The 57671-nt window shown below is 63.8% G+C and carries 51 protein-coding genes and 1 pseudogene (2 of these 52 cut by a window edge); 26 read left to right on the forward strand and 26 right to left on the reverse strand.

Translation table 11 applies throughout. The annotated features are described in order from the left end of the window. From FAZ11_RS03800 to pilG, 6 genes are all read right to left on the reverse strand, one after another. Positions 1 to 6017 carry the 5' portion of a hybrid sensor histidine kinase/response regulator gene (locus tag FAZ11_RS03800; RefSeq protein ID WP_137279063.1) on the reverse strand. The gene continues 1120 nt to the left of window position 1, outside the view, so 6017 of the gene's 7137 nt are visible here — the first part of the coding sequence; it begins with the start codon at positions 6015 to 6017; its stop codon lies off the left edge, out of view. Between the two features lie 11 nt (positions 6018 to 6028). Continuing rightward, positions 6029 to 6877: a CheR family methyltransferase gene (locus FAZ11_RS03805; RefSeq protein WP_081318332.1), complete on the reverse strand. Its 849-nt coding sequence runs from the start codon at positions 6875 to 6877 to the stop codon at positions 6029 to 6031. A 61-nt stretch (positions 6878 to 6938) separates the two neighbouring features. Then, positions 6939 to 8969 (reverse strand): methyl-accepting chemotaxis protein, encoded by a 2031-nt coding sequence (locus FAZ11_RS03810; RefSeq protein WP_058762976.1) that lies wholly within the window; start codon positions 8967 to 8969, stop codon positions 6939 to 6941. 161 nt (positions 8970 to 9130) lie between these two features. After that, positions 9131 to 9667, reverse strand: a complete 537-nt coding sequence (locus tag FAZ11_RS03815) for a chemotaxis protein CheW (protein ID WP_058762975.1) — start codon at positions 9665 to 9667, stop codon at positions 9131 to 9133. A gap of 49 nt (positions 9668 to 9716) precedes the next feature. Next, positions 9717 to 10082, reverse strand: coding sequence for a twitching motility response regulator PilH (gene pilH, locus FAZ11_RS03820; protein WP_007161680.1), 366 nt, complete (start codon positions 10080 to 10082; stop codon positions 9717 to 9719). 40 nt (positions 10083 to 10122) lie between these two features. Further along, entirely contained in the window at positions 10123 to 10530 is a 408-nt protein-coding gene (pilG, locus tag FAZ11_RS03825; RefSeq protein WP_007161679.1) for a twitching motility response regulator PilG, read from the reverse strand. 222 nt (positions 10531 to 10752) lie between these two features. Between pilG and gshB the strand changes: the two genes are divergently transcribed. From gshB to FAZ11_RS03860, 7 genes are all read left to right on the forward strand, one after another. Continuing rightward, a complete protein-coding gene (gene gshB, locus FAZ11_RS03830; RefSeq protein ID WP_058762974.1) occupies positions 10753 to 11703 on the forward strand; it encodes a glutathione synthase in 951 nt (316 codons plus the stop codon). 103 nt (positions 11704 to 11806) lie between these two features. Further along, positions 11807 to 12685 carry an energy transducer TonB gene (locus FAZ11_RS03835; RefSeq protein WP_058774141.1) on the forward strand — a complete coding sequence of 293 codons (879 nt, stop codon included), beginning with the start codon at positions 11807 to 11809 and terminating at the stop codon, positions 12683 to 12685. A gap of 55 nt (positions 12686 to 12740) precedes the next feature. Further along, positions 12741 to 13310, forward strand: coding sequence for a YqgE/AlgH family protein (locus tag FAZ11_RS03840; protein ID WP_058774142.1), 570 nt, complete (start codon positions 12741 to 12743; stop codon positions 13308 to 13310). After that, complete coding sequence (gene ruvX, locus FAZ11_RS03845; RefSeq protein ID WP_058762971.1) at positions 13307 to 13759, forward strand: Holliday junction resolvase RuvX; 453 nt, start codon at positions 13307 to 13309, stop codon at positions 13757 to 13759. Before FAZ11_RS03840 ends, ruvX begins: the two co-directional genes overlap by 4 nt. A gap of 2 nt (positions 13760 to 13761) precedes the next feature. Beyond that, on the forward strand, positions 13762 to 14271 hold the full coding sequence (gene pyrR / locus FAZ11_RS03850; protein WP_058774143.1) for a bifunctional pyr operon transcriptional regulator/uracil phosphoribosyltransferase PyrR: 510 nt from the start codon (positions 13762 to 13764) through the stop codon (positions 14269 to 14271). Between the two features lie 15 nt (positions 14272 to 14286). Beyond that, positions 14287 to 15285, forward strand: coding sequence for an aspartate carbamoyltransferase catalytic subunit (locus FAZ11_RS03855; protein ID WP_058762969.1), 999 nt, complete (start codon positions 14287 to 14289; stop codon positions 15283 to 15285). Further along, positions 15282 to 16559, forward strand: a complete 1278-nt coding sequence (locus FAZ11_RS03860; protein ID WP_058762968.1) for a dihydroorotase — start codon at positions 15282 to 15284, stop codon at positions 16557 to 16559. Before FAZ11_RS03855 ends, FAZ11_RS03860 begins: the two co-directional genes overlap by 4 nt. 48 nt (positions 16560 to 16607) lie before the next feature. Here FAZ11_RS03860 and FAZ11_RS03865 read toward each other — a convergent pair whose 3' ends face one another. Further along, the gene (locus FAZ11_RS03865; protein WP_058762967.1) at positions 16608 to 17012 is read right to left on the reverse strand and encodes an NINE protein; all 405 of its coding nucleotides are present in this window, start codon (positions 17010 to 17012) and stop codon (positions 16608 to 16610) included. Between the two features lie 273 nt (positions 17013 to 17285). Here FAZ11_RS03865 and FAZ11_RS03870 point away from each other — a divergent pair, with 273 nt between their 5' ends. From FAZ11_RS03870 to FAZ11_RS03880, 3 genes are all read left to right on the forward strand, one after another. Then, positions 17286 to 18005 (forward strand): C40 family peptidase, encoded by a 720-nt coding sequence (locus FAZ11_RS03870; RefSeq protein WP_240043539.1) that lies wholly within the window; start codon positions 17286 to 17288, stop codon positions 18003 to 18005. A 133-nt stretch (positions 18006 to 18138) separates the two neighbouring features. Further along, positions 18139 to 19350 carry a putative DNA modification/repair radical SAM protein gene (locus tag FAZ11_RS03875; RefSeq protein ID WP_058774145.1) on the forward strand — a complete coding sequence of 404 codons (1212 nt, stop codon included), beginning with the start codon at positions 18139 to 18141 and terminating at the stop codon, positions 19348 to 19350. Continuing rightward, positions 19351 to 20790, forward strand: a complete 1440-nt coding sequence (locus tag FAZ11_RS03880) for a UdgX family uracil-DNA binding protein (RefSeq protein WP_058774146.1) — start codon at positions 19351 to 19353, stop codon at positions 20788 to 20790. Here FAZ11_RS03880 and FAZ11_RS03885 read toward each other — a convergent pair. Next, entirely contained in the window at positions 20787 to 21929 is a 1143-nt protein-coding gene (locus FAZ11_RS03885; RefSeq protein WP_058762963.1) for a PilT/PilU family type 4a pilus ATPase, read from the reverse strand. The two genes, FAZ11_RS03880 and FAZ11_RS03885, sit on opposite strands and share 4 nt — an antisense overlap. After that, positions 21929 to 22963 (reverse strand): type IV pilus twitching motility protein PilT, encoded by a 1035-nt coding sequence (gene pilT / locus FAZ11_RS03890; RefSeq protein ID WP_058762962.1) that lies wholly within the window; start codon positions 22961 to 22963, stop codon positions 21929 to 21931. The genes FAZ11_RS03885 and pilT overlap by 1 nt, the downstream gene beginning before the upstream one ends. 126 nt (positions 22964 to 23089) lie before the next feature. On the opposite strand from pilT, the gene FAZ11_RS03895 reads away from it, so the two are divergent. The 9 genes from FAZ11_RS03895 to FAZ11_RS03935 all read left to right on the forward strand — a co-directional run bounded on the left by FAZ11_RS03895 (position 23090) and on the right by FAZ11_RS03935 (position 31327). Then, complete coding sequence (locus tag FAZ11_RS03895; RefSeq protein ID WP_058774147.1) at positions 23090 to 23788, forward strand: YggS family pyridoxal phosphate-dependent enzyme; 699 nt, start codon at positions 23090 to 23092, stop codon at positions 23786 to 23788. A 9-nt stretch (positions 23789 to 23797) separates the two neighbouring features. Continuing rightward, positions 23798 to 24616, forward strand: coding sequence for a pyrroline-5-carboxylate reductase (gene proC, locus FAZ11_RS03900; protein ID WP_058774148.1), 819 nt, complete (start codon positions 23798 to 23800; stop codon positions 24614 to 24616). Positions 24617 to 24625: 9 nt separating this feature from the next. Further along, complete coding sequence (locus tag FAZ11_RS03905) at positions 24626 to 25219, forward strand: YggT family protein (protein WP_058766176.1); 594 nt, start codon at positions 24626 to 24628, stop codon at positions 25217 to 25219. Positions 25220 to 25350: 131 nt separating this feature from the next. Then, positions 25351 to 27309, forward strand: a complete 1959-nt coding sequence (locus FAZ11_RS03910; protein WP_058774149.1) for a dynamin family protein — start codon at positions 25351 to 25353, stop codon at positions 27307 to 27309. A gap of 87 nt (positions 27310 to 27396) precedes the next feature. Then, positions 27397 to 28536, forward strand: a complete 1140-nt coding sequence (gene metX, locus FAZ11_RS03915) for a homoserine O-succinyltransferase MetX (RefSeq protein WP_058766178.1) — start codon at positions 27397 to 27399, stop codon at positions 28534 to 28536. 5 nt (positions 28537 to 28541) lie between these two features. After that, entirely contained in the window at positions 28542 to 29162 is a 621-nt protein-coding gene (metW, locus tag FAZ11_RS03920; RefSeq protein ID WP_058762956.1) for a methionine biosynthesis protein MetW, read from the forward strand. Positions 29163 to 29244: 82 nt separating this feature from the next. Next, complete coding sequence (rdgB, locus tag FAZ11_RS03925) at positions 29245 to 29838, forward strand: RdgB/HAM1 family non-canonical purine NTP pyrophosphatase (RefSeq protein WP_058774150.1); 594 nt, start codon at positions 29245 to 29247, stop codon at positions 29836 to 29838. Continuing rightward, a complete protein-coding gene (hemW, locus tag FAZ11_RS03930) occupies positions 29835 to 30986 on the forward strand; it encodes a radical SAM family heme chaperone HemW (RefSeq protein WP_058774151.1) in 1152 nt (383 codons plus the stop codon). The genes rdgB and hemW overlap by 4 nt, the downstream gene beginning before the upstream one ends. A 14-nt stretch (positions 30987 to 31000) precedes the next feature. After that, positions 31001 to 31327 (forward strand): DUF3392 family protein, encoded by a 327-nt coding sequence (locus FAZ11_RS03935; RefSeq protein WP_058762953.1) that lies wholly within the window; start codon positions 31001 to 31003, stop codon positions 31325 to 31327. Here FAZ11_RS03935 and FAZ11_RS03940 read toward each other — a convergent pair. The 5 genes from FAZ11_RS03940 to FAZ11_RS03960 form a co-directional block, all read right to left on the reverse strand. Further along, a complete protein-coding gene (locus tag FAZ11_RS03940; RefSeq protein WP_058766181.1) occupies positions 31324 to 33048 on the reverse strand; it encodes a putative bifunctional diguanylate cyclase/phosphodiesterase in 1725 nt (574 codons plus the stop codon). The genes FAZ11_RS03935 and FAZ11_RS03940 overlap by 4 nt on opposite strands. Positions 33049 to 33206: 158 nt before the next feature. Further along, positions 33207 to 33878: a tRNA (guanosine(46)-N7)-methyltransferase TrmB gene (gene trmB, locus FAZ11_RS03945; RefSeq protein ID WP_240043543.1), complete on the reverse strand. Its 672-nt coding sequence runs from the start codon at positions 33876 to 33878 to the stop codon at positions 33207 to 33209. 106 nt (positions 33879 to 33984) lie between these two features. Further along, positions 33985 to 34767, reverse strand: a complete 783-nt coding sequence (locus FAZ11_RS03950) for a thiazole synthase (RefSeq protein WP_058766183.1) — start codon at positions 34765 to 34767, stop codon at positions 33985 to 33987. A gap of 19 nt (positions 34768 to 34786) precedes the next feature. Continuing rightward, a complete protein-coding gene (gene thiS / locus FAZ11_RS03955; RefSeq protein ID WP_058762949.1) occupies positions 34787 to 34987 on the reverse strand; it encodes a sulfur carrier protein ThiS in 201 nt (66 codons plus the stop codon). 84 nt (positions 34988 to 35071) lie between these two features. Beyond that, positions 35072 to 35449 carry a DUF423 domain-containing protein gene (locus tag FAZ11_RS03960; RefSeq protein ID WP_058774153.1) on the reverse strand — a complete coding sequence of 126 codons (378 nt, stop codon included), beginning with the start codon at positions 35447 to 35449 and terminating at the stop codon, positions 35072 to 35074. Positions 35450 to 35517: 68 nt separating this feature from the next. On the opposite strand from FAZ11_RS03960, the gene mtgA reads away from it, so the two are divergent. After that, positions 35518 to 36219, forward strand: a complete 702-nt coding sequence (mtgA, locus tag FAZ11_RS03965) for a monofunctional biosynthetic peptidoglycan transglycosylase (RefSeq protein ID WP_058766185.1) — start codon at positions 35518 to 35520, stop codon at positions 36217 to 36219. A gap of 485 nt (positions 36220 to 36704) precedes the next feature. Here mtgA and rpoH read toward each other — a convergent pair whose 3' ends face one another. The 4 genes from rpoH to ftsY form a co-directional block, all read right to left on the reverse strand. Continuing rightward, positions 36705 to 37559, reverse strand: a complete 855-nt coding sequence (gene rpoH, locus FAZ11_RS03970) for an RNA polymerase sigma factor RpoH (protein ID WP_058762946.1) — start codon at positions 37557 to 37559, stop codon at positions 36705 to 36707. Between the two features lie 161 nt (positions 37560 to 37720). Beyond that, on the reverse strand, positions 37721 to 38731 hold the full coding sequence (gene ftsX, locus FAZ11_RS03975; RefSeq protein WP_058774154.1) for a permease-like cell division protein FtsX: 1011 nt from the start codon (positions 38729 to 38731) through the stop codon (positions 37721 to 37723). Continuing rightward, positions 38728 to 39402, reverse strand: coding sequence for a cell division ATP-binding protein FtsE (gene ftsE, locus FAZ11_RS03980; RefSeq protein WP_058762944.1), 675 nt, complete (start codon positions 39400 to 39402; stop codon positions 38728 to 38730). Before ftsE ends, ftsX begins: the two co-directional genes overlap by 4 nt. After that, positions 39399 to 40814, reverse strand: a complete 1416-nt coding sequence (ftsY, locus tag FAZ11_RS03985; protein WP_137279062.1) for a signal recognition particle-docking protein FtsY — start codon at positions 40812 to 40814, stop codon at positions 39399 to 39401. Before ftsY ends, ftsE begins: the two co-directional genes overlap by 4 nt. Before the next feature lie 203 nt (positions 40815 to 41017). Here ftsY and FAZ11_RS03990 point away from each other — a divergent pair, with 203 nt between their 5' ends. From FAZ11_RS03990 to FAZ11_RS04015, 6 genes are all read left to right on the forward strand, one after another. Next, positions 41018 to 42379, forward strand: coding sequence for a M16 family metallopeptidase (locus FAZ11_RS03990; protein ID WP_137279061.1), 1362 nt, complete (start codon positions 41018 to 41020; stop codon positions 42377 to 42379). Continuing rightward, a complete protein-coding gene (locus FAZ11_RS03995) occupies positions 42376 to 43815 on the forward strand; it encodes a M16 family metallopeptidase (protein ID WP_058773835.1) in 1440 nt (479 codons plus the stop codon). The genes FAZ11_RS03990 and FAZ11_RS03995 overlap by 4 nt, the downstream gene beginning before the upstream one ends. Before the next feature lies 1 nt (position 43816). Further along, positions 43817 to 44386: a 16S rRNA (guanine(966)-N(2))-methyltransferase RsmD gene (gene rsmD, locus FAZ11_RS04000; RefSeq protein WP_058773834.1), complete on the forward strand. Its 570-nt coding sequence runs from the start codon at positions 43817 to 43819 to the stop codon at positions 44384 to 44386. After that, complete coding sequence (locus tag FAZ11_RS04005) at positions 44383 to 45387, forward strand: hydrolase (protein WP_058773833.1); 1005 nt, start codon at positions 44383 to 44385, stop codon at positions 45385 to 45387. Before rsmD ends, FAZ11_RS04005 begins: the two co-directional genes overlap by 4 nt. A gap of 99 nt (positions 45388 to 45486) precedes the next feature. Then, positions 45487 to 45972, forward strand: coding sequence for a pantetheine-phosphate adenylyltransferase (coaD, locus tag FAZ11_RS04010; RefSeq protein WP_058762938.1), 486 nt, complete (start codon positions 45487 to 45489; stop codon positions 45970 to 45972). A gap of 99 nt (positions 45973 to 46071) precedes the next feature. Continuing rightward, positions 46072 to 46323, forward strand: a complete 252-nt coding sequence (locus FAZ11_RS04015) for a YfhL family 4Fe-4S dicluster ferredoxin (protein WP_058762937.1) — start codon at positions 46072 to 46074, stop codon at positions 46321 to 46323. Between the two features lie 16 nt (positions 46324 to 46339). Here the strand turns inward: FAZ11_RS04015 and FAZ11_RS04020 are convergent, their stop codons facing one another. The 8 genes and pseudogenes from FAZ11_RS04020 to ptsP form a co-directional block, all read right to left on the reverse strand. Continuing rightward, positions 46340 to 46699 (reverse strand): hypothetical protein, encoded by a 360-nt coding sequence (locus tag FAZ11_RS04020; RefSeq protein WP_058773832.1) that lies wholly within the window; start codon positions 46697 to 46699, stop codon positions 46340 to 46342. 88 nt (positions 46700 to 46787) lie between these two features. Continuing rightward, positions 46788 to 47600 (reverse strand): prolipoprotein diacylglyceryl transferase, encoded by an 813-nt coding sequence (gene lgt / locus FAZ11_RS04025; RefSeq protein ID WP_058773831.1) that lies wholly within the window; start codon positions 47598 to 47600, stop codon positions 46788 to 46790. A gap of 19 nt (positions 47601 to 47619) precedes the next feature. Further along, positions 47620 to 48402: a sulfite exporter TauE/SafE family protein gene (locus tag FAZ11_RS04030; protein WP_058773830.1), complete on the reverse strand. Its 783-nt coding sequence runs from the start codon at positions 48400 to 48402 to the stop codon at positions 47620 to 47622. A 439-nt stretch (positions 48403 to 48841) separates the two neighbouring features. Then, complete coding sequence (locus FAZ11_RS04035) at positions 48842 to 50656, reverse strand: type IV secretory system conjugative DNA transfer family protein (protein WP_058773829.1); 1815 nt, start codon at positions 50654 to 50656, stop codon at positions 48842 to 48844. 976 nt (positions 50657 to 51632) lie between these two features. Beyond that, a complete protein-coding gene (locus FAZ11_RS04040) occupies positions 51633 to 52172 on the reverse strand; it encodes a hypothetical protein (protein ID WP_240043538.1) in 540 nt (179 codons plus the stop codon). A 46-nt stretch (positions 52173 to 52218) separates the two neighbouring features. After that, positions 52219 to 53919 (reverse strand): phospholipase effector Tle1 domain-containing protein, encoded by a 1701-nt coding sequence (locus tag FAZ11_RS04045; RefSeq protein ID WP_081320061.1) that lies wholly within the window; start codon positions 53917 to 53919, stop codon positions 52219 to 52221. An 855-nt stretch (positions 53920 to 54774) separates the two neighbouring features. Next, positions 54775 to 55646 (reverse strand): annotated as a pseudogene (locus tag FAZ11_RS04050) (IS30 family transposase). A gap of 126 nt (positions 55647 to 55772) precedes the next feature. Next, on the reverse strand, positions 55773 to 57671 hold the 3' portion of the coding sequence (ptsP, locus tag FAZ11_RS04055) for a phosphoenolpyruvate--protein phosphotransferase (RefSeq protein WP_058762933.1). 381 nt of this gene lie beyond the right edge of the window; 1899 of the gene's 2280 nt are visible here — the last part of the coding sequence; the start codon falls outside the window, past its right edge — the gene reads right to left on this strand; it ends in the stop codon at positions 55773 to 55775.

A 57671-nucleotide genomic window follows, 5' to 3' on the forward strand; every position in this document is an offset into this window, starting at 1 on the left:
TCGTCGGCCAGGGTCAGGATGATGTCCCCCCCTTCACGCCGCAGATCCAGGCTGATGACGCCCTCGGCCGGCTTGCCGGCGCGCTGGCGTCCGGCGGCGTCCTCGATGCCGTGGTCGATGGCGTTGCGCAACATGTGTTCCAGCGGCGGGATGATCCGCTCGAGTACCGTGCGATCCAGCTCGCCCTCGGCGTTGCCCACCCGCAGCTCGACCGGCTTGTCCAGTTCGCCGCTGACCTGGCGGACCACCCGGTGCAGTCGCGGCAGCATGCGCTCGAAAGGCACCATGCGCGTCTGCATGAGGCTTTCCTGCAACTCGGTGTTGACCCGTGCCTGTTGCAGCAGCAGCGTTTCGGCATCGCGGTTGCGCTGGCCCAGGGTGTTCTTCAGATCCAGCAGGTCGGAGGCGGACTCGAACAACGCCCGGGACAGTTGCTGCAGCTGGGAGTAGCGATCCAGCTCCAACGGATCGAAATCCTCGTAGCCAACGCGGTCGACGTCCTCGTGGTGACGACTGATGATCTGCGCCTGGGTTTCGGTATCCAGACGCCGCAGTTGGTCGCGCACCCGCTCGATGGTGGCTTCCATCTCGCCCAGGGTGCTGCCGATATCGCTCACCTGCTGCTCGACGCGACCGCGGAAGATCGACGTCTCGCCCGCCAGGTTGACCAGTTGCTCCAGCAGTGCCGCCGGGACGCGCACCAACTCCTGGGAGGCGCGCCGCTGCGTCGCCTGCTGGCGGGCCTGCTGCAGGCGCTGGACGAAGGGCAGGACGGCGGGCGGAGCGCTGGGTGGCTCCGGCGCGACCATGACCGGCGCGATCTCGGTGGTTGCGGCGGGTTCGGGTGCCGTCTCGGGCGGGGTTTCGTCGATCGACTCGGCGGCCACGCTCTCGGGCGCGGCCGCACTGGCCATGCCGGATGCCTCGTCGCCCAGGGTCTCACCTGCCGGCAGCGCGGCGATGTCATCATCCGCCTCGAGCTCGCTTGGCGTCTCGGCAACCGCTGCGGCGGCCTGACCGGGTGCCGATAGCCGGGCAACGGCCGCTTGCAGCTGATCGACGCCCTTCACCGCCAGGTCGCGAACCTGGGTACCCTCACCCACCGTCGCTGCGAGCGAACGCAGTTCGGCCAGTTGCTGCTCGAGGCCGTGGGCCTGCTCGCCCAACTCATGCAGACCCGCCAGGCGCGCCCCCCCCTTGAGGGTGTGCAGGCAACGCAACAGTTCGTCCACCGCCAGGTCGGGCGCCTTGGCCCAGCGACTCAGGGCGCCGTCCATGCTGGCCAGCAGGTCCTGGGCCTCCTCGATGAAGATCTCGAGGATTTCCGCATCCGCGTCTTCGTCGAAGACCGGAGCGGCGGGAGCAGCGGGAGTGGCCGCGACGGCTCCGCTGGCGGCGACCGGCTGCTCACGGTAATCGCGCAAGGCCTCGATCAAGTCCCCGGCGGATTCTGGCGGCAAGCCCTGGGCGAGCGCTTCGAGCTGCTCGTGCAGGCGGTCATGGCAACGATGCAGCAGGCCCCCCAGGCTCGGCCCGGGCTTGATCCGGCCGCGGGCCAGCCCCTCGTAGAAGGCTTCCAGGGCGTGGGCGAGATCGCCGATAGCATCCACTTCGGCCAGGCGTGCACCGCCTTTGAGGGTATGCAGGTCACGCAACAGGGATTCCAGCTCCAGGCTATTGCGCGGATCGGCTTCCCAGGCCCGCAGCGAGGCAGCCATGCTGTCCAGCAGATCACGGCTTTCCTCGATGTAGATGGCCAGCAGTTCGGCGTCGGGCCCATCCTCATCGGGCAGGGCCGCCACTTCAGAGGGTGGCTCCGCGGCCGGCTCCTCAGGCAGGGCGGCACTGGCTTCCTCGGCCGGGCTCGGCTCGGTCTCTTGAGGCGCCGGAAGCTGCTCCACTACAGGCGTCAGGTCTTCGGGGTGTCCGGCCCGGATGCGCTGGAGTCTGGCGATGCATTCGACACAGTCGCTGACCGGCTGGTCTGCGGCCAATTCCTCGAGTTGTTCGGCCAGGCAGGCATGGGCCTCGCGCAGTGGAGCGCTCAATTCGGCGCCACCTGCGAGACGACCGTCGAGCAGGCCTTCGTAGATGGCATCCAGCTCCCCGGCCAGCGCGGCTACCGGGGCAATCTCGGCGAGGTGGGCACCGCCCTTGAGGGTATGCAGATCCCGTTGCAGGGTGCCGAGATGGAAAGGCTGTTGCGGCTCCACCAACCAGCGTTCCAAGGCGCGGTCGGCGCTATCCAGCAGATCCAGGGCTTCTTCCAGGAAGATCAGCTGGATTTCATGATCAAAGTCTTCCGGCGCGTCCGCTGCCGGCTCCGACGCCTCTGCTGCCGGAGCGTCCTCAGCCGCATCGTGCCGCTCTACGGATTCGCGACCGGCTTCGGTTTCAGGCTCAGGCTCGGCTTCGGCTTCGGCTTCGGCTTCGGCTTCGGCTTCGGCTTCGGCTTCGGCTTCGGCTTCGGCTTCGGGATCGACGTCGAGATCGAGCGCCGGTGCCACCGGTGTGGCGGCTTCGGCGTCGAAAGAGGATTCGGGCTCCGCCTCCGCCAGCAGCGCGGTCGCCATGATGGGCAGGTCGGCGAGGATACCCACCAGCAGGGCGCGCAGCGCCTCGATCCGCTCACCATAGGGCGTGGCCCGCATGCCACCGGCCAATTGGTTGAGCATGCTGATCAGGGCTTCCTGGGCGTCTTCCGCCTCGCGGAAGAAGGCGTCATCGGCGGGCAGCGAACCGCTGGCCACGGCGGCATAGACCGCCTGCAAGGCTTCGGCGAGCTGCTCCACATCGACCAGGCCGACCCGTGCAGCGCGGTCGGCGAAGGTGTTCAGGCGATCGGCCAGCAGATCCGCACAGGCCTCGGTCGTACCGGCCAGGCGCCAGGCGCTCAGACGCTCGTCCGCCTCCAGCAACAGGTCCATCGCTGGCATGAGGAAGTCATCCAGGCGTAGCGTATCGCCACGCTCCGGCACTGGCGCCTCGGGTACCGGCAAGGCTAGATTCAGCTGCTCCAGCAAAGTCTCGCATTCGGCGATCAGTTCCGGTGCCCCGGCCAGGGATTCGGCCAGGGTGCCGTCTTCGAGGGTCGCCAGTCGCCCTTCCAACAGGGTCGCACCGCCGTCCAGCACTGCTTGCTCCGGCGCGGCGAAAGGCACATGGGCGACCTTGTACTCCCTGGCCAGCCGCTCGAGTGCCGAGGCCAGCTCGGCCACGGGCGAACTACCGGCCATGTGGGCACTGCCTTTCAAGGTATGCAATGCCCGCAGGAGATTGTCGGATACCGGTAGGCTGGTATCGGCCTCGACGTGTTCCAAATAGCGGCGAACGGTCTCGAGATGGGCCTCGGCTTCGGTCCGGAAGATATCCAGCAACTGGGTATCAGCTTCACTGACGACCTCGTCCGGGGCCTGGGCAGCATCCTCGGTCTCGGCAAGCTCCACCTCGACCAGGGGCAGCTCCGCCAGCTCGGCAACGGCGGGCACCGCACTGCTGCGCTCGGGCAGCGCTTCGTTGCGGGCCAGGGCATGGGCCGCATGGGCCAGCCAGTCCACGTCGTCACGCTGGCGCTGACGCTGCTCGGCGTACTCCGTCACCAACTCCGGCAACAGCGCACAGACATCGTCCACCACCCTTTGCACGGCGGGACTATGGGCAACACTGTGGTCCAGCCGGCGATTGAGCAGATTCTCCAGCGCCCAGGCCAGCTCGCCGATGACCAGCGCCTGCACCATGCGGCCACTGCCCTTGAGCGTATGGAAGTTGCGCCGCAATTCGGCGAGGGCGGGCCGGGCCTCGGGATCGGCGTGCCAGACGGGTAACCAATGCTCCAGCTCCGCCTGGACTTCACCGGCCTCTTCGATGAAGACCTCGCGTAGTTCTTCCTCCACCGGCTCGGCATCGGCAGGAGGCGGCAGCAGCGCAAGCGGTACCTGCGCCGCCGGCGGATTGATGGGATCGACCGAGGCGGCCAACACCTCGGCGACCGAGCCCGGCGCCGAACTCGCCGGTGCCAAGGCCTCCAGCTCGAGCCCGGCCAACAACTCTTCGGACTCTTCGCTATCCGCGTGGTGGATGACCGGCGGCTCATGGTCGAGCACCGTCGTCTCGCTCGGAAGGTCGAGGATCAATGGCTCGTCTTCGGCGCTCGCCGCCTCGCTGAGCGGGAGAGGTTCCAGCCCTTCTTCCTGGCGCTCCTCGCCATCCGCGGCAGGCGACTCGGTGAACTCCCAGGACTCTTCGCCCCCGGTCTCCGAGACGTCCGGCAAGGGCGCGTCGAGCGTACTGGACGCCGGGGGAGCAGGCTCCAGCGGCGATTCGTCCGCCGCCGTCCTGGGCGGATAGCCCAGCGCGATCAGGCTTTCGTCGGCGATGTCGAGAATCATGTCGTGGGGCGTGGAGGGATCCTCGGCCAGCCGCTCCAGGTAATACTCGACGCTGGTGATGGCATCGGCCAGGGTGTCCAGGCTTTGCCAATCCGGCACCGCCTGCTTGCCCAGCAGCTGTTCACCGATGTAGTCGTTGGCGGCCTGCACCTGAGCGGCGGCCCGCTCCAGGGGGATCATCGCCAGACCACCCCGTACCTGGGTCAGCAACAGCGGCACCGGCTCCAGATGGACATGGTTCCACTGGGAGGCGATGAATTCGATGATGGCGTCCTTGGACTGCTCCAGCCCATTGCGCGCCTCACGAATCACCACCCGGTGCAACTGATCGATATCCGTGGTGGGCAGCCGGCTTTCCTCGGCATCCCCCGCCTCGTTGCCACTGACCATGCCGGCCAGGGTGGCCTCCACATAGAGCAGCGCTCCGGCGATATCCATCAGCGCGGCATCACTGGGATCGCGGATGCCCTCGGCCAATTCGCCGACGGCCTCGTACTGCTCGAGTACCACCTTGCGCGGTTGACCGAAACCCAGCACCGCCAGGGTATCGGCGATCTGCTTGAGCGGTGCCAGCAGGCCACGCAGGGTGGCGCTCTCGCCGCGGTCGCTGCGCACGAAGAGGTCGAGGCTGTCCTTGATCTGCACCAGTTCTTCGCAGAGCGCGGTGACCACCGAACGCATGGCCTCGCGATCCGGTCCCACGATGCGCGAACGCTCGAAGCCCACCAGTTCGGCATCCGGCAGTGCCTCGTCCAGGCGATAATGGGCCTTGAGCGCGGCGATGCGCGGACTCTGTACCGGCGCCTTGGCCAGATAGAACAGCATATTCTTCAGCAGGTCCGCCGGCGCCGGCTGATTGAGCGTCACCACACCATCCGTGATGAGGCGCTTCAACTCACGATCGAGCTGTCGCAACAGGCCGCGGATCGAGCTGCTGTTGTCCAACTCGCCGGCCTTGAGCAACTCGGTCAGCCCCGCGGCCACCGGCCAGAGCGCACCAAAGGGCGAGCCGGCGCAGAGCTGGTCCAGGCGTTCGAATACCCGGGACAGATAATCCAGGTGCAGCGGGACGTCATGGTCGCGGAACAGCCCGACCTGAGCGCCTTGCAGGGCCTGGCGCAACTTGCGCAGCCGCGGCAGCCAATCCGGCGACGCCCGGTCGGCCAGCTCCGCCTCGCTCAGCGACAGCGGGGTGGCGGACAGGTCGGGCGAGAACAGGCTGGTTTCCGACAGCAGCTTTTCGCCGCGCGCCGAACGCAGGTCGTTGAGCAACGGCAGAATGGCCAGCGGCAGGTCGCGCCGGGCTTCCAGCACCCGCTCGAGATAGGGCGGCACCTGCAGGATGGCCTGCATCAGCACTTCCAGCGCCTCGTCGGTACTGGTCACGCGCTCTTCGTAGAGCGCCTGCAGCAGCAGCTCCATTTCCTCGGCCAGCAGGGCGGCGCCGTAGAACTCCACCATCTGCAGGGTGCCGTAGACCTGGTGCACGTAGGTACGGCAAAAGCCCAGGCGGCTACGATCCTGCGGGTTGTCGACGAACGCCTCGAGCGCCTTGCGGGCCTGCTGCAAGGTCTCGGCGATCTCTCCCTTGACCCACTCGAGAGCTACGTAGTCGTGTCGATCGATCATCTCGGCTCCTGTCATGCCGGGCAGTCCGCCTGGCGGGTAAAGGCCAGGACCTCGGGATGCTCGACGGGTATCAGTTGCGGATGGCTCCAATTGCTCACCTCACCGACACCCAGAACCAACAGCCCACCCGGTGCAAGCCGCTGGACCAGCTGGTTGAGCAGGTCTCGACGCAGCCAGCGGCGGAAATAAATCAGCAAGTTCTGACAAAAAATGACATTGAGCCCCTGCAGCGGAGCCTGGCTCAGCTCCAGCACATTGAGCCGGGCGAAACACAGTCGCTCGGCCAGCCGGGGGCAAATCTCGAAGGCGCCGTCTTCGCGGGCCCGGAAATAACGCTCGCGCAACGGAGCGGGCACGCCATCCAGGCGCTGTTGGCTGAAGGTGCCCTGCCGGGCCTGACGCAGGGCCTCGCTGCTGATGTCCGTACCGGTCAGCGCGAACGTCATGGGGTGCTCCTGCCGGGATAATACTTCGGCGGTGCTGATGGCCATCGAAAACGCTTCCTCTCCACTGGCACAGCCTAGACTCCACAGCGCCAGACTGCCGCCTGCGGCAGCCTGGGCGAATTCACTCACGTAGGCTTCCAACAGGGCGAACGACGGCGGGTGACGAAAGAAACGGGTCGCCTGGATGGTCAGCCGGTCGAGCAGGCGAACCCACTCGATCCGGCCGCTGACTCCGCCGCAGACGATCCGGTAGTAGCCGTCGTAGTCCGCGATCCCCAACTCGCGCATGCGCGCGGCCAGGTGGATCTGCAGGAAACTGCGCTGGCGATCGTCCAGCACCATCCCGGCGCGCGATTCGAGCAGTTCCCGCCAACGCTGGAAATCCGCATCCGGCAGCTCGGGAGCACGGCACAACGCCCAACTCGACTCCCTTCCCACATCTCCCCCTCGCCACGCACCGCTGTGGCTGATGCGCTCAGCCCAGCGGCTGCTCGTTCGGCAGATTGAAACCCGATACCGAACGCCGCATCTCGCTCGCCAGCTTGGCCAGCTCGCCGATGCTGCGCGCCGTAGCGGTGGTACCGGCCGAGGTCTGCGAGGTGATCTCCTGAATGACGTTCATGGTGCTGGAGATGTGGCTGGCGGACGAGGATTGCTGCCGGGCGGCATTGGAGATGTTCTGGATCAGGCCGGCGAGGATCTGGGACACCTTCTCGATCTCCTCCAGCGCCACCCCGGCGTCCTGCGCCAAAGCGGCACCGCGCACCACTTCCGAAGTGGTCTGCTCCATGGAGATGACCGCTTCGTTGGTATCGGTCTGGATCGCCTTGACCAGGGCCTCGATCTGCTTGGTGGCGCCCGAGGAGCGCTCGGCCAGTCGCTGCACCTCGTCGGCGACCACGGCGAAACCACGACCAGCGTCACCGGCCATGGAGGCCTGGATCGCCGCGTTGAGGGCCAGGATGTTGGTCTGGTCGGCGATGTCGTTGATCAGGCCGACGATGTCGCCGATCTCCTGGGACGACTCACCCAGGCGCTTGATCCGCTTGGCGGTGTCCTGGATCTGCTCGCGGATGTTGTCCATGCCGATGATGGTGTTGTGCACCACCTGGTTGCCCTTGTTGGCGATGGCCACGGAGCGCTCCGCCACCGCGGTGGATTCGGAGGCGTTGGTGGATACCTGGTCGATGGACACGGCCATCTCGTTGATCGCCGCGGAAGCCCCGGCGATCTCCTGGGCCTGGTGTTCCGAGGCCTCGGCCAGCACGGTCGCGGTGTCCTGGGATTCCTGGGCGGCGGCAGCCACCTGCACGGCGGTCTGGTTGATGGTTTCCACCAGTTCGCGCAGCTGGTCGATGGAGTAGTTGATGGAGTCGGCGATGGCGCCGGTGAAGTCCTCGGTCACCGTGGCCTGCACGGTGAGGTCACCGTCGGCCAGGTCGGCGATTTCATCCAGCAAACGCAGAATGGCGGTCTGGTTGCGCTGGTTCTTCTCGTCGGTCTCGGCCAGGCGCCGGCGGGTGTCGCGCACCAGGATATAGCCGATACACAGAATGGCGCCGAGGGCGATGAACACCAGCAGATAGCTGCCCACGGTGTTGATCTTGCGGCTCTGGGCCAAGGCGGCGTAGCCGGCGTTCAGCTCGGACACGGAGCCGAGCAGCGCCTGGGAGCCGGTGTAGATCTGGCCCACGGCGGAGCGGATCTGCAGCAGCTCGGGCGAGGTGGCCAGGATCTCGTCGACGTTACCGGAGACGAATTCGAACAGCTTGTTGGCCTCGTTCAGCCGCCCGACCGCCTCGGGGTCGGTGACCTTGGCGATGCCCATGGAGGCATTGCCCTCACGCATGGCCTTCAGTACCCGGCCAAACAGGCTGGCGTCGCGGCCAAAGCTGTCGGCGGCCTGTACCGCGGCCTCGTCGCCGGTGAGGATCTTGTTGATCGAGCCCAGGATACGTTCGGCGAGCAGCGATTGGCGTTGAGCGACCACTACCTGACTGGCAGGGGCGCCCCGCTCGATCAGGATGTCGACGATTTCCTCGTTCTCGACCTGTAGCTGGGGGATGGTATCGGCCAGGGCGCTGGCGAGCTGGTGCAGCGACAGCACCGTCTGCTCGCTTTTCAGCATGGTATCGACCTGGCTACGCAAGGCGCTCCATTGCCCTTCCACGGTGTCCATGCGGGCGCCGAGCAAGGCTGGCGACGGCGGCAGCCCCGTCTGCGGATCGCCGTTACGCAGGATGTTCCAGCGCCGCTCGAACTCGGCCCGGGCCACGCGCAGATCCTTGAAGGCATCGGCCTTGCCGGTCGAGGCCTCGCTGGCGCTCTTGGCGAGCTGCTGCGAAAGAATCCGCAGCTCGGTCGCCTGGGCCTGGTATTGGCTGTCGTAGCCGGCCTGGGTGCTGAGGTAGGCGAAGTTGGCGAACAGCAGCACGATCGCGACGATCAGCACCACGAACATGCCCGCGACCCACGCGTTGAGTTTCCCGGTATTGAGTTTGTTCATCAGCGGCCCCCGCCTGGACCTTGGTTCCTTTAGTTCTATCCTTGTCGGCCGACGCGCTGCTTCGTTTGAAACCAGTCCGCGCCGCCCTACCCCCATCCGTCGGTGATGGCTCCTGCCATCCCGATGCCGATCCTACCTAGGTCGAGGTGAAGCCCTGGGCCTCACGCTGCAACGTCCATGAATTCGGGATGCGCAACCAGGGCCCGCGGGCTGCACACGAGCCATGGCACGTCGCGCTGGAAGATGCCTTCCAGAAAGAATTGCAGGCCCGGCGGCACGCTGTCGTCGTGCTCGCGATAGGCCCCGATGTCGAAATGCTGCATGCCCAGGACTTCGTCAACCGCCAATCCGACGAAGAGATCGCCGTGGTCGACGATCAGGATGCGCCGTTGCTTGCGCAGCGCCTGGATCTTCACCCCCAGAAACTGGCCGAGATCGGCGATCGGCAGCAGACGACCACGCACGTTGGCCACGCCCTTGAGCCAGGGTTTCACCCCGGGCAGCGCCGTGAAACGCGGCTCCGGCAGGATTTCGCTGACTTCTCCCATGGGGATCACGAAGCGCAATTCACCCAGCCGAAAGCCGATGCCACTCCAGGTCTGCTGGTTTTCCTGCTGCGCCGGCAAGCCCGCCGCGCGCTCGCGGCAACGGAGATCGATCAGGCGCAGGAGTTCATAGGGGGTGGTGGCGTCGCTCATAGGATTCCCTGCCCATCAGGGCGCAGCCGCGGAAAACGGACGTAAGACGTCAGCCCTGCAATACGCCAGCCAGGGTGCGCAGCAAGGTATCTTCGTCGATCGGCTTGGTCAGGTAATCCTTGGCGCCCTGGCGCTTGCCCCAGACCTTGTCGGTTTCCTGGTCCTTGGTGGTGACGATGACCACCGGGATGTGGCTGGTCTCGGCATCCTTGGTCAACTGACGGGTGGCCTGGAAGCCGTTGAGACCCGGCATGACGATATCCATCAGCACCGCATCCGGTTTCTCCTGCCGCGCCAGGGCGACGCCATCCGCGCCGTTCTCGGCCTTGAGCACCTGATGACCATGCTTTTCGAGCATGGCGGTGAGCTTGTACATCTCGGTGGGAGAGTCGTCGACGATCAGAATTCGAGCCATGAAAATTTCCTACTAGATTGAATCACCCGTCCCAGGGCACTCAGGACGCTTGTTCGAGCGGTGTGAAGCTGGGGACGTGGGTCTTGATCGCACCGATCAGCTCTTCTTTGCTGAAGGGTTTGGTGAGGTACTGGTCAGAGCCGACGATGCGACCCTTGGCCTTGTCGAAGAGGCCGTCACGCGATGACAGCATGATGACGGGTGTCGCGCGGAAGGCGCTGTTGTTCTTGATCAGCGCGCAGGTCTGATAGCCATCCAGTCGCGGCATCATGATGTCCACGAAGATGATGTGCGGATGACTGTCGGCGATCTTGGCGAGGGCATCGAAGCCATCGATGGCGGTGATGACCTCGCAGCCAACTTTCTTGAGCAAGGTCTCGGCAGTGCGACGAATCGTCTTCGAATCGTCAATCACCATGACCTTGAGCCCTTCCGAATACTGTTCCATGTTCAAGCTACCGGCTCATCGTCGATGAAACGTGAATAATGTCGATCAGAGGGCACCGTGGCGGCGCCTCTTTGTAGCACACAATACCGTGACCTACCACGCAGATCCCCTGGTCGCGGACCATCGGCCCGCCGCCTGCGACGATCGCGCAAGCATTGGCACTCAAGGGGATCCAGGGGCTATCCTGGCGCCTTGCCCACGTATAGCCGAGGTCTAGCGCCAATGAGTATCCGCCTGGGGATCGTCATGGATCCCATCGAACGCATCTCCTACAAGAAGGATAGCTCCATGGCCATGCTGTGGGCGGCCAAGGCGCGCGGCTGGACACTGCATTACTTCGAAATGCAGGACTTGTACCAAGTCGATGGCGAAGCCCGTGGTAGAGGTCGGCAACTGGACGTATTCCAGGATCCGGAGCGCTGGTTCGCCTTCGGTGAGAGCGTCGATCTGCCGCTGCGCGAACTGGACGTGATCCTGATGCGCAAGGATCCGCCCTTCGACAACGAATTCGTCTACGCCACCTACCTGCTGGAGCAGGCCGAGCGGGGTGGCACCCTGGTGGTCAACCGTCCCGCCAGCCTGCGCGACTGCAACGAGAAGTTCTTCGCCACCCTGTTCCCCGAACTCGCCCCGCCGACGCTGGTGAGTCGTCGCGCCGACATCATTCGCGAATTCGCCCGCGAGCACGGCGACGTCATCCTCAAGCCGCTCGACGGCATGGGCGGCAGCTCGGTGTTCCGTCATCGCGAAGGCGACCCCAATCTCTCGGTCATCCTGGAAACCCTGACGGCCCACGGCACCCAGCAGATCATCGCCCAGCGTTACCTGCCGGGCATCAAGGACGGCGACAAGCGCATCCTGATGGTCGATGGCGAGCCGGTGGAATATTGCCTGGCACGGATTCCGGCGCAGGGCGAGACGCGCGGCAACCTGGCCGCCGGTGGACGGGGCGTGGCCCAGCCGCTGTCGGCGCGGGATCGCGAGATCGCGGCCACGGTGGGTCCGGAGCTGCGCAAGCGTGGCCTGCTGTTCGTTGGCCTCGACGTGATCGGCGAGCACCTGACCGAGATCAACGTCACCAGCCCGACCTGCATCCGCGAGATCGATGCGGCCTACGACACCCGGATCGCCGAGCGGCTGATGGAGGTGATCGCGCAGAAACGCGCGAGCTGAAGCGGCCGGCCGTGCCGCCCCGGGCGGCATGGACAATCGCTGACACAATCCGCAGACTGACGCCAGCCCCGCCGCGCGTCCTCTGCCCTTGTCGACCCAGTCAATGCCCAGTCCCGCCCCCTCTCGCAACGCCCAGGTTCGCTCCGCCGACCGCCTGGGCTTCACGCTGCTCATCGCGACGCTCCTGCACGTCGTGCTGATCCTGGGGGTCGGCTTTGCGCTGCCCGAACCCACCCAGATCAGCCGCACCCTGGAAGTGACACTGGCCAGCTTCAAGAGCGATGAAGCCCCTAAGCAGGCGGATTTCCTGGCCCAGGAAAACCAACAGGGCAGCGGCACCCTGGACAAGGCGGCCGCGCCGAGCACGCCGGTGCAGGCGCCGTTCCACGACAGCGAGATCCGTGATGCCGCGCCGCCCGCCCGCCAGGCCGCCACGGATCGGCCCCAGGCGCCCAAGGCGGCGGTGACCACCCGCGCCGCGCGCCCGACCAAGGCCGAGCCCAGCCGCGAGACGCCCCAGCAAGAGCAGCGCGATGCCCCGAGCCCCGAGGCCGACAGCCAGGCCGCCGAACTCGCCAGCCTCGAAGCCCAGCTCGCCGAAGAGCGCCAGCAGTACGCCAAGCGCCCGAAGATCTGGCGGATCAATGCCGCCTCGACACAAAAGGACAAGGGCGCCCGCTACAAGGAAGAATGGCGGCGCAAGATCGAGCGGATCGGCAATCTCAACTATCCCGAGCAGGCCAAGCGTGATCGCCTTTATGGCAGCCTGCGGCTGCTGGTGGCGATCAACAAGGATGGTTCGCTCTACGAGGTGCAGGTGCTGGAGTCCTCGGGGCGCCCAGTACTGGACCAGGCCGCCCTGCGCATCGTCCGCTTGGCAGCGCCCTTCGCGCCCTTCAGTGGCGATCTCGCCGACATCGACCGGCTGGAGATCATCCGCACCTGGCGCTTCGAGCGCGGCGACCGCCTGTCCAGTCAATAGCCACGCACGTCGTTGCACTTGAAGCCGGGCCACGCAACCGGGAAACTTGCCGGTCATGAAGCCGACCCCCAGCACCACCCTACAGCACCAACTCCTGATCGCCATGCCGCAGATGGACGATCCCCATTTCGCCGAGACGGTGATCTACCTGGTCGACCACGGTCCCGACGGTGCCATGGGCCTGGTGATCAATCGCCCCAACGGCCTGCACCTCGACGATCTGCTCGAGCAGCTGCGGCCCGAGGTGCCCGCCACCCTGGAAGATACCCAGGTCGTCCTCTATGCCGGTGGTCCGGTGCAGACCGACCGCGGCTTCGTGCTGCACGACGTCGGACCGACCTTCCAAAACACCCTGGAGCTCGAAGAGCTGAGCCTGACCACCTCGCCAGACGTACTGTTCGCCATCTCCGATGGCAGCGGCCCCGCACGCCACCTGATCACCCTGGGCTACAGCGGCTGGGGACCCGGTCAGTTGGAAGAAGAGCTGGCCGCCAATCTCTGGCTCACCACTCCGGCGACCACCGCCCTGCTGTTCGAGACACCGACCGAGCAGCGCCTGGGTGGTGCCGCCGCCCTGCTGGGCATCGACCTGCGCCTGCTCTCGCGCCAGGCGGGCCACGCATGAGCGCGCCCACGGGGCTCTACCTGGGTTTCGATTACGGCACCCGGCAGATCGGCGTCGCCGTCGGCCAGGCCGTCACCGGCCAGGCCCGCGAACTGCTGACCCTCAAGGCGCAGAACGGCGTGCCGGACTGGCAGCAGATCCAGCGCTTGCTGGACGAATGGCGCCCGACGGCGCTGGTGGTCGGCCTGCCCTTGAACATGGACGGCACCCCCAGCGAAATGAGCGAACGGGCCGAGCGCTTCGCCCGCCGCCTGCATGGCCGCTATGCGCTGCCCGTGCATACCCATGACGAACGCCTCACCACCTATGCCGCCAAAGGCGAACGCCTGCAGGGCGGCCAACGCGACGGCTATCGCGAGCGTCCGGTGGATGCCCTCGCGGCCGCCCTCCTGCTGGAAGGCTGGCTGACCCAACAACTGGAACGGGCCGCGCGCCCGCAATCGGAGTAGCCATGCACCTGCCCTCTCCCGCCGAGCTCCTGCCGCGGCTGGCCGCGGACCTGCGCCTGTCGCTGGATCGTCGCGGCATCACCGATCCCAGCTTCATCGGCATCCATACCGGCGGCCTGTGGGTCGCCGAGGCCCTCTTGGCCGAACTCGGCCTGGATACCCCGCTGGGTAGCCTGGACGTGTCCTTCTACCGCGACGACTTCACCCAGAAGGGCCTGCACCCCCAGGTACGCCCCTCGGCGCTGCCCTTCGAGATCGATGGCCGGCACCTGGTGCTGGTGGACGACGTGCTGATGAGCGGGCGCACCGTGCGCGCGGCGCTCAACGAACTCTTCGACTATGGCCGTCCCGCCAGTGTGACCCTGGTCTGCCTGCTCGACGTCAATGCCCGCGAATTGCCGATCCAGCCCGACGTGGTGGGCGCCACCCTGACCCTCGCCCCCACCCAACGCGTCAAGCTGACCGGCCCCGCTCCGCTCGCCCTCGAATACCGCGACGTCCCCGCCGCCTGACCTGGATTCGCTGCCATGACCGACGCTACGCGTTCGCTGCAACTCAACGCTCAGGGCCAATTGCGCCATTTCCTGTCACTCGATGACCTGCCCGCCGAACTCTTGACCGAACTGCTCGATACCGCCGACTCCTTCCTCGAAGTCGGTGCCCGGGCGGTGAAGAAGGTGCCGCTGCTGCGCGGCAAGACGGTGTGCAACGTCTTCTTCGAGAACTCGACCCGTACCCGTACCACCTTCGAACTGGCCGCCAAGCGGCTGTCGGCGGACGTCATCACCCTCAACGTCTCCACCTCCTCCACCAGCAAGGGCGAGACGCTGTTCGACACCCTGCGCAACCTGGAGGCCATGGCCGCCGACATGTTCGTGGTGCGCCACGCCGACTCCGGCGCCGCCCATTTCATCGCCGAGCACGTCTGCCCCGACGTCGCCATCATCAACGGTGGCGACGGGCGCCATGCCCACCCCACCCAGGGCATGCTCGACATGCTGACCATCCGCCGGCACAAGGGCGACTTCGCCAACCTGTCGGTGGCCATCGTCGGCGACATCCTGCACTCGCGGGTCGCCCGTTCCGACATGCTGGCGCTGCGCACCCTGGGCTGCCGCGACATCCGCGTCATCGCCCCGCGTACCCTGCTGCCGGTCGGCCTCGAAGAACTCTATGGCGTACGCACCTACACCGATCTGGCCGACGGCCTGGAAGGCGTCGACGTGGTGATCATGCTGCGCCTGCAGCGCGAGCGCATGCAGGGTGGCCTCTTGCCCAGCGAGGGCGAGTACTACCGGCTGTTCGGCCTGACCCGCCAGCGCCTGGCGCGGGCGCGGCCGGACGCCATCGTCATGCACCCCGGCCCGATCAACCGTGGCGTGGAGATCGAGTCCGCGGTCGCCGACGGCGAGCAATCGGTCATCTTGAACCAGGTCACCTACGGCATCGCGGTCCGCATGGCGGTGCTGTCGATGGCCATGAGCGGGCAGACGGCCCAGCGTCAGCTACAGGAGAATGCGCAGTGAGCCTGAGCATCCGCAATGCCCGGGTGATCGACCCGGCCACCGGCCTCGATCAGGTCAGCGACGTCCATATCGACGAGGGCCGCATCCTGGCGCTCGGTGAGGCACCCAAGAACTTCCAGGCCGCCGAGCAGCTGGACGCCCGCGGCCTGATCCTGGCCCCGGGCCTGGTCGATCTGGACGTCGCCCTGTGCGAACCGGGCCTGACCCGCAAGGGCAACGTCGACAGCGAAACCCGCGCTGCCGCGGCCGGTGGCGTCACCAGCCTGTGTTGCCCGCCGACCACCCGCCCGGTGCTGGATACCACGGCGGTGGCCGAGCTCATCCTCGACCGTGCCCGTACCGCCGATCATGTCCGGGTCCATCCCATCGGCGCCCTGACCAAGGGCCTGGGCGGCGAGCAGCTGTCCGAACTGATGGCGCTGCGTGACGCCGGCTGCGTCGCCTTCACCAATGGCCTACAGCCGTTCGAGAATCTGCGGGTGCAACGCCGGGCCCTGGAATACGCGGCGACCTTCGACCTGACCGTGGTCTTCACCGCGCTGGACGCCGAGCTGGCCGAGGGCGGCCTGGCCCACGAGGGTCCTACCGCCAGCTTCCTCGGCCTCACCGGCATCCCGGAGACCGCCGAGACCATCGCTCTGTCCCGCGACCTGCTGCTGGTGGAACAGAGCGGCGTACGGGCCCACTTCGCTCAGCTGACCAGTGCCCGCGCCGTGGAGATGATCGCCGCTGCCCAGGCCCGTGGCCTGCCGGTGACCGCCGACGTGGCGCTCTACCAGCTGCTGCTCACCGACGAGGCGCTGCAGGGCTTTTCCAGCCTCTATCACGTCAAGCCGCCGCTACGCACCGCACGCGACCGCGATGCCCTGCGCGAAGGGGTGCGCGACGGCGTGATCGGCGCCATCTCCAGCCATCACCAGCCCCACGAGGCGGACGCCAAGCTGGCGCCCTTCGCCGCCACCGAGCCGGGCATCAGCAGCGTTGAATTGCTGCTGCCGCTGGCCCTGAGCCTAGTGGCCGACGGCCTGCTGGACCTGCCGACCCTGCTGGCGCGCCTGACCACCGGTCCGGCGCGCGCGCTGCGCTTGCCCTTCGGGCGCCTGGCCAAGGGCCAGCCAGCCGACCTGGTGCTGTTCTCCCAGGAGGCGACCAGGCAGGCAGACACGCCGTGGCTCTCGCGCGGACGCAATTGCCCCTTCCAAGGCCTGACGCTACCGGGGCGCGTCGAGCGCACCCTGGTGGGCGGTCGCGCGACCTACCGGCGCGATGCATGAAAAAAGGGGCTCCACGGAGCCCCTTCTGCTTTTGCCGAACAGTCTGCTCTAGCGCACCAGCCGCCGCCGATTCTCTTCGGAGATCTGCGAGTTCAGCGTCCAGAAGTCATAGAGCACACCTAGCAGGAAGAAACCCGCCGTAAAGAAATAGAGGACCGCGGTGATCCACTTGCCCAAGTACAGCCGATGGGCACCGAAGACGCCGAGGAAGGTCAGCAGAATCCAGCCCAGGCTGTAGTTGATCGATCCTGCCTGGAAGCGCAGGTCCGCTTCGCGATCCATGGCCGGGATCAGGAAGAGGTCGATCAGCCAGCCGATGCCCAGCAGGCCGAAGGTGCAGAACCAAAGGGTGCCGGTGACCGGCTTGCCATAGTAGAAGCGATGAGCGCCGAGAAAACCGAAGATCCACAACAGATAGCCCATGACCTTGCTGTGGGTGTCCTGATACTGCATGCCTGAGACCTCATCGGGAATGAAAAAGACCGCTTACCTACACCCTTACCTTCACCGTGAGTTTATGTCGAGAACTGGATGAATGCCCAGGGAGTCTCACTGGTTGGCGCTCTAGGGACCTCACTTTCCGCTAAAAATTACATAATTTCTTGATGAGAGGTGCACAAAATATCCACAGGGTTGGTATAGAATCCTTCGCTTCGATCTTCAGACACCCCTACGACAATGCGTCTATTTCTCCTGACATGGCTCTCTGCCTGTCTTGCGCTGCCAGTGGCCGCGCAAGCGAAAGAGAACTCTGCAGCGCGCACTGCCGCTCCGGTCCATAAGGTCGCAGCACGGCATGTTACCGCCGCTCCACATCACAAGCTTGCAGCCCGGCACGTCGCCGTCGCTACAACTCACAAGACCGCAGCCCGGCATGGCGCCGCTGCGGACAGCCCCACCCAGGCCGCCTCCAATGCTCGCGCCAAGCGCGCGGCGCGGGCCACCAGCGCTCTGCACCGTAAGCAGGCCACCGCCCAGGCGGCAACGCGCAATGTTGGCGCTCAAGTCGCCACCCGCGCTCTGGACCTGATAGGTACGCCCTACCGCTATGGCGGTAACAGCCCGAAGAACGGTTTGGATTGCAGCGGCCTGGTCAACTACGTCTATCGTGACGTGCACAACGTCAAGCTGCCGCGGACCTCGCGTGAGCTGGCTCAGCTCAAGGGCCCCAAGGTCGCCCGCCACGATCTCAAGGCCGGTGACCTGGTGTTTTTCAAGACCGGTCAGCGCAGCGGTATCGACCACGTCGCCATCTACCTGGGCAACGATAGATTCGTTCACGCCCCGCGCAGTGGCGAGAGCGTCCGCGTCGACCATCTGAGCGAGCCCTACTGGACCAAGAGGTTCGCCTCGGCCAAGCGGGTGCTGCCGCAACCCACTACCCTGGCCGCGGAAAGCGCTGCCATCGCCGACAAGCCGCGTACCAAGCGTACCCGCAAGTCCTGACCCTCCCCTTCGCTCCGCCGGGCCCGCTACCGCCCGGCGGAGTGTCGCTCCACTCGGCGCCGCCCAGCGCAAAGCCATTGAACGACGCTCCGCTTCCTGGATACTGTATGCAATCACAGTCCAGGAGATCTCGATGGAGCTCGCCGACAAGCTGATCATTCTCGCCGATGCCGCCAAGTACGACGTGTCCTGCGCCAGCAGCGGCGCGCCCAAACGCAGCTCGAAAGGCAAGGACGGCCTGGGCTCGACCGATGGCATGGGCATTTGCCACAGCTTCACCCCCGATGGCCGCTGCGTGGCGCTGCTCAAGGTGCTGCTGACCAACTTCTGCCAGTACGACTGCCAGTACTGCGTCAATCGCCGCAGCAGCAACGTGCCGCGGGCGCGCTTCACGCCCGAGGAAGTGGTGCAGCTGACCCTCGACTTCTACCGCCGCAACGTCATCAGCGGGCTGTTTCTCAGCTCCGGCATCATCCGCTCCTCCAACTACACCATGGAGCAGATGACCCGGGTGGCCCAGCTGTTGCGTGAACAGCACCAGTTCCGCGGCTACATCCACCTCAAGACCATTCCCGACGCCGATCCCGAGATCATCGCCCAGGCCGGTCTCTATGCCGATCGCCTGTCGGTGAACATCGAGCTGCCCACCGAGAGCAGCCTGGTCAAGCTGGCGCCGGAAAAGAACGGCAGCAGCATCCGCAAGACCATGGGCAACATCCGCCTGGGCCTGGAAGAGGCCGAGGCCGAAGCCAAGGCACCGCGCTTCGCCCCGGCCGGGCAGAGCACCCAGATGATCGTCGGCGCCGACGCTACCGACGACCGCACCATCCTCGATACCGCCCAGACGCTCTATGGCGCCTATCGCCTGAAGCGGGTCTATTACTCGGCCTTCAGCCCCATCCCGGAAAGCCCAGGCACCGTACCGCTGCAACCACCGCCGCTGCTGCGCGAGCACCGGCTGTACCAGGCCGACTTCCTCATGCGCGGCTATGGCTTCCAGGCGGCGGAACTCCCCACCGAAGACGGCCAGCTGCCGCTGGACGTGGACCCGAAGCTCGCCTGGGCGCTGCACAATCGCGCCATCTTCCCGCTGGACCTCAATCGCGCCGATCAGGCGCTGATCGCCCGCGTTCCGGGGATCGGTGTGCTCTCGGCCAGGCGGCTGGTGGAGCTGCGGCGCGAGCGGCGCATCCGCTATGCCGATCTGATCCGTCTGAAATGCAGCGTCGAGAAGGCGCGGCCCTTCATCATCACCCAGGACTACCGCCCGCAACCGCGACTGGCGGAATCCCTCGACCTGCGGCGGCAGCTAGCCGAACCGCCTGCCCAACTCGCCCTGCTCTAGATGCACAAGGTCAGTTTCGACGGCACCTTCGCCGGCTGGCGCCAGGAGGCGCGCCGGCTGCTCCAGGCCGGCATCGCCCCGGCCCAGGTGAGCTGGCAGGAGAGTCGCGGACTGGGTGACCTCTTCGATGAGCCGGCCGAAGCCGTGGCGTCGCCACCCAGCGGCGCCGTGCGCATCCCGCCGCAACTGGCCGAAGCCTTGACCTACGCCGCCTGTTTCCGCAGTGATGACCGCTGGGCCCTGCTCTACCAAGTGCTCTGGCGGGTCGCCCGGGGCGAGCGGGCGGCGATGCTGGCCGGCGACGAGGACGGCAGCGAATTGCAACGCCGGGTCAAGGCGATCCGCCGGGAGATCCATCATGTACACGCCTTCCTCCGATTTCGTCCGCGTGCGGAAAGCGCCGGCCCGCCGGCCTGGGTGGCCTGGCACCAGCCGGCCCACGATGTGCTGGCCCTGGCGGCGCCGCACTTCTGCGACCGCATGGGCAACAGCAGTTGGCTGATCGCCACGCCCGAAGCCGCCGCGCTCTGGGACGGCCAGGCGCTCAATATCGTGCAGCCCTGCCCCGCCGACCTGCAGCAGCTGGCACGCCAGACGCCGGAGGATGACGACCGTAACGCCGGCGACGAACTCTGGCGCGCCTACTATCGCAGCACCTTCAATCCGGCCCGGGCCAATCCGCGCACCCTGAGAGGCAACATGCCGGCACGCTTCTGGAAGGACCTGCCGGAAGGCCCGCTGATCCCAGCGCTGCTCAGCGAGGCCCGCGCCGGTGCCCAGCGCCTGGCCCAGGCCGAAGCCGTCGGTCGGCAGAGCGGTCGCGAGGTGCTGATCGCCGCCGAACGCGCCCAGCCGGAGCGACCGCTGCCCACTACCCTCGACGAGTGCCGGCGCTGCGACCTCTGGGAAAAAGCCACCCAGCCGGTGGCCGGCGAAGGCCCGCGTACGGCGCGCATTCTGCTATTGGGCGAGCAGCCCGGTGACCAGGAAGACCTGTCCGGCCGCCCCTTCGTCGGTCCGGCCGGGCAGGTGTTGATGGCGGCACTCGCCGAGGCGGGACTCGACCGGGGCGAGGTATTCCTCACCAATGCGGTCAAGCACTTCAAATGGATTCCCCAGGGGCTCAGACGCAAGCACGTCACCCCCGGACCGGAAATCGCGCCCTGTCGCTACTGGCTGGAGCAGGAATTGCGCGATATCCAGCCGACCGTGGTGGTCGCGCTCGGCTCGACGGCGTTGGAAGCTCTGCTCCGGCGCAAGCCAAGAGGCCTCGCGCAATTCATGGGCCGGCCGCTGCGCCTGGACGAGCGCTGGATCATCGCCACCTATCACCCCTCCTACATCCTGCGTACCCCGGATGCCCGGCAGCAGGAACAGGCCCGCCAGGCCCTGGTTGCCGCCTTGCGCGAGGCCAAAGCCCTGGCGGCCGACAGCGACTAGCGAAAGCGCTTGGGGGTATCGTCGCCCATGTCCACCGTCAGCGTACGGGTAACCTGGTTGAGGTGATCGGCATCCGTCTCCGAGCCGAGCTTGATCATCAGCCGCAGGTCGTTGGCGGAATCGGCATGGGCCAGAGCGGCCTCATAGCTGATCTCGCCTTCGCTATAGAGGCCATAGAGCGACTGGTCGAAGGTCTGCATCCCCAGCTCGACGGACTTCTTCATCAGGGCCTTGAGTTCGTGCACCTCGCCCTTGCGGATCAGGTCGGCGGCCAGCGGGGTGTTGAGCAGCACCTCGATCACCGCGCGGCGGCCCTGGCCATCGGTGGTGGGTACCAGTTGCTGGGCGACGATGCCCTTGAGATTGAGCGAGAGGTCCATCCAGATCTGGCTGTGCCGATCCGCCGGGAAAAAGTGGATGATGCGATCCAGCGCCTGGTTGGCGTTGTTGGCGTGCAGGGTAGCCAGGCACAGGTGGCCGGTCTCGGCGAAGGCCAGCGCGTGCTCCATGGTATCGCGGCTGCGGATCTCACCAATCATGATGACGTCCGGCGCCTGGCGCAGGGTGTTCTTCAGCGCCACCTCGAAGGATTCGGTGTCGATACCCACCTCGCGCTGGGTGACGATGCAGCCCTGGTGTTGGTGGATGTACTCGATGGGGTCCTCGATGGAGATGATGTGACCCGCCGAGTTCTTGTTGCGATGGCCGATCATGGCGGCCAGCGAGGTGGACTTGCCGGTGCCGGTGGCGCCGACGAAGATCACCAGGCCGCGCTTGGTCATGGCCAGCTTCTTGATGATCTCCGGCAGCCGCAACTGCTCGACGGTGGGAATGTTGACCTCGATGCGGCGTAGCACCATGCCTACCTGGTTGCGCTGGTAGAAGGCGCTGACCCGGAAGCGGCCGATGCCACGCGCGCTGATGGCGAAGTTACACTCGCGCTTCTGCTGGAATTCCTGGCGCTGCTCCTCGTTCATCACCCCGAGCACCAGGGCTCGGCACTGGTCCGGCGAAAGCGAGTCCTTGGTGACCGGCATCATGCGGCCGTTGATCTTCATCGAAGGCGGCACACCGGTGGTGATGAAGAGGTCGGAGGCCCCCTTGTCCACCATCAGTTGCAGGAATCTGTCGAACTCCATCAGAAATTCTCCGGCGTCTTGGCCTTCTCGCGCGCCGCGTCGCGGCTGATCAGCCCCTTGGACAGCAGCGCCTTGAGGCACATGTCCAGGGTCTGCATGCCCAGGCCACCACCGGTCTGGATCGCCGAATACATCTGCGCCACCTTGTCCTCGCGGATCAGGTTACGGATGGCCGGGGTGCCGATCATGATCTCGTGGGCCGCCACCCGGCCGCCACCGACCTTCTTGAGCAGGGTCTGGGAGACCACCGCCTGCAGGGATTCCGACAACATGGAACGCACCATGGCTTTCTCTTCCGCCGGAAAGACGTCCACCACCCGATCGATGGTCTTGGCCGCCGAGGTGGTGTGCAGGGTGCCGAATACCAGGTGCCCGGTCTCGGCCGCGGTCAGTGCCAGGCGGATGGTCTCCAGGTCACGCAGTTCGCCCACCAGGATGATGTCCGGGTCTTCACGTAGCGCCGAGCGCAGGGCTTCGGAAAAGCCCAGGGTGTCGCGGTGTACCTCGCGCTGGTTGACCAGGCACTTCTTGGATTCGTGGACGAATTCGATGGGGTCTTCGATGGTGAGGATGTGGTGGTACTTGGTGTTATTGAGGTAGTCGAGCATGGCCGCCAGGGTGGTGGACTTGCCCGAGCCAGTCGGCCCGGTCACCAGCACCAGGCCGCGGGGCACGTCGGTGATCTTGCGGAACACCTCGCCCATGCCCAGTTCCTCCATGCTCAGCACCTTGGAGGGAATGGTCCGGAATACCGCGCCAGCGCCGCGGTTCTGGTTGAAGGCGTTGACCCGGAAGCGCGCCACACCGGGCACCTCGAAGGAGAAGTCGGTCTCCAGGAATTCCTCGAAGTCCTTGCGCTGCTTGTCGTTCATGATGTCGTAGATCAGCGCGTGCACCTGCTTGTGCTCGAAGGCCGGCAGGTTGATGCGGCGCACGTCGCCATCGACGCGGATCATCGGCGGCAGGCCGGCGGAGAGGTGCAGGTCGGAGGCGCCTTGCCGCGCGGAAAAGGCCAGCAATTCGGTGATATCCATGGGACTCCCAGATGTCGAGCAAGCAGGTAGAATGCCGCGCAGCATTGGCGGTCTGACCTGGTCACCGCCACTTATTCATCCGGTACGCCAAGGCCTGCCGGATGCGCCGACGCAAGCAGGGGCTGAATGTCCACGATAGCCGAGAATAGCGCAACCGTACTCGAACGCATCGCCGCCGCCAGCCGGACGGCAGGCCGCGATCCCGCGACTGTCGGCCTCCTGGCCGTGAGCAAGACCAAGCCCGCCGCGGCCTTGCGCGAAGCGGCCGCCGCCGGGCTGCGCGACTTCGGCGAGAACTATCTACAAGAGGCGCTGGACAAGCAGACGGAACTGACCGACCTGCCGCTGGTGTGGCATTTCATCGGCCCCATCCAGTCCAACAAGACCCGCGCCATCGCCAGCCATTTCGACTGGGTGCACTCGGTGGATCGCCTGAAGATCGCCCAGCGCCTGGCCGAACAGCGCCCGCCCGAGCGCGGCCCGTTGAACATCTGCCTGCAGGTCAACGTCAGTGGCGAGGCCAGCAAGTCCGGCTGCCACCCCGACGAGTTACCGGCCTTGGCCACCCTCGTGAGCCAGTTGCCCAACCTGCGCCTGCGCGGCCTGATGGCCATTCCCGAACCCACCGACGACCCGGCCAGCCAGCGCGCCGCCTTCGCCCGGCTACGGACCTTGAGCGAAGCGCTGAACCTGGACCTGGACACCCTGTCCATGGGCATGAGCCAGGACCTGGAAGCCGCCATCGCCGAGGGCGCCACCTGGGTGCGCATCGGTACCGCTCTCTTCGGCGCCCGCGACTATGGCGCCGCCGCCTCTTCAACCTAGGAAGTCTCGATGAACGATACCCGCATCGCCTTCATCGGTGCCGGCAACATGGCCGGCGCCATCATCGGCGGGCTGCTCGCCCAGGGCGTACCGGCCCAGCAGCTCAGCGCCAGCAATCGCAATCCGGCCAAGCGCGAGGCGCTGGCCCAGGCGCATGGCATCCGGGTCGAAGCCAGCAATGTCGCCGTCCTGGATAACGCCGACGTGGTGGTGCTGGGCGTGAAGCCCCAGGTGATGGGCGAAGTCTGCCAGGAACTGGCGCCGCACCTGCGTCCGGACCAGCTGATCGTCTCGGTCGCTGCCGGCATCACCTGCGCCAGCCTGACGCGCTGGCTGGGGGAGCGCCCCCTGGTGCGCTGCATGCCCAACGTGCCCTCGCAACTGCGCCTGGGTGCCAGCGGCCTGTTCGCCAACGCGCAGGTCAACGACCAACAGCGCGCCCGGGCCCAGGAGATCCTCGCCGCGGTCGGCCTGGCGCTCTGGGTCGACGAAGAACGGCAGCTGGATGCGGTCACCGCTGTCTCCGGCAGCGGTCCGGCCTATTTCTTCCTGCTGATGGAAGCCATGACCCAGGCCGGCATCAAGCTGGGCCTGCCGGCCGAAGTCGCCGAGCAACTGACCCTGCACACCGCCCGCGGCGCCGCCGCCATGGCCTGCCAGGGCGATCGCACCCCCGAACAACTGCGCCGCTCGGTGATGTCCCCCAAGGGCACCACCGAGCGCGCCATCGAAACCTTCCAAGCCGGGGCCTTCGAGGATCTGGTCGAGGAAGCCCTCACTGCCGCAGCCGACCGGGCTGCGGAACTGGCCCAGTTGCCGGATCGATAAGGAGTATCCATGTCCGCTCTCGCGCAAGCTCTCGTCTACGTCATCCAGACCCTCGGCAGCCTCTACCTGCTGATCATCCTGCTGCGCTTCATCCTGCAGCTGGTCCGCGCCGACTTCTACAACCCGCTCTCGCAATTCACCGTGCGTGCCACCCAGCCGCTGCTCAAGCCTCTGCGGCGCATCATCCCCGGCTTCGGCGGTGTGGATCTGGCCTCTCTGGTGCTGGCGATCCTGGTCCAATTGGCGCTGATGATGGTCGTGGTGGTGCTGCTCGGCGCCAGCATCGCCGGCCTGTTCCCTGCTCTGCTGATCTGGGCCCTGCTGGGCGTGGCCTCGCTGCTGCTGAAGGTGTTCTTCTTCGCCCTCATCATCAGCGTCATCCTCTCCTGGGTCGCCCCCCAGAGCCACAACCCCGCCGCCGAGCTGGTCAACCAGATCTGCGAGCCGCTGCTGGCGCCGTTCCGCCGCCTCTTGCCCAGCCTCGGTGGCCTGGATCTGTCGCCGATCTTCGCCTTCATCGTGATCAATCTGCTGGATCGCTTCGTCATCGGCCAACTGGCCGCGGCCACCGGCATGCCGCAGATTCTCGCGCCCTTCCTCTGATGTCCGACCATTAGCACCACTCGCCCCTTAGTCACGACCGCCCGCCGCGCCGTGACCGAGGTGGCATTGACCTCCTCTGGATGCTGGGGCACCGTCCTGCCTTTAGCTGTTCAGGTCAAGGAAGTCCATCTATGGAACGCCTGTTCCGCCACGTCGATGCCTATGCCGCGTGGAAAGCCGAGCTCGATACCCAATTGGGCCGCTACCGCGACTGGTTGCAGCGTAACCGTCTAGCCTCCCCAGCCCTGGACGCCGCCCTGGCCAGTTGCCAGAGCGAGTTGCAGGCCGACGGCATCACCCTGGCCTTCGCCGGCGAGTTCTCCCGTGGCAAGACCGAGCTGATCAACGCCCTCTTCTTCGCCGACTACGGCCAGCGCATGCTGCCGTCCCAGGCCGGGCGCACCACCATGTGCCCCACCGAGATCTTCTTCGACACCCAGGCCGACGGCCCCTACCTGCAGTTGCTGCCCATCGACAGCCGCCTGGACGACCGCAGCCTGGTCGCCTGGCGTAAGACACCGGAGGCCTGGCAACGCCTGCCCCTGGATGAACGGCAACCGGACGCCATGGCCGCGCTGCTGGCCAAGGTCACCGAAACCCGCGACGTCGAGCCGGCTTTCGCCGCGCAACTGGGCTTCGATCCCGCGCAGCTGGAGCAGACCGGGGAAGCCGGCCTGGTCAGCGTCCCGGCCTGGCGCCATGCGCTGATCAGCATCGACCACCCCCTGCTGCGCCAAGGCCTGCGCATCCTCGACACCCCCGGCCTCAACGCCCTGGGCGCCGAGCCCGAGTTGACCCTGTCGCTGCTGCCCCATGCCCAGGCCGTGCTCTTTCTCATCGGCGCCGACACCGGGGTGACCGCCTCGGACCTGGCGCTCTGGGAGCAATGCGTCAAGCCAGCGTTGGGCGACAGCTCCGAGCGGCTGTTCGCGGTGATGAACAAGATCGACAGCCTCTGGGACGACCTCGGCGGCGCTGCCCACGTCGCCCATTCGCTGGAAAACGTCCGCCAGGCCAGTGCTCGCCAACTGGCCCTGCCCGCCGAGCACATCCTGCCGCTGTCGGCCAAGCAGGCGCTGCTGGGCAAGGTGCGCGGCGACCTGGAACTGCTCGCCCGCAGCCAGCTGGACAGCCTCGAGCAGTTGCTCGCCGAGCGCATCGTCGGTGCTCGCGAGCGGCTGCTGCAACAGCGCATCGTGCAGCAAGCCAGCGGCTTGCTCGGTGCCAGTCGCACCCTCATCGAACAGCGCCTGGAAGCCATCCGGGCGCAGTACGCGCAACTGGCGGACGAAGAGCTGCCGGGCGCCGGACTCGAATTGCAGACCGCCCGCACGCGCCAGGAGTACGACCAGTACCACCGCCGCCTGCTGGACCTGCGCACCACCCAGAACATGCTCGCCGGCCAGCGCAAGCTGCTCGTCGACCTGGTCGCCCCGGAGCGCCTGGACGCCCATCTGGACACCGCCCGCCGCGAATTCCGCAGCAGTCTCACCACGGTCGGCATCAACCAGTCCATCGCCCGCTTCTTCCGCATGGTCGAGCATGACCTGCTGGCCCTGGACAACGAGGCCGACCGCGCCAACAAGGTGCTCAGCGCCGTCTACCAGCGGCACAATGCCGAGAATCCCCTGCATCCGCTGGAGGCGCCGCGCCTGCGCATTCGCCCCTATGTGCGCGAGTTGCGCCAGTTGCAGCTCAAGACCGAGGAAGTACAGCGCCAGGTCAAGACCCTGCTCACCGAGCAGAGCGCCCTGGCCCGCCGCTTCTTCGCCACCGTCGCCCAGGAAGTCCAGGCCTTGCAGGAAGGCGCCCATGCCCAGGTGCTGCGCTGGAACGACGGCGCCCTGACCCCCCTGGTCCAGCACACCCGCGAGCAGAAGCAGTTGCTGGAAACCAGCATGCTGGCGCTCAAGCAACTCACCCAGCAGAACCTCAACAGCCAGGAGCAGGTGCGCCGCCTGCAGGTGCACGAGGAAGTGCTGCACAAGCAGCTCAGCGAAGTCAGCGACATGCTCAAGCAGATCGCGCGCCCAGCACCCTCCCAGCGCCACGACAACGTGGTGCCCCTACCCCTCGCGCGGGTGGGCTGAGCCTAGCGGGCGGCGCCGGCGCGCCTGCCCTTGCCGCTCCTCGCGGTGCTCTTTAGACTGGCGAGCCCCGCACCGGACGAGCCGTCAATGCCCAGCGTCATCCCCGAAGATTCCGTCGGCCTGGTCACCCCCGAGCTGCTGCATTTCAGCGAGCCCCTGCCCCTGGCCTGCGGCCGCACCCTGCCGGCCTACGACCTCATGGTCGAGACCTATGGCGAACTCAACGCCAGCCGCAGCAACGCGGTGCTGATCTGCCACGCGCTCTCCGGCCATCACCACGCGGCGGGTTACCACAGTCTCGAAGATCGCAAACCGGGTTGGTGGGACAGCTGCATCGGCCCGGGCAAGCCCATCGATACCCGCAAGTTCTTCGTCGTCGCCCTCAACAACCTGGGCGGCTGCAACGGCTCCACCGGACCCAGCAGCCCCAATCCCGCGACCGGCCGCCCCTATGGCGCCGACTTCCCGGTACTCACCGTGGAAGACTGGGTGCACAGCCAGGCGCGCCTGGCGGACCGCCTGGGCATCGCGCAGTGGGCGGCGGTGATCGGCGGCAGCCTGGGTGGCATGCAGGCGCTGCAATGGGCCATCAGCTACCCCGAGCGCATCCGCCACTGCCTGGCCATCGCCTCGGCGCCCAAGCTGTCGGCGGAAAACATCGCCTTCAACGAGGTGGCGCGCCAGGCCATCCTCTCGGACCCGGATTTCCATGCCGGCCACTTCCAGGAAAAGGGCGTGATCCCCAAGCGCGGCCTGATGCTGGCACGCATGGTCGGGCACATCACCTACCTCTCCGACGAAGCCATGGGCGAAAAATTCGGTCGCGAGCTCAAGACCGACCAGCTCAACTACGACTTCCACAGCGTCGAATTCCAGGTGGAGAGCTACCTGCGCTATCAGGGCGAGGAATTCTCCGGCCGCTTCGACGCCAACACCTATCTGCTGATGACCAAGGCGCTGGACTACTTCGATCCGGCCCACGCCCATGGCGGCAACCTGGCCAAGACCCTGGCCGGGGTGCAGGCGCGCTTCCTGATCGTCTCCTTCACCACCGACTGGCGCTTTTCGCCGGCGCGCTCCAAGGAGATCGTCAACGCCCTGATGGCCGCGCGCAAGGACGTCAGCTACCTGGAAGTGGACGCCCCCCAGGGCCATGACGCCTTCCTCATCCCCATCCCGCGCTATCTGCAGGCCTTCTCCCACTACATGACCCGTATCGAGGTATAGCTGCCGTGCGCGCCGATCTGGACATCATTCAGGAATGGATCCCCGCCGGCAGCCGGGTGCTCGACCTCGGCTGCGGCACCGGCGAATTGCTCGCCTGGCTGCGCGATCACAAGCAGGTCACCGGCTACGGCCTGGAGATCGACCCCGACAAGATCGCCGAATGCCTGCTCAAGGACGTCAACGTCATCGAGCAGGACCTCGACGGCGGCCTGGCCAACTTCGCCAGCGACAGCTTCGACGTGGTGGTCATGACCCAATCGCTGCAGGCACTGCAATACCCCGACCGCATCCTCCAGGAGATGCTGCGGGTCGGGCGCCAGTGCATCATCACCTTCCCCAACTTCGGCCACTGGCGTTGCCGGCTGTACCTGGGTACCAAGGGCCGCATGCCGGTCTCGGACTTCCTGCCCTACACCTGGTACAACACGCCGAACATCCACTTCTGCACCTTCGAGGACTTCGAGCGCCTCTGCCGCGAACAGCGCGCCCAGGTGCTGGACCGTCTCGCCGTGGACCGCCAGCACCGCCATGGCTGGGCCAGCAAGCTGTGGCCCAACCTGCTCGGCGAGATCGGCATCTACCGCGTCAGCGCCCCGCGCCTGCAGGAACATCGCGTCGCCATATGACGTAAGGCACGGGCGACGCGTCCAGCCTGGCCGTGGCTTCGCGTACAATACGCCGCCATCCCTAACGAGACGCGGTGTCCTCATGTCCGACCTTACCGAACTGGTCCTCGCCAGCCACAACGCCGGCAAGCTCAAGGAACTCCAGGCCATGCTCGGCGGCCAGGTGCGGGTGCGCTCGGTGGGCGAGTTCAGCCAGGTGGAGCCGGAAGAGACCGGCCTGTCCTTCGTCGAGAACGCCATCCTCAAGGCACGCAACGCCGCACGCCTGTCCGGCCTGCCGGCGCTGGCCGACGATTCGGGCCTGGCAGTGGACGCCCTCGGCGGCGCCCCCGGCATCTATTCCGCGCGCTACGCCGATGGCAAAGGCGATGCGGCCAACAACGCCAAGCTGCTCGACGCCCTGCGCGACGTGCCTGACGCCGAACGCACCGGCCAGTTCGTCTGCGTGCTGGCGCTGGTACGCCACGCTGACGATCCCCTGCCGATCCTCTGCGAAGGGATCTGGCCCGGTCGGATCCTCCATGCCGCCCAGGGCGAGCACGGCTTCGGCTACGACCCGCTGTTCCAGCCCGATGGCGAAAGCCTCTCCGCCGCCGAACTGGCCCCGGCGGAAAAGAACCAACGCAGCCACCGCGCCCGCGCCATGGCCCTGCTCAAGCAACGGCTCGGCCTGTGACCGAGACCTTCGTCCTGCCGCCGCTGGCGCTCTACGTCCATATTCCCTGGTGCGTGCGCAAGTGCCCCTATTGCGACTTCAACTCCCACGCCGCCGGCCCCAACCTGCCGGAAGTGGAGTATGTCGACGCCCTGCTGGCGGACCTGGATAACGACCTGGTCCACGTCCACGGTCGGCCCCTGACCTCGATCTTCTTCGGTGGCGGCACCCCCAGCCTGTTCTCGGCCGCGGCCCTGGGTCGGCTGCTGGAAGGCGTGGCCAGGCGCCTGGACTTCGCGCCCGATATCGAGATCACCCTGGAAGCCAATCCGGGCACCTTCGAGCAGGCCAAGTTCGTCGCCTATCGCGGGCTGGGCATCAATCGGCTGTCCATCGGCATCCAGAGCTTCCAGGACGAGAAACTCAAGGCCCTGGGGCGCATCCATGGGCGTGACGAAGCCATCCGCGCCGCCGATCGGGCACGTGCCGCCGGCTTCGACAACTTCAACCTGGACCTCATGCACGGCCTGCCCGACCAGAGCCTGGCCGATGCCCTGGGTGATCTGGAGCAGGCCATCGCCCTGGCGCCGACGCACCTGTCCTGGTATCAGCTCACCATGGAGCCCAATACGGTGTTCTGGAGCCAGCCGCCGGAACTGCCCGAGGACGAGGTACTCTGGGACATCCAGGAAGCCGGCCAGGCCCGCCTGGCCGCCGCCGGTTATCGGCAATACGAGACCTCCGCCTATGCCCAGCCCGGACGCCAGGCGCGGCACAATCTCAACTATTGGGGCTTCGGTGACTTCCTCGGCATCGGCGCCGGCGCCCATGCCAAACTCAGCGCGCCGGATGGCCGCCTGCTGCGCAGCTGGAAGACCCGCCTGCCCAAGGATTACCTCGACCCGGCCAAACCCTTCCAGGCCGGCGAGAAACGCCTGGAAGCGGCCGACCTGCCTTTCGAATTCATGATGAACGCCCTGCGCCTGGTGGACGGGGTACCGGCCGCCTGGTATCCGCAGCGGACTGGTCAGCCGCTGGACGAATTGGCGCCCGCCCTGGCCGCGGCGCGGCGCGACGGCCTGCTGGCGGACGACCCCGAGCGCCTGCGGCCCACCGCCCGTGGCCAGCTGTTCCTGAACGACCTCTTGCAATCCTTTCTGCCTGACTGACGAGGAGCTCTGCCTTGGACTTCGTGCTCAACCATATCGCCGACCTCTCCCGCTGGAGCCGCAGCCATCTCGACGAAGTGGCCCTGGCGGTCACCGCTACCCTGCTGGTGCTGTTCGGCAGCCAAGTCAACGCCTTCATCCAGGCGCGCCTGGGCAGCCTGCCCACCGCCATCCGGGTGCCGGCCTTCGCCCTGGCGTGCCTGGCTATCTACGGCGCCGCCATGACCTTCCTCACGCCCTGGGTGGTGAAGGGCCTGGCGCAGTTCAACAACTACGCCCTGGCGCCGGTATTGCTGATCGGTGTTTGTCTACTCGGCGTACTGGCCGAGCGGCGCGGCTAGAGCGGCGCGTAGTCCACGACGCCGGCCAGCAGCAGCAGACTTTCCAGCGATTGCGGCCGGCCGAGCAGGAAGCCCTGAAAGGTATCCACCCCCAGGCTCTTGAGCAGTTCGAATTGCGCCTGGGTTTCCACCCCCTCGGCGACGATCTGCATGTTCAACGCCCGGCACAGGCTGACGATCCCCGCCAACAGTTGCCGTGAGCGGGCGTCGCGGTCCACCGACAACAGGAAGCTGCGGTCGATCTTGATGGTGTCGAAAGACAGCCGATGCAGATAGCTCAAGGACGAATAACCGGTACCGAAGTCGTCCATGGCCACCCGGAAGCCCTGGTCACGTAGTCGACCCAGGCGCCGTTCCGGCGCGCCGCGCTGCAGGAATACCGACTCGGTTACCTCCAGCTCCAGCGCCCGCGGCCGCACGCCGAACTCGGTGCAGGCGCGCTCCAGCACCAGGCTCAGCTCATCATCCGCCACCTGACGGGCGGAAATGTTCACCGCCACCGGAATGTTCACCCCCGCCTGCTGCAAGTCGCGGGCATAGGCGGCGGCGCGCCGAATCGCCAGGCGGCCCAAAGACGAGGCCATGCCGTTCTGCTCGGCCAGGGCGACGAAAACGCTGGGCAACACCGCTCCCACGCTGGGGCACTCCCAGCGCGCCAACAGTTCGGCACTGACCAGGCGGCGCTCGGCATCGAACTTGGGTTGCAGGACGAACTTGATGTCTTCCGCCTCGATGGCGGCATGCAGGTGGGCCAGCAGGGTGACCTTGCGCAGCGCCTCGGCAGTGAATTCCGGATCGTAGAAGCGCGCCCGACTCTTGCCGGCGCTCTTGGCCGCGTACATGGCGGCATCGGCATTGCTGAGCAGGGTCTCGGCGTTCTGGCCATCCTCGGGGGTCAGGCTCAGACCGATGCTGGCGGATACCCGGATATCGTGCTCGGCGATACGTCGCGGCCGGCCGATCACCTGCAACAGGCGCTCGGCAATCTGGCGGGCCTGACTGCGACTGTCCACCACGATGGCGGCAACGAATTCATCGCCGCCCCAACGCGCCAGGAGCTCGCCCTCGCCCAGACTGTCCTGCAGGGACGCGGCCAGGACCCTGAGCAGTTCATCGCCCGCCTCGTGGCCCAGGGAGTCATTGACCTCCTTGAAACCATCGACATCGATGAACAGCACGGCCAGGTTGCGCCCCGTGGTGAGCTCTCGCAGGCAGTCTTCGAAGCGGCGATAGAAACCGGAGCGATTGGGTAGCTGGGTCAAGCCATCGCTCAACGCCAGGCGCTCCAGCGCCTGTTCGGCACGCTTGCGGTCGGTGATGTCGCGCAGGCTGGCGATGACATAGCCCTCGGCGCCACCTTCGCCGGCGAAGCGGCTAAGGCTGATCTCCATCGGCGTCACGCGCTTGGCCGAGACGTGGAAGCTGGCTTCGGACAAGGCATAGCCGTGGCGCTCGAAGGCCTGGATGGCCGCCTCCGGCAGCTTGATGTAATGCGACAGGTACTGACCTGAAACGCTCCTGCCAGCGCTCAGCATCAATTTGCACAGCGCCTCGTTGGCCTCGATGATCTGGCCGTTTTCGCTCAACACGGCCATGGCATCGCGGCACAGGGCGAAGGCCGAGGCCATCAGGTCCAGCGAGCGCTCGGTACGCTGGCGAGCGCTACGCTCGGCTTCCAGCTGACGTAGGGCGTCCAGCTCGCTGTCCGCGCCCAGAGTCACTGAGCGGTACCTGGCAAACGGCGCCCTGGTTCACTGTGGTGGTCGGCAGACATCTTGCTCGTTCCTACGTACTCCGAAGATGAAGGTTCATCATGGCAAGCCGCCATCATGCCAACAGCCTATTTGCGGCTCAACCACTGCTCATCCGCGACGCGCGGTCAGTCCAGCCGCTCGAATTTCAAATCCCAGACGCCATGTCCCAGACGTTCGCCACGCCGCTCGAACTTGGTGATGGGGCGCTCTTCGGGACGGGGTACGTAGCCCGACGCGTCGCCCAGATTACGGTAACCTGGCGCGGCGTTCATGATCTCGAGCATGTGTTCGGCATAAGCCTGCCAATCGGTGGCCATGTGCAGCACGCCGCCGACCTTGAGCTTCTGCCGGACCAGTTCGGCGAAGGCCGGCTGGACGATACGGCGTTTGTGATGGCGGCTCTTGTGCCAGGGATCGGGGAAGAACAACAGCACCCGGTCCAGACTGGCATCGGCGACGCACTGGCGCAGCACCTCCAGGGCATCGCAGCTGTAGACCCGCAGATTGGTCAGCCCCTGGGTCATGGCGCCATTGAGCAGCGCCCCCACACCCGGCCGATGCACCTCGACGCCGATGAAATCCTGCTCCGGCGCGGCGGCAGCCATTTCCAGGGTGGAGTGGCCCATGCCGAAACCGATCTCGAAGGTGCGCGGCGCCTGGCGCCCGAATACTTGGTCGAAATCCTGGGGGCCGTCAGACAACTCCAGACCGAAGCGCGGCCAGCCTTGGTCGAGACCGCGTTGCTGGCCCTCGGTCATGCGGCCGGCCCGCATCACGAAACTCTTGATGGTGCGCAGGGGGCGGTCGGGAGTCTGGTCGTCTTGATGATCGGTCATGGCGTTATCGATAGTGAGAAAAAGAGACGCCCGGCAAAGCCGGGCGCATGGAGGATCGCCCGCAGCCTCAGCCGACGAGGCCATCCAGCGGCGACGACGCGGTCGCATAGAGCTTGCGCGGCATGCGGCCGGCCAGATAGGCCAGACGGCCGGCGACGATGGCGTGCTTCATGGCCTCGGCCATCAATACCGGCTCGCGGGCATGGGCGATGGCACTGTTCATCAGCACCGCCTCGCAACCCAGCTCCATGGCGATGGTGGCGTCCGAGGCGGTACCCACCCCGGCATCCACCAGCACCGGCACCTTGGCCTCTTCGAGGATGATGCGCAGGTTGTAGGGGTTGCAGATACCCAGGCCCGAGCCGATCAAGCCGGCCAGCGGCATCACGGCGATGCAGCCGATGGCCTCCAGCTGACGCGCGACGATGGGGTCGTCGCTGGTGTAGACCATGACGTCGAAGCCGTCGGCCACCAGCGTCTCGGCGGCTTTGAGGGTTTCGATGACATTGGGGAACAGGGTCTTCTGGTCGGCCAGGACTTCCAGCTTGACCAGGTTGTGACCATCGAGCAGTTCGCGGGCCAGACGGCAGGTACGTACCGCCTCCACGGCGTCGTAGCAGCCGGCGGTGTTGGGCAGGATGGTGTAGCGCTCGGGCGAGATCACGTCGAGCAGATTGGGCTCGCCGGGATTCTGGCCGAGGTTGGTACGGCGCACCGCCACGGTGACGATCTCGGCACCCGAGGCCTCGATGGCCACGCGGGTCTCTTCGAGGTCACGATACTTGCCGGTACCGACCAGCAGGCGCGACTCATAGGTGCGCCCGGCCAGGGTGAAGGGAGTGTCTTTCATCTGGATTCCTCTTTCGCGGCTAGCCGCCGCCAATGGCGTGGACCACTTCCAGCCGGTCGCCGTCCGCCAGGGCGGTGGTGGCGTGCTGGCTGCGCGGCACGATGTCGAGGTTGCGCTCCACCGCTACCCGTCGCCCGGTCAATTCGAGACGCACGAGCAGGTCGGCGACGGTGGCACCGTCCGGCAACTCTAGGGATTCGCCGTTCAACAGGATCTGCATGGAAAAAGCATCGTCGCGGGGTGAACCGGCATTCTACGCCGGTCGTGCGTTCATTGCAGCGACGCCCGATCTGGAGCCGTGCCTTCAGAGGCTGCTCAGGCGCCAGGCGAGCAACGCCAGGCAGCCCCAGCCGGCGAGAAAGCACAAGCCGCCGAAGGGAGTGATGATGCCGAGCCGCGAGATGCCGGTCATCGTCAGCAGATAGAGACTGCCGGAAAACAGCAGGATGCCGGCGATAAAGAAGCCACCGGCCCAGGCCACCAGCCGGCCCTGGAAATGCAGGGACAGCAGCGCGACGCCGAACAGCGCCAGGGCATGGATGAGCTGGTAGAGCACGCCGGTCTGGAACACCGCCAGGTAATCGGCGGACAGCCGCCCCTTGAGACCATGGGCGGCGAAGGCGCCCAGGCCGACACCGGTGAAGCCGGCCAGGGCCGCGAACAGCAGAAAGAGACGCAACATGGGTTTTCCCAGGCGATGGAGGGTAAGCGCTGGTTATAATGGCCCGCTAACCGCCAAAGACCAAGCCGATGCTGCGTACCCTCCTCCGCCGTCTCCTGCGTGTTGCCCTCTGGTTCGCCGCTCTCAGCGCCGCCGTGGTGCTGATCCTGCGTTGGGTGCCGCCACCAGGCAGCATGCTGATGGTGGAACGCAAGATCGAATCCTGGATCGATGGCAAGCCCATCGACCTGCAGCGCGACTGGCGCCCCTGGAAGGAGCTGCCGGACGATCTGAAGATGGCGGTCATCGCCGGCGAAGACCAGCATTTCGCCGAACACTGGGGCTTCGATTTCACCGCGATCCGCCAGGCCTTCGACCACAACGAGGCGGGCGGCTCCTTGCGCGGCGCCAGCACCATCAGCCAGCAGACCGCCAAGAATCTCTTTCTCTGGAGCGGCCGCAGCTACCTGCGCAAGGCCTTCGAAGCCTGGTTCACCGTGCTGCTGGAAACCTTCTGGTCCAAGCAGCGCATCCTCGAGGTCTATCTCAACAGCGTGGAATGGGGCGACGGCGTGTTCGGCGCCGAGGCCGCGGCACGCCACTATTTCGGCGTGGACGCCGATGCGCTATCGGAACGCCAGGCCAGCCTGCTGGCCGCGGTGCTGCCCAATCCGCGCGAATGGAGCCCGAGCCGCCCCAGCGCCTACGTCGCCGAACGCGCCGCCTGGATCCGCCAGCAGGAACGCCAGCTGGGCGGCAGCGAGTATTTGCGGCGGATGACCGGGCAGTAGAGCGAGGCGACGTAGCGTGGAAAACGGCGCAGCCTTTTCCACTGGGACGATTGCCCAACATGCTACCCAGACGACGCCTGAGCTCGCGCGTGGAAAACGCTGCGCGGTTTTCCACCCTACCTGCTGCCTACGCGACGCTACAGCTCACGCATGGAAGACGCTGTGAGTTTTCCATCTACCAGTGATTTATCGCGGCCATGGGCCGCTCCTACGGGTACCGGTAATCCGTTGGAGCGGCCACATCGGCGGACCGCCATGGCCGCGATCGTGACGTAGCTCATGACGGAATCAGCGGCGTAGCGTGGAAAACGGCGCAGCCTTTTCCACAGCAGGCGTACAGCTCAGGCAGGTTGTCTGGTGCTACGGATCGCACGTGGAAAACGCTGTGCGGTTTTCCACGTCACCCGGACAGCCGACCGCGATAGTCATTATCACAGGCATAAAAAACCGCGCCCTAAGGCGCGGCTTTTCGGTCAACGTCTGGATCAGGCGGCGATATTGCCCTTGAGCTTGTTCATCGCGTTCTTTTCCAGCTGACGGATACGCTCCGCCGAAACGTTGTACTTGGCCGCCAGCTCGTGCAGCGTGGCCTTTTCCTCGGCCAGCCAGCGCTGGTAGAGGATGTCGCGGCTGCGGTCGTCCAGACGCTCCAGGGCCTCGTGCAGATTGGCCGTGGAACTATCGCTCCAATCGGCTTCCTCCAACTGGCGGGCCGGGTCGTAGCGGCTGTCTTCCAGGTACTGGGCCGGCGACTGGTAGGCGGTATCGTCATCGGCGTCGCTGGCCGGATCGAAGGCCATGTCCTGACCGGTCAGGCGGCTTTCCATCTCGCGAACTTCCCGCGGCTCGACGCCCAGGGTTTCGGCGACGCGATGGACTTCGTCGTTGTTCAGCCAGGCCAGCCGCTTCTTCTGGCTGCGCAGGTTGAAGAACAGCTTGCGCTGGGCCTTGGTGGTGGCCACCTTGACGATGCGCCAGTTGCGCAGGATGAATTCATGGATCTCGGCCTTGATCCAATGCACGGCAAAGGACACCAGGCGTACGCCCATCTCGGGGTTGAAGCGCTTGACGGCCTTCATCAGGCCGACGTTGCCTTCTTGGATCAGGTCGGCTTGGGCCAGGCCATAGCCGGAATAACTCTTGGCGATATGCACCACGAAACGCAGGTGCGCGAGTACCAACTGCCGGGCGGCCTCGACGTCTTCCTTATAGAAGAGGCGCTCGGCCAGTTCACGCTCCCGCTCCGGAGTGAGCAGCGGAATGCTGTTCACCGAGTGCACATAGGCTTCCAGGCTGGCGCCAGGAACCAATGTAGGAACAGGTTGCAACGAAGTGGTCATGCGAATCCTCCGATTCACTAAGCACTGGGCAGTCTAACACTGATTTTTTGGACAGCGCCAGACTAGCCGAGGTTCCCTTAACCCCAGCTGAAAATGCCCGTGAAAGGCTTGTTTCATCAGGGGTTTAGACCGTTTCCGAACGTTGCGGAAACGGCCGTTCGTCAGCGCGGGGCCAGTTCGCGCAAATGGCGAGCGACCGCCAGCCAGGCGCCGATGTAACCGAGCAGCACGGCGCCGATCAGCAGTTGCAGACCGTCTTCCACCGCGACGCTACCCAGGGCGAAATCACTGCCGTAGAGGCCGGCCAGGTCGATCACCGCGGCGTTAAGCCAGTTCAAGCCGAAAACCAGCAGTGCCCAGGCGGCGACGCCGGCACCCAGGCCGAACAGCGCGCCCATGTAGAGGAAGGGTCGGCGCACGTAGCCATCGGTGCCACCTACCAGCTTGACCACCTCGATCTCGGTACGCCGATTCTCGATGGCCAGGCGGATGGTGTTGCCGATCACCAGCAGCAGGGCGATCACCAGCACCACGGTCAGGCCGAAGACGAAGTGCTCGCCCAACTTGAGGATGGCGGTGAGGCGCTCGACCCACTGCATGTCCAGCTGCACCTGCTGCACGCCGTTCATCTCGGCCAGTTGGCTGCGCAGCATGTCGAGGCGACTCTTGTCGATTTCCTTGGGCGTCACGGCGATGACGCCGGGCAAGGGGTTCTGCGGCAACTCGCGCAGCGCCTCGCCGATGCCGGCGTCCTGCTGCAATTCCTTCAGGGCATCGTCCGGACTGATCCAGCGCGCCTCGGCGACGTCGGGCAAGACCTTGATCTGGCTCATCAGCACCTCGGCCTGGTCCTGGCCGGTGCGCAGGTCGAGGAAGACCGAGATCTGCGCCGCACGCTGCCAGGAGCCGCCGAGGCGCTCGACGTTCTTCAGCAGCAGCGATACCCCCATGGGCAGCGCCAGGGCGATGCCCATCACCAGGCAGGTGAGGAAGGTGCCTATGGGTTGCTGCACCATGCGTCGGAGGCTGTCCCGGAGGCCAGTACGATGGGCTTCGAGGTAGGCATGCAGCGGGCTGCGCCAGTCGCTCTTGGGTTTCTTCGGGGCCTGGCGTTGCGGACGCTGGGGCTTGCCACCCTGCTCCTGGCCGCGCGGGAGTTCGTTGGCGCTCATGGCTGGCTCTCTTCTTCGTCGCCGATCAGGCGGCCACGCTGCAGGGTGAGCATGCGATGGCGCAGCCGGGCGATGAGGGCGTGGTCGTGGCTGGCGATCAGCACCGTGGTGCCGAGGCTATTGATGTCTTCGAAGACCCCCATGATCTCCGAGGCCAGCCGCGGATCGAGGTTACCGGTGGGTTCGTCGGCCAGCAGCAGGGCCGGACGATGCACCACGGCGCGGGCGATACCGACCCGCTGCTGTTGGCCGGTGGACAGCTCGGCCGGGTAGTCGTCGAGCTTGTCCTTGAGGCTGACGCGCTCCAGCGCCGCGGCCACCCGCTTGGCGATCTCGGGCTTGGACAGGCCGAGGATCTGCAGCGGTAGAGCGACGTTGTCGAACACGGTGCGGTCGTACAGCAGTTGGTGGTTCTGGAAGACCACGCCGATCTGCCGGCGCAGGAAGGGAATCTGCGCATTGGTGATGCGCGAGATGTCCTGACCGGCCAAGGTCAGCTTGCCGCCGGTGGGCCTTTCCATGGCCAGGATCAGCCGCATCAGGGTGCTCTTGCCGGCACCGGAATGCCCAGTGACGAAGAGGATCTCGCCGCGTTCGGCGCGGAAGCTCAGTTCCTGCAGGCCGACGTGACCGTTGGGATAGCGCTTGGAGACGCGGTCGAACTGGATCATGAGACGCCACGCTCCGCGAACAGGGCCTGAACAAAGGGCCGCGCCTCGAAGGGCCGCAGGTCGTCGATGCTCTCGCCGACGCCGACGTAGCGGATCGGCAGGGCGCTCTGCTTGGCCAGGGCGAAGATCACCCCGCCCTTGGCGGTACCGTCGAGCTTGGTCAGGGCCAGGCCGGTCAGGGGCACCGCATTATGGAACTGCTTGGCCTGGTTGAGGGCGTTCTGGCCGGTACCGGCGTCCAGTACCAGCAGGGTCTCGTGAGGCGCCGCCTCGTCCAGCTTGCCGATCACCCGGCGCACCTTGCGCAGCTCCTCCATGAGGTTGTCCTTGGTATGCAGGCGGCCGGCGGTGTCGGCGATCAGCACATCGATACCACGGGCCTTGGCGGCCTGGACGGCATCGAAGATCACCGAGGCGGAATCGGCGCCGGTGTGCTGGGCGATCACCGGGATACGGTTGCGCTCGCCCCAGACCTGCAGCTGTTCCACGGCCGCGGCGCGGAAGGTATCGCCAGCGGCCAGCATGACCTTCTTGCCTTCGTTCTGCAGCCGCTTGGCCAGCTTGCCGATGGTGGTGGTCTTGCCAGCGCCGTTCACGCCGACCACCAGGATGACATAGGGCTTGTGCGAGGTATCTATCACCAGCGGCTGCTCGACTGGCAGCAGCATCTCGGTGAGTTCCTGCTGCAGGGCCTGGTACAGCGCCTCGCTATCGGCCAACTGCTTGCGCGCCACCTTCTGGGTCAGGTTGCGCATGATGACGCCGGTGGCTTCGACGCCGACGTCGGCGGTCAGCAGGCGGGTTTCCAGCTCTTCGAGCAGGTCGTCATCGATGGCCTTCTTGCCGAGGAACAGACTGGCCATGCCCTCGCCGAGGCTGGCGCTGGTCTTGGACAGGCCCTGGCGCAGGCGGGCGAAGAAACCCAGCTTGGCCGGTTCGGCCGGAGCAGGTGCGACCGGTTGCGGCGCGGGCTCGGGCGTGGGCGCAGCCACTACCGGCTCTGGACGGACCGGAGCAACGGGCGCGACAGGTGCGACTGGCTCGGGCTCGGGCTCGGGCTCGGGCTCGGGAGCAGGGTGCGGCTCGGGCGCCACCACGGGTTCGATCTCGACCGGCGGCACGATGGGATCTATCACCACGGGCTCGACCAGCGCCGTGAGGGCGACCGGCGACGGCGCCTCTTCCTCGGGCGCCGGTACCGGCGTCAGCGAGGGGATGGCCTCGGGCGGCTCGGGCACCGGTTCCGGATGCCGCACCGGCTCGCTGGCCGTCGGCTCGGGCGTGCGCTCCTCAGGAGCAGCCGCCGGGACTTCGGTTGGCGTCTCTACGGGTTCGGCGGTCTTCTTGCGGAACCAGCCGAACAGGCCTTTCTTCTCCGTGGCGGGAGACTTCTTGTCGTCGGATCCAAACATGCAGGACTCTGTATCGAACGGACGAGCCAACTGCGGGAGCTCCGCCAAGGCGGCGCTCGACCGTCAGGCATGGCCGTCGGGAAAAGGGATGCGTATCCTAGCAGCCTGCCGGGCGGAAGACCTCCCCGTCGGCGAAAAACGCGCGGCCGTCCCCAGGACGCCACCGCTTCGTCCCCAACCGCGTCCCAAGGCCTGCTCTCGCGATGCCCGCCCCCCGCTCCCTGCGTGCCCCCCTGATCGGCCTGCTCTGCCTGTTTCCCGCCGTCGTCCTGGCCGAGGCCAGCCGGCAGAACACCGAGGAGTTCACCCTCGACAACGGCCTGAAGCTGGTGGTCCGTGAAGATCACCGGGCGCCGGTCGCCGTGGTGCAGCTCTGGTATCGCGTGGGTTCGAGTCAGGAGGCGCCGGGTGCCACCGGGCTCTCCCATGCCCTGGAGCACCTGATGTTCAAGGGCAGCCGCAAACTCGGCGCCGGTGAGGCCTCGCATCTCTTGCGCGACCTGGGTGCCGAGGAAAACGCCTTCACCACCGACGACTACACCGTCTACTACCAGTTGCTGGCGCGCGACCGCCTACCGGTGGCCTTGGAACTGGAAGCCGATCGCATGGCCCATCTGCGCCTGGCGCCGGATGAGATCACCCGCGAACTGGAGGTGATCAAGGAAGAACGCCGGCTACGCACCGACGACAGGCCGGAGGCGCTGTCCTTCGAGCGCTTCAAGGCGGCGGCCTATCCCGCCAGCGGCTATCGCAACCCCACCATCGGCTGGCCCCAGGATCTGCAGCGCCTGAGTGCGGCAGAACTCCAGCGCTGGTACCAGACCTGGTACGCCCCCAACAACGCCACCCTGGTGGTGGTGGGCGATGTCGCGCCCGAGGCGGTCAAGGCCGAGGTGCAGCGCTGGTTCGGCGCCATCCCGCGCAGTAACCTGCCCGCGTCCAAACGGCCGCTGGAGTTGCCCGCACCGGGTGAGCGCCGCCTGGCGCTGCAGGCCCGCGAAGTGCCCAGTCTGTTGATGGGCTTCAACGTACCGGGCCTGGCTACTGCCGCGAGCCCCCGGGACGCCTACGCCCTGCAACTGCTCGCCGCCCTGCTCGGTGGTGGCGCGGGGGCGCGCCTGCCCAGTCGTCTCGAACGCGGCCAGGAACTGGCCACCAGCGTCCGCGCCGCCTACGGCGCCTATACCAATGGCGACAGCCTCTTCTTGCTCAGCGGCATTCCCAACACCCAGCGCGGCAAGACCCTCGAACAACTGGAAGCGGCCTTCTGGGAGCAACTCGAGCTGCTCAAGCGCGAGGCGCCCAGCGCCGCGGAACTGGCCCGGGTGCGTGCCCTGCTGGTGGCCGGCCTGGTCTACGGCCGCGACTCCATCACCGCCCAGGCCAGCAGCATCGGTCAGTTGGAAAGCATCGGCCTCGGCTGGCGCCAGGGCGACCGGCTGCTCGACGAGCTGGGCAAGGTCACCCCGGACGACCTGCGCCGCGTGGCCCGCAGCTACTTCACTCGCGAGCGCCTGACCCTGGCCCAGCTGCGGCCGGAACCCGCTGCGGAGGCCAGTCGATGAAGCGCCTGCTCTGTCTCTCGCTGTGCCTGCTCGCCGGCTGCCAGTCCCCGTCGCCGGTCAATGAGCTGGCACGCGCCTATCCCGCCGTCGATAGCCTGAAAACACTCAAGAACGCGCCACCCCTGGGCCGCCAGCTGGACATCCAGCGCTGGCGCACCGCCGAGGGTGCCCAGGTGCTATTCGTGCCGGCGCCGGAATTGACGATGTTCGACGTGCGCCTGATCTTCGCCGCCGGCAGCAGCCAGGATGGCGCCACGCCGGGCCTGGCCATGCTGACCAACGGCCTGCTCAACGAAGGCACGCCGGGCCGCGATGCCGGTGCCATCGCCGACGGCTTCGAGCGCCTGGGCGCCGACTTCAGCAACGGCGCCTATCGCGACCAAGCGGTGGTGGGTCTGCGTACCCTCGCCGATCCGGCGATCAGCGAACCCGCCCTGGCCCTGCTCGCCGACGTGGTCGGCCGGCCCACCTTTCCTGGCGAAGCCATCCAGCGCATCCGCGACCAGTTGCTGACCCTGATCGCCGCCAGTCGGCGCGAACCGGCGAGCCTGGCCGGCGACGCCCTGCAGGAACGCCTGTATGGCCAGCATCCCTATGCCCACTCGCCGCGCGGTACGGCGGCCGGCCTGGCACGCATCGATGCCGCGACTCTCCAAGCCTTCCATGCTCGCGCCTATGCCGCCGGCAACGCGGTGATCGCCATCACCGGCGACCTGGATCGCGCCCGCGCCGAGCGCATCGCCGCCCAGTTGTCCCGCGCCCTGCCGCGCGGCCCGGCCCTGCCGCCATTGCCGGCGCCCACCCCCGCCGCACCGGAGCTCGTGCAGCTGGAGGTGCCGGCCCAGCAGACGCGCCTGCTGCTCGGCCAGCTCGGCATCACCCGCAGCGATCCCGACTACGCCGCGCTGTTCGTCGGCAACCAGATCCTCGGTGGCGGTGGCTTCGGCAGTCGCCTGATGACCGAATTGCGCGAGCGCCGCGGTCTCACCTATGGCGTCAGCTCGGGCTTCACCCCTATGCGCCAACCGGGCCCCTTCACCATCAGCCTGCAGACCCGCGCCGAACTGGGCGACGCCACCCTTGCGCTGGTGCGCGAACTGCTGCGCGACTACCTGGCCCAGGGCCCCACCCAGGCCGAACTGGACCGCGCCAAGCGGCAGATCGAAGGCAGCTTCCCGCTGGCCAACGCCAGCAACGGCGCCATCGTCGCCCAACTGGGCAACATCGGCTTCTACGACCTGCCCAGCAGCTACCTGGACGACTTCCTCCAGCAGGTCCGCAGCCTGACGGTCGACCAGGTCCACAGCGCCTTGCAGCGCCACCTGGACCCGGCGACATTCGTCGTGGTCAGCGCCGGCCCGCGGGTCGCCCAGCAGCCGCTGCCGCCACCTCGCCCTCTTTCCACCCTGCCGCCCCGCGGCATTCCGGAGCACTAGCATGGCCCAGAAGACCGCCAACCAATTGCGCATCATCGGTGGCGACTGGCGCAGCCGGCGCTTCGTCTTTCCCGATGCCCTGGGTCTGAGGCCCACACCGGACCGGGTCCGCGAGACCCTGTTCAACTGGCTAGCCCCCGTCACCCCCGGCGCCCGGGTGCTCGATCCCTTCGCCGGCAGTGGCGCCCTGTTGCTGGAAGCCCTCTCGCGCGGCGCCAGCCAGGCGCTAGCCTTCGACCTCAACGCCCAGGCGGGCAATGCCTTGCGTAGCCATTTGCAGGCGCTCGACTGCACCCGCGCAGAGGTGCGCCAGACCGATGCCCTGCAGGCCCTGGCCAAGCCGATCGAGGCGACCTTCGACCTGGTCTTTCTCGACCCGCCCTTCGGCAAGGCGCTGCTGGAGCCGGCCTGCCAGGCGCTGGAAGACCATGGCTGGCTGGCCGCGGACGCCTGGATCTACACCGAGAGCGAAACCCAGCCCTCGCGCCTGGCCCTGCCGGCGACCTGGCACCTGCACCGCGAGAAGAAGACCGGCAACGTCCACTACGCCCTCTGGCACCGCCAGGCGTGACCAGCGCCCCCTTCAAGCCGGCACGCTGGCTGCCCGGCCCGCACCTGCAGACCCTCTGGGGTTCGCTGTGGCGCCGGCTGCCCCCCATCACCCGCCCGCGGGAACGGCTGTGGCTGGAGGATGGCGACTTCCTCGATCTCGACTGGTACCACGCCGAGGACCCGCGGGCGCCCCTGGTGCTGATCGCCCACGGCCTCACCGGCAGCTCCGGTTCGCACTATGTGCTCGGCCTGCAATTCGCCCTCGCCGCCCGCGGCTGGGCCAGTGTCGGTCTCAACTGGCGCGGCTGCTCCGGTGAGCCCAACCGCCTACCGCGCGGCTATCACTCCGGCGTCAGTGACGACCTGGCCGCGGTGGTCCGCCATCTGCAGGCCAGTCGCCCGGAGGCCCCGCTGTTCGCCGTGGGCTTTTCCCTGGGCGGCAACGTGCTGCTCAAGTACCTGGGCGAGCGCGGCGCGGACTGCGGCCTAAGTGCCGCGGCGGCGGTTTCGGTGCCCTTTCGTCTGGATCTCTGCGCCGATCGTATCGGCATCGGCTTCTCGCGTATCTACCAGCGGCACTTCATCCGCGAACTGGCGCGCTACGTGCGCGACAAGCAGGCGCTGTTCGACCGCGAGCGGCATCCCGAGCAGCACGAGATTCTCGCGCGCCTGGGCCCGCCGCTAGGCCTCAAGACCTTCTGGGACTTCGACGACAGATACACCGCGCCGCTGCACGGCTTTCGCGATGCCCGCGACTATTACCGCCAGGCCTCCAGCCGCTACTACCTGGGCGCCATCCGTATCCCCACCCTGCTGATCCAGGCCGAAGACGATCCCTTCATCGGCCCGGACGCCCTGCCGACGCGGGCCGAACTGGCCCCCGGGACCCTCTTCGAGCGCCTGCCCCATGGCGGCCACGTCGGCTTCGTCGGTGGCGCCTTCCGCAACCCGGACTACTACCTGGAGCGGCGCATCCCCGACTGGCTGGTCAGCCAGCTGCCGCCGCCATCCGGCCGATAAACGCCCAGGGGTCGGCGATCCTGGCCGTGCTCGCCTTGGCCTCTCCCCGCCCCTGAGCTACCATCCAAGCCCCAATAGCTTCGCCCCCAGGACAGCGTCATGAACCGAGTGCTATACCCCGGCACCTTCGACCCCATCACCAAGGGCCATGGCGATCTGGTGGAGCGCGCCTCGCGGCTGTTCGACGAAGTCGTGGTGGCGGTGGCCGCCAGCCCCAAGAAGAATCCGCTGTTTCCCCTGGAGCGACGGGTGGAGCTGGCCAAGGCGGTGACGGCGCACCTGCCCAATGTCGAGGTGATCGGCTTCAGCTGCCTGCTGGCCAAGCTGGTAGAGCAGCAGCAGGCGACCATCATCCTGCGCGGCCTGCGCGCGGTGTCGGACTTCGAGTTCGAATTCCAGCTGGCCAACATGAATCGGGTGCTGGCGCCCCAGGCGGAGAGCATGTTCCTGACCCCGTCGGAACACTACTCCTACCTCTCCTCCACCCTGGTGCGAGAGATCGCGGCGCTCGGCGGCGACGTGACCAAGTTCGTCCATCCCACCGTGCACCAGGCGCTACTGGAGCGTTTTCCGCCGACGGACTGATTAACCCCAAGGACTGTCGGGTGCAGCGGGCGCGCGGATGGGGCAAAATGCGCGCCTGACTTTTGAGTCGCCGCGCGCCTGCGTGGCGAGGAGCCGACGATGTCCCTCATCATTACCGACGATTGCATCAACTGCGACGTGTGCGAGCCCGAGTGCCCGAACGGCGCCATCTCCCAGGGTGCGGAGATCTACGTGATCGATCCGAACCTGTGCACCGAGTGCGTAGGCCACTACGACGAACCCCAGTGTCAGCAGGTCTGCCCAGTGGACTGCATCCCCCTCGACGAAAACCACGTCGAGACCAAGGAGCAGTTGCACGAGAAATATCTGAAGATCAGCGGCCAGGCCTGATACCCAGCCTCACGTCCTAGTCGTTGGTACGGCCGTAGCCGCTTTGGGTGCAACCCAGGCAGCGCACGAAGGCCGCCTTGCCCGGCTCGACCACCAGCGCCTTGCCGGCCTTGCCGATATTGCCGCCCGCCGCGGTGAACGGCAGGCTCACCACGAAGGCACCCGCCCCTATTACCGTGGCGGCGATTAGCAGCGGGCGCGCGATCAACAGATCGCCGATCATGGAAAAGGCCTCTGGTGCCTGGGCTTCACCGAACGCCTGGTCGGCGGTCTGATACTCGGTGACTTCCCCCTGAGCCTGCTGCGCCTGCGCCGGCAAGACCTGGAAGGTCAGCGCCAGGGCCAGCACGGCCGCCAGGCTACGGAACGGATTCATACGGCTGATCCCTTGCGCGATGGTTGTAGTGGTGATCCCTGAACTATAACAGGCCGCCCGCACTTGTCATGCGGGCGGCCCCCAGACGTCATTCGGCGCGGACGACCGGCTGCGGCGCACGACGATAGGCGTAGACCATCAGCGCCACACCGCCTACCACCATGGGTACGCAAAGCACCTGGCCCATGGTCAGCCAACCCCAGGCCAGATAACCGAGCTGGGCATCGGGCACCCGGACGAACTCCACCAGGAAGCGGAAGATGCCGTAGCAGAGCACGAACAGGCCGGACACGGCCATGGTCGGCCGCGGCTTGCGCGAGTAGAGCCAGAGGATGACGAACAGTGCCACCCCTTCCAGGGCGAACTGATAAAGCTGCGAGGGATGGCGCGGCAGCTGGGCCGGATCGCTGTAGGGCGGGAAGATCATGGCCCAGGGCAAATCGGTGGGCTTGCCCCAGAGTTCGGCGTTGATGAAGTTACCGATACGCCCCGCACCGAGGCCGATGGGTACCAGCGGCGCGATGAAGTCCATCAGCTCGAAGAAGCCCTTGTTGTGGCGCTTGCCGAACCACCAGACCGCCAGGATCACCCCGAGCAAGCCGCCGTGGAAGGACATGCCGCCCTTCCAGACCTCGAAGATCAACGTCGGATTGGCGATGTACTCCTCCAGGTTATAGAACAGCACATAGCCTAGCCGTCCCCCGGCGATGACCCCCAGCGCCACCCAGAACACCAGATCGGAAAGGATCTCGCTGGTCCAACGCGGATCGAAGCGATTCAACCGGCGCTTGGCCAGCCACCAGGCGCCACCGATCCCCACCAGGTACATGAGGCCGTACCAGTGGATCTTCAGCGGGCCCAGTGACAGGGCCACTGGGTCTATTTGCGGATACGGCAGCATGGTGCCTCCTTGAAGAGGGTCAGAGTAAGAAGTTGAGCCCGACGCCGAACAGCAGCAGGGCGAACAGCCGCTTGAGCAGCCGGGGCGACAGGCGATGGGCCAGCCAGACGCCGAGGGGGGCGAAAAAGGTACTGGTCAGGGCGATGCCCAGCAGCGCTGGCAGATAGACGTAGCCCAGACTCCAGGCCGGTAGACCGGGCTCCTGCCAGCCGACGATGATGAACGACAGTGCGCCGGAAACCGCGATGGGCAGGCCACAGGCCGCCGAGGTAGCCACCGCCTGCTGCATCGGCACGCTGCGCCAGACCAGGAAGGGCACGGTGAGCGAGCCGCCGCCGATACCGAAAATGGCCGAAGCCCAGCCGATCACCACGCCCGCCATGCTCAGCGTTGGCTTGCCCGGCTCCTGGGTCTGGGCCTTGGGCCGCAGCTCCAGCGCCATCTGGATGGCGATCAGGATGGCGAAGGTGCCGATGATCTTCTGTAGCAGCGGACCGTGGATGGCCGCCGCGGTCACCGCGCCCAGGGCACTGCCGAAGACGATACCCAGCGCCATCCAGAGGAACAGCCGCCAGCGCACGGCGCCGCGGCGGTGATGGGCCCAGACCGAATTGAGCGAGGTGAAGACGATGGTGGCCAACGACGTACCCACCGCCAGATGGGTGAGAATGTCCGGATCGAGCCCCTTGGCGGTGAAGCTGTAGACCAACGCCGGCACGATGATCAGGCCACCACCGACGCCGAACAGACCGGCCAATACCCCGGCGCAGGCGCCGAGAACCAGGAAGAGCAAGAGATCCAAAAGGGAAACCCCAGCGGGCAAAACGGCATGTTAACCAAAACAGGCGTCTTGCGGCAGTGCTCAGCTAACCTTCATTCCTTTTTACTCGACCATAATGCCAAAAGGATTCGCAACTTCACCCGGCTAGCGTGAGGAAAATCCAGACGCCTCGAGTCTTGGCTAATAGTCTAAGAACACTTAAAAGGAATAGCCAATCTGCGGTGAGTCAGGATACGTCATCCAAGATTTTTACTTCGAGAACAGTCATAATCCACGAGCAGCTGAATTATCAGACAAGTTTGCGCGCCTAGAGAAAAGGATAACGAGAAGATACGAAACAAATAAAAGCCAACTATTTTAAATACCAAAACAACCAAGCGAACACCGTTAAAAGCTTATTAAATATAGTACGCCAACATGAAAAAAAGCAAAACCCAACTAAAAATCAAGAGCAGGCTGTTTATAGTGTCCGATCAGTATTTTCGGGAGGCATTATCTTAGCCCTAGCCAAAAAGACAGGATCTTGAAAATAAAGTAATTGTTTCCCATAAAATGCTGGAAAGCCCGAACAGTAGATTACCATGTCCCCAGACTTTTGAATGTTACCATGACTATCCTTGCGCGGACCTGGCATACGCAATGCCTCGTCCACAGTAAGAAGAGGACGCTGAATTTCCTGTAATGTCCTCGAAACATGACCCAGCAAGGCACTGGACCGCTTGCCACTGGTAGTAACTTGCTCTTTCACCACAGTAGTCTGCCCTGTTAATTTTGACAGATGCTCTGCGGTTTCCACACGATTCGGTGGAAACGCATTTTGGATATGGCAATTGGAAGTTATACTTTCTTCCTTACCATAAAATTCGTGCAATTGCGACAAGTCCTGAATAACCAGGTGACATTTTATTCCGTAACCTGCAATGAAAGCCAGAGACTCCTGCATGATATCGAGCTTTCCGAGACTTGGAAACTCGTCAAGCATCATTAGAAGCCTATGTTTGTAGTGAGCTTTAGGTCGACCTTCCTCGAACTCCATTTTTCCAGCCGATAACCTGACAATCATATTTATCAAAATACGCACCAACGGGCGAAGCCGCGTTTTATCATTGGGCTGCGTGATAATGTAAAGACTTAATGGATCATCATGATTCATTAGATCGCGGATTCTGAATTCCGAACGACTAACATTGCGCGCCACGATCGGATCGCGAAATAGTGACAAATACGACTTCGCCGTTGACAATACTGAACCGGCCTCCTCAGCGGGCCGATCAAGCATATCACGGGCAGTAGAGCCTACAAGCGGGTGGTTTTCTCCATTGAAATGCCCATAGTGCATCATTTCTTGCCAAAGATCAGCAATTGGCCGCGATGGATCCGCTAACATTGAATCCAAAGCCGGCAAACTTGCTACCTGCCCCTCATCCAAAGAGCGATAACAAAGGTGCAAAATACATCCCACCAACATAGCTTGCGAGGTCTTTTGCCAATGATCGTTTAGGCCCTTACCGTCCGGATCCACGATCAAAGTTGCCAAGTTCTGAACATCACCTACTTCGTATTCGGTTTCTAAGCGTATTTCCTCCAGAGGATTCCAGCCTACGCAACCACTCGCCGTAGCTGGCTCAAAACGAAGAACTCTATTACCCGCATGACGCTGTCTCCAACCTGCTGTCAAAGCCCATAGTTCGCCTTTGAGATCAGTGATGACTGCACTATGTCTCCATGAGAGTAATGTAGGTATAACTAATCCTACACCCTTACCACTTCGCGTTGGTGCAAAAGTCAAAATATGCTCAGGCCCATTGTGACGTAAATAGCGCAGCTTATTACGTTTATCTAGCCACCCCCCCACATAAACACCTTCATCAGCAAACAAACCAGCTTCTTCAATATCTTTACGTTCCCCCCATCGAGCAGAGCCATGCAAAAACTGATTTGCAGTGGAACTGTTACGCTGAATTCGCCGCGCAATCATCAATCCCAGCATGCCGCTGGCAGTAACCAGCACACCCAAAGCACCCGCCTTAATTAGAGAACCACTATAACTACCAGACCATCTTTCAGCCCATACTAATATTGCCCAAGGAGCATAGATGCCATTGATATTTTCACCGAGAGCCGGATGATATTCATAAAGGTATGCGAAGTACTGTGTAGCAACAATCAAACCCAAAACCAAGATAAAAGCGCTCAAAAAAAACGTCATGCTGACTTGCAAAAAAACACTACGGCCCTTTTTATTTCGCGAACCACCAAAATGATCATACTCCATAAAAATTTTCCTACTGCAGACATTTAGAACACAGAAGCATAATGTACCTAAGAAAAAGCTTGTCAAATAGCAAAATACCAAAAACCAAGCACAGACTAAACTTTAAGCATAATTATTCACCATTATACCAATGTTGCATCACATATTTTAGATCTCCTTTGATGACTCTCATTACCTCAAGCACAAAGAAAAAGACTGATAACATAAAGCCAAGCACTCAAAGCCTCAAAGCCTCAAAGCCTCAAAGCCTCAAAGCCTCAAATGAATTCCCAGCACCCGCACAGACCGAGCGCAACCCAATAATAGACCAAGCCAAAAACGCAAATTCAAAACATGCAAGTTATGGAAAAATTAATAATACCTAACTTTTTATTAGTATTGGAGCATACACCACCACTCACCTAGGTTATCCATAAAATTACCCCCCCTAACAATCAAAACCACGCCCTTTGAAACATACGTCCAAACGAAGCATAAAACACCCTTTCACCAGAGACCAAAATATAAAAAACAAGTAAAACACCAGACACCGGCATCACCCGAACCAAATAAGCAAAAACGAAGCAACGCAATATTATTATATCTTAACAATTGCATGTACGGAAAAACATAAGCACCTACCCAATACCCCCTATACCATTACACCCAAAAAATTAATTAGTATGCAGTTAACGTTAAAAACGTCAGGGGCTCTTATCCGGCATTCGGATATGAAACAAGATTACCCGAATAAAAAATACTCCAACAAAGCCCCTAAAAGTCTTTATTTTAATAATGACCTTAACTGACCCACTACACTGATCGTCACTACGAGTTCGCGCGTACAGGTCAGCGAAAGGCTTTTTAGATCATATAAGTGTATACGGAAAGCTCAGGTAATCGCAGGCATCACCGACGACCTACAATAGTACGAAATGGTCGACCATACCATGCCTCCATAAAGCTTATTTTTTTTCAAGAGTAATCATCTACAACGTCACACCCCAGACTTATTCAAAGTTAAGATAAGATCACGAACCCCCTCGCCAGCTGCACCGATCAGTCCTTTGAAGAAATCTCGCCCTTCATATAACAGCGGCGATCCTTCCATCGACTCAGACGCTCCACGTACTGCTAAACCTCCAAAATGCTCCGCCATTCTCTCGACACTACGAGCCCGCGCGGCACGGTCAGCATAAGGCTTTTGATACCAGCTCGAAATTTGATACTCTGCTCCTTCTTCCTCAAACTTTGCATTCACGCATGTGGCTAACGCTATCAAAGCTTCGCGAATTAACGTGGGATCAACTTGCTTGGACTTTAAAAAAGCATCAACGCGAACGGCAGCAGCTGCAAGTAAATCACCATGGGTATAACCTAGCATAGGCGGAAAGACGCCATCAGGTAGTTTCATACCAGGTATATATGGCTGATAGTGACCTTGCATATTTTTCACGCCAGACTCCTTTGCATTTGCGACCCCTCCAATTAAAAACATAGAAAATAAAAAAACCATCTTTTTGAAACGAGATAGCATGGCATTCCTCACATTTTAAAGCTTCTATTTATAAAACCACAAGCCACTATTGACGAATTACCTTACTCAGATCGACACCTTGATCAAAGTTATTCTTTAAAATGCCCACAGAATCATTTGGACCTTTGGCATTCATAATAGCTGTACTTCTCCCCATCTGGACTATTTTTCCCGGATCAAGATCGCGACGATTATGAATAACAAAATCACTAGTCCGACCTATCCTTTGCAATATATGATCTTCATCCATATATATCACCAAACCACTAAAGACCTTATTTTCACTCTGCGACGCTTCAAAAACATTAACTGAAGAACTGAATGCAAGCGCTTTTTTCGCCATAAAGCAAAGTGATTCTTCAACTACTACCTTATCAACTTTTAAGTTATCTTTACCTTCAGGTAATGCAGGGAAAGGCACAGATTCCAGCTTTAGACTTTCAATATACGTAAAGTCTGGACGAGAGTAACCTGCTAGCATTTTTAGCCCCTCCATCCTACTATTAAGAGCCTTCCCCTGCATATTCCTCAATTTATTATCATATTCACTTTGATCTTGCTCATCAACTTCGTTCTGAACACTATATCTACCAAAAAACTCAGCAAACTGATCTTTAATTTTTCCTGCCGCACCAACGAACCAATCACCTACTACTTCAGCTCCACGGCGAATGCTACTTTTACTCAAAGAATCATCGGTTTCAAAAAGTACCTTACGGCCTTGGACCTCATGTTCGAAAGGCCGACTTTGTCTGGACAAGAAGTTTAGTGAGCCTCGCTCCAAGGGAAAGGCCGAATTGTCCAAGACTTGAAAGGCTCCATCATCACGGCGAATGAAGGCTTCATTGCCTGCCTTTAGCCGCGAATCTATTAGAGCCTCCTGTACTTTTTCAGGACTTTTGATCAGTTCGTTATACTGCTTAATCCATTGAATATCTTCCTGCTGCATGGGTCTGAGCTGGATACCGGCACTTTGTAGTCGGTCGTACATAACCGCAAAAGGACCCGCCGCCAAAACATCATTGCGATATCCACCGCCAACCTGAGAATGAGCACCAGCGAATTTTAGCTCCTCGATGCGCGAGTTGTCATCATCACGGAGAGCGCTGGTTAAACGGAATGTATCACGGTACTCATTCATCGCTACTAAATGAGTAGTAGAATCGACATTTTTGCCTATTTCTAGATTTTTACCTAGATGTGTATCTCCCAAGGCATTTCCGTAGGAAGCAACAGTATCGAAGAGACCTAATTTTTTTATATGAGCTTGTCCAGGCTGGATTAGATAGTCGCCACTAGGCTTACCTTCAGCATCCCATTTCGGTACTCCGCGCTCGATGAATTCATTAGCCAAGGCACGCGCCTGTGCGGCCCCGCGGCTGAAACCAACAATGCTTACGGAGACAGGCTGCTCAGGATATTTATTATGGAAGGCGACGATAGCGTTATAAGCCTGTTCTATGCGGGAACTGCTACCCAAGCCGGTAGCGCTCTCCAACACAGATCTAGGACTAGTAACCGCCTGGCTACCAACACCATCAAAATAGACCTTTTCGGATTGCCCGGATCGGTCGTGGACATCGTACTCCAACGGCTCATGCCCAGAATTACGGGCTAAGTTATTACCTTTAGCCATATCCAGCTCATAGAGCCGGGCAACATTGGTTTGCGTTCCTATTGGAGTATGTAAATCTTTATTGTTTCCTGTTCCATCAAAATACACCGTAAATCTTAATGGCTCCACCATGTCATATCCCTATGAAGTTTCGATCTAGGAAGCATATTCGGCTTCCCTTTAAAACCTTGCACCCCACTCACTCAAGCTTGAGATCAAACGATCTATATTAATTAATTACCCAGAAGATCCACAGGATCGTAAAAAAGCCAAGCCAATTACAGCATCACACAGACTGAGAAAATTTGTTATTCATTTACCCATCGAGCTTCAACCTGTTGCTGCCGCTGCACCCTAAAACTCCTGCTTAAAACAGATTCTTTACAAATATCACCCTTAAGAGCAGTGCCTGGTAAAACCTTTTGAAACTATGATAAGTGGAAATGCATGAGCAAAATCATGACATAGACTGATCTCGAGAAAACTCAAATTACCTCAGACAACTACAATTCCGAACACTCAAAGCTCTCAAAATTTTGTAAGCATATACTTACAGAAAGCCATCACCTATTGTATTTCTTTTACACAAGAAAACTCTAATAACTGACGACAAAAAACCAAAAAATCCATAAAAAACCATACTTTACAGATCAAGCATTTAGATGATTTAAATAAATCTCACTATATGAGTTGGGCAGCATTGTTTTGGTAACTGGGCTATTTTGCCGAAGTCTTCTCTTGAGCTAGCTGAATACACCCACAATGCCTCCTGGGCGGGATAGCGACGCGGCGGCTTCAGGGGCTGACTGCAACACCTAGTCTGATGCTTTAGAAGTTCGTGCAAGAATTAGCGAGTGTTTTTTTGTGCTGGCTAGGCGCAGGAGGGCTATGGCGAGGCGTGGCAACGCCGCCTAGGCCAAAAGCGCCGCCGCAATTGTGTAGGTAATTTCTGAAACATCACACTATTTATTGAGTTAAGGAAGGGCTCTAATGATGCTTTGCCATCATCAGCGTCATCATCTCGATCAGACACTTGTAATCAAAGCGCTGGCGAGAAAAAATGTTCAGTTTTCAAGCAATGGCGTCCAATGGCTCCTGACTGTAAACCGACAGGTCAGTGCCCTTGGGCAAGTACTGACGAATTGGGCCGTTGATATTGAGGGGCGGTCGTCCGTTTGCTACCACGCTGCCAAGGGCTGTGTGGGTCGCAGAATGTAGATGGCCATGCCCGCTCGCTGCGTGACTTGTGCATGACGCGCCATCTCTCGGCAATAGTCGTAGCTCAACGTTTCCGAGCCGCCAGAGGCATGCGGTTCAAGGCCACACTGAAGCCTTCAACCCCGCCGAGGTTGCGGTGGTGTCATGCATCTTGACCAGCATCAGGTAGCATGTGCTGCTCTCCACCAGGGTACGTACAGCGGACGCATTGGCTTTGCCCTTGATGTCAGGTCGGGGATCTAGCCTCGGCGATCAACGCTTCCCATGCGTAGCCAACAGGCAGAGCATAGATCGCGTTGTAGATCGTCTCGCGACAGACGAACGTCTCTTCAAAACTCGAAAATTCCATGGACCTGAGCTTGCCGGCAATTGGCTGGGAGAGAAGCGTTTTCGCAACGGATAGACCACAAGATCGAACAGCTCGTTGCCCGGCACGAGCCTGTGTGCTGGCCGGCATACCGTGCGCGCCGCCGCCTTGTATCTTGGGCAGTGACGGCCAGGTATCGGCTGTTTGCGTCGCGGTTACGATGCCACTCGTGGATCACGGTGGATGGGCTGGCGATAGCTCGGACGCTCAGGCCCTGAGCCTGGCCCAATTGAAGGATAACGCGTTCTTCGAGAGTGAGTTCTTTGTAAGACATGGTGACATCGTAAGGCAAAACTCAACAAGCTCAGATGTTGCACTCAATTTGTGCCGCCGCCTCATTCTTTCGACGGTCATTCTTCTTACGGCGGCTGTCATCAACTCCCAATAGATTTCAACAACCCTAGCTCTGGACGCTGGCTGCCGGATTGATCACCCGGCCCAGTCCGAGGTTGCGCAAGGCCAGGTGCAGGGCGCTATGGATGACCTGGGGATTGTCGATCTGGCGCATCTGCTGCACCAGTTCCTTGGCCTTTTCCAGGGTGACCTGGCGCAGCAGCCACTTCACCTTGGGCAGGTTGGTGGCGTTCATCGACAGGGTATCGAAGCCCATGCCCATGAGCAGCACCGCCGCCGCCGGATCGCCGGCCATCTCGCCGCAGATACTGACCGGTACCCCTTCGGCGTGGGCCCCGTCTACCACCTGCTGCAGAGCCTGCAGCACCGCTGGATGGAAATAATCGTAGAGGTCGGCCACCCGCGGGTTGTTGCGATCCACTGCCAGCAGGTACTGGGTGAGGTCGTTGGAGCCCACCGAGATGAAATCCACCTGGCGCGCCAGATCGCGGGCCTGGTAGACCGCCGAGGGCACCTCGACCATGACGCCCACCGGCGGCATAGGGATGTCGACGCCCTCGTCGCGAACCTCGCACCAGGCGCGGTGCAGCAGGTGTTGGGATTCCTCCACCTCGTGCACGCCGGAGATCATCGGCAGCATGATGCGCAGGTTGTTCAGCCCTTCGCTGGCCTTGAGCATGGCGCGGGTCTGCACCAGGAAGATTTCCGGGTGATCCAGGGTGACGCGGATGCCGCGCCAGCCGAGGAAGGGGTTGTCTTCCTTGATCGGGAAATAGGACAGCGCCTTGTCGCCGCCGACGTCCAGGGTCCTCATGGTCACCGGCGCCGGATGGAAGGCCGCCAGTTGCTCACGATAGATGGAGAGCTGCTCCTTCTCGCTGGGGAAGCGCTCGTTGACCATGAAGGGCACTTCGGTGCGGTACAGCCCCACCCCTTCGGCGCCGCGCTGCTGGGCGCGGGCCACGTCGGCCATGAGGCCGGTGTTGACCCACAGCGGCATGCGATGGCCGTCGAGGGTCTCGCAGGGCAGGCTGCGCAGGGCGTCGAGGCCCTGGGTGAGCTGGCGCTCCTCCTCCACCACGTCGCCGTACTGCTTGATCAGCGTCGCCGACGGATTGGTGAAGATCTCGCCGTGGTAGCCATCGACGATGAGGTCGATGCCGTCTACTTTGGAATACGGCAGATCCACCGCGCCCATGACGGTCGGGATGCCCATGGCGCGCGCCAGGATGGCGACGTGGGAGTTGCCCGAGCCGAGCACCGAGATCAGACCGACCAGGCGCCCCTCGGGCACCTCGCCGAGCATGGCCGGCGAGAGTTCCTCGCTGACCAGGATGGTGTTTTCCGGATAGATCAGACAGGCCTGGTGGGCCTGTTGCAGATAGGCCAGCAACCGGCGGCCGAGGTCGCGGACATCGGCGGCGCGCTCGCGCAGATAGGCGTCGTCCATCAGCTCGAAGCGCTGGACGTGCTCCATCACCACCTGGCGCAGGGCACCCTGGGCCCATTGGCCGCTCTTGATGATGGTGGTCACCTCGTTACCGAGGGCGGCGTCGTCGAGCATCATCAGGTAGACGTCGAACAGCGCCCGCTCTTCCTTGCGCAACTGGGTGGACAGCCGCTTGGACAGCGCCTTCATGTCCGCCCGCACGCCTTCCAGCGCGGAGCGGAACAGCTGCAGCTCGGCGTCGATGTCGGTCACGGTCTTGTCGGGAACCACCTCGAGATCGGCGGGCGGCAACACCACCACCGCCTTGCCGACGCCGACCCCCGGGGAACCGGGAATGCCGACGAAGCGCGCCTCCTGGATACCCTTGCCCTGCCGATCCAAGCCCCGGATGGTCCCGGTGGCCTCGGCGTGGGCGATCACCCCGGCGAGCTGGGCGCTCATGGTGACCAGAAAGGCTTCCTCGCCTTCGTCGAACTGACGACGTTCCTTCTGCTG

Origin of the sequence: Pseudomonas rhizoryzae (genome assembly GCF_005250615.1) — a bacterium.
GTDB classification, from domain to species: Bacteria; Pseudomonadota; Gammaproteobacteria; order Pseudomonadales; family Pseudomonadaceae; genus Chryseomonas; species Chryseomonas rhizoryzae.

Bases quoted from the DNA above. Each gene is read 5' to 3' on its own strand.
- FAZ11_RS03855 (WP_058762969.1), top strand. From the start codon at position 14,287: ATGACCGACGCTACGCGTTCGCTGCAACTCAACGCTCAGGGCCAATTG.
- pilH (WP_007161680.1), bottom strand. From the start codon at position 10,082: ATGGCTCGAATTCTGATCGTCGACGACTCTCCCACCGAGATGTACAAG.
- FAZ11_RS03960 (WP_058774153.1), bottom strand. From the start codon at position 35,449: ATGTTGCGTCTCTTTCTGCTGTTCGCGGCCCTGGCCGGCTTCACCGGT.
- ruvX (WP_058762971.1), top strand. From the start codon at position 13,307: ATGAGCGCGCCCACGGGGCTCTACCTGGGTTTCGATTACGGCACCCGG.
- lgt (WP_058773831.1), bottom strand. From the start codon at position 47,600: ATGCTGCCGTATCCGCAAATAGACCCAGTGGCCCTGTCACTGGGCCCG.
- gshB (WP_058762974.1), top strand. From the start codon at position 10,753: ATGAGTATCCGCCTGGGGATCGTCATGGATCCCATCGAACGCATCTCC.
- ftsX (WP_058774154.1), bottom strand. From the start codon at position 38,731: ATGAGCGCCAACGAACTCCCGCGCGGCCAGGAGCAGGGTGGCAAGCCC.
- metX (WP_058766178.1), top strand. From the start codon at position 27,397: ATGCCCAGCGTCATCCCCGAAGATTCCGTCGGCCTGGTCACCCCCGAG.
- FAZ11_RS03950 (WP_058766183.1), bottom strand. From the start codon at position 34,767: ATGAAAGACACTCCCTTCACCCTGGCCGGGCGCACCTATGAGTCGCGC.
- proC (WP_058774148.1), top strand. From the start codon at position 23,798: ATGAACGATACCCGCATCGCCTTCATCGGTGCCGGCAACATGGCCGGC.
- FAZ11_RS04045 (WP_081320061.1), bottom strand. From the start codon at position 53,919: ATGGTGGAGCCATTAAGATTTACGGTGTATTTTGATGGAACAGGAAAC.
- FAZ11_RS03990 (WP_137279061.1), top strand. From the start codon at position 41,018: ATGCCCGCCCCCCGCTCCCTGCGTGCCCCCCTGATCGGCCTGCTCTGC.
- FAZ11_RS03865 (WP_058762967.1), bottom strand. From the start codon at position 17,012: ATGCAGTATCAGGACACCCACAGCAAGGTCATGGGCTATCTGTTGTGG.
- FAZ11_RS04020 (WP_058773832.1), bottom strand. From the start codon at position 46,699: ATGAATCCGTTCCGTAGCCTGGCGGCCGTGCTGGCCCTGGCGCTGACC.
- FAZ11_RS04040 (WP_240043538.1), bottom strand. From the start codon at position 52,172: ATGCTATCTCGTTTCAAAAAGATGGTTTTTTTATTTTCTATGTTTTTA.
- FAZ11_RS04015 (WP_058762937.1), top strand. From the start codon at position 46,072: ATGTCCCTCATCATTACCGACGATTGCATCAACTGCGACGTGTGCGAG.
- coaD (WP_058762938.1), top strand. From the start codon at position 45,487: ATGAACCGAGTGCTATACCCCGGCACCTTCGACCCCATCACCAAGGGC.
- FAZ11_RS03840 (WP_058774142.1), top strand. From the start codon at position 12,741: ATGAAGCCGACCCCCAGCACCACCCTACAGCACCAACTCCTGATCGCC.
- pilT (WP_058762962.1), bottom strand. From the start codon at position 22,963: ATGGATATCACCGAATTGCTGGCCTTTTCCGCGCGGCAAGGCGCCTCC.
- FAZ11_RS03905 (WP_058766176.1), top strand. From the start codon at position 24,626: ATGTCCGCTCTCGCGCAAGCTCTCGTCTACGTCATCCAGACCCTCGGC.
- FAZ11_RS03875 (WP_058774145.1), top strand. From the start codon at position 18,139: ATGGAGCTCGCCGACAAGCTGATCATTCTCGCCGATGCCGCCAAGTAC.
- pyrR (WP_058774143.1), top strand. From the start codon at position 13,762: ATGCACCTGCCCTCTCCCGCCGAGCTCCTGCCGCGGCTGGCCGCGGAC.
- rsmD (WP_058773834.1), top strand. From the start codon at position 43,817: ATGGCCCAGAAGACCGCCAACCAATTGCGCATCATCGGTGGCGACTGG.
- FAZ11_RS04035 (WP_058773829.1), bottom strand. From the start codon at position 50,656: ATGGAGTATGATCATTTTGGTGGTTCGCGAAATAAAAAGGGCCGTAGT.
- mtgA (WP_058766185.1), top strand. From the start codon at position 35,518: ATGCTGCGTACCCTCCTCCGCCGTCTCCTGCGTGTTGCCCTCTGGTTC.
- ftsE (WP_058762944.1), bottom strand. From the start codon at position 39,402: ATGATCCAGTTCGACCGCGTCTCCAAGCGCTATCCCAACGGTCACGTC.
- FAZ11_RS03880 (WP_058774146.1), top strand. From the start codon at position 19,351: ATGCACAAGGTCAGTTTCGACGGCACCTTCGCCGGCTGGCGCCAGGAG.
- FAZ11_RS03895 (WP_058774147.1), top strand. From the start codon at position 23,090: ATGTCCACGATAGCCGAGAATAGCGCAACCGTACTCGAACGCATCGCC.
- pilG (WP_007161679.1), bottom strand. From the start codon at position 10,530: ATGGAACAGTATTCGGAAGGGCTCAAGGTCATGGTGATTGACGATTCG.
- thiS (WP_058762949.1), bottom strand. From the start codon at position 34,987: ATGCAGATCCTGTTGAACGGCGAATCCCTAGAGTTGCCGGACGGTGCC.
- rdgB (WP_058774150.1), top strand. From the start codon at position 29,245: ATGTCCGACCTTACCGAACTGGTCCTCGCCAGCCACAACGCCGGCAAG.
- FAZ11_RS03910 (WP_058774149.1), top strand. From the start codon at position 25,351: ATGGAACGCCTGTTCCGCCACGTCGATGCCTATGCCGCGTGGAAAGCC.
- FAZ11_RS03815 (WP_058762975.1), bottom strand. From the start codon at position 9,667: ATGAGCGACGCCACCACCCCCTATGAACTCCTGCGCCTGATCGATCTC.
- FAZ11_RS03835 (WP_058774141.1), top strand. From the start codon at position 11,807: ATGCCCAGTCCCGCCCCCTCTCGCAACGCCCAGGTTCGCTCCGCCGAC.
- rpoH (WP_058762946.1), bottom strand. From the start codon at position 37,559: ATGACCACTTCGTTGCAACCTGTTCCTACATTGGTTCCTGGCGCCAGC.
- ftsY (WP_137279062.1), bottom strand. From the start codon at position 40,814: ATGTTTGGATCCGACGACAAGAAGTCTCCCGCCACGGAGAAGAAAGGC.
- FAZ11_RS03995 (WP_058773835.1), top strand. From the start codon at position 42,376: ATGAAGCGCCTGCTCTGTCTCTCGCTGTGCCTGCTCGCCGGCTGCCAG.
- FAZ11_RS03810 (WP_058762976.1), bottom strand. From the start codon at position 8,969: ATGAACAAACTCAATACCGGGAAACTCAACGCGTGGGTCGCGGGCATG.
- FAZ11_RS03885 (WP_058762963.1), bottom strand. From the start codon at position 21,929: ATGGAGTTCGACAGATTCCTGCAACTGATGGTGGACAAGGGGGCCTCC.